This window comes from Pseudomonas nabeulensis (assembly GCF_004682045.1).
In the GTDB taxonomy this organism is placed as follows: Bacteria; Pseudomonadota; Gammaproteobacteria; order Pseudomonadales; family Pseudomonadaceae; genus Aquipseudomonas; species Aquipseudomonas nabeulensis.
Window position 1 is genome coordinate 1 of the sequence record NZ_QUZT01000060.1, and the last position, 43,256, is coordinate 43,256.

Genomic DNA, 43,256 nt, shown 5'->3' on the forward strand with positions numbered 1-43,256 from the left:
CGGTGGCTACTTCGCCGTCTTCTTCTTTGTCGAATTCGTCCCAGCTCAGCATGACGTGTCGTCTCCTGCGTGAGGGCTCAAAGGTGCCCGTGTGAAACCGGATGGTTGGGTGTTCACACGGCCCTGAGGCCGCGGTGGATCTTAAGGAATCGTTTCTTGCAACAGCTCGCGCAGGCATTAAACGGAAATTGCGTAACGGGTGCTCTGCTTGAGGCTGAGGGGCGGAGCGGTAGGTGCTTGCTCCAGCAGGGGCCTCAGGTCTGGCTCTTCGTCCCAGTGTAAAGGGATATTGCAGGCCCGATTTACCCGCGCATTGTAGGGGAAAAAAATGGGTTTGTGTTGGGGCGGATGGTCACGGTGGGCGGCCAGAATGGTATGTTTTTCGGCCAGAGTGCGGGTTTATAAGGCTTTGCTGGGGTTGGATTTTTTTGACGGGTGGTGGGCGGGGTTTTGTGGCTGGGGGAGGAGGGTGGGTGTGGCTGCCGCCGTTTTCGCGAGCAAGCCCGCTCCCACATTTGGATTGGGGGGTGCAAGGAGGTGGGTGCTTTGCCGCAAGAACGATTTCTTGCGGCGAGTAAGGTCAGGTCTGGTTTTAATTAACGAAGTTGTTATCCGTTAGAGCAACCATTACCCATGACATGGTAGTTAAGAATATGACGCTGACCTTGCGAGTCTTCATATTCCATCTTAACCGGTACAACTTCGCACACTTCTGGAATAGTGCTCATGGACAATACTTTGGCTACGTCCAAGTGGGTGCTGTAAGTGTAATCCTCAACAATCGGGGCGTTCTGGCCAGCTACGTCAGTCGGGGCTTCGTCGGCCAGGGCGGCGGTGGCGCACAAGCTGCTGAGGGCCATAACTACTAAAGCTTTCATTTCTCTATTTACCTTATTTAGGTCGAGTGGGGTCACGGGGCCCTTGTGAGGCCGCGTGTGTAACTTAGGATTGGAAAGTTCGGATTAACGTTGCCTTCGTGGGGGCTGTTGCGTTGTTAATCACAGTGTCGTGTTGACGGGGTTGATTTTAGGCCTCTGGGTTATATTCATATACCCGTGCTTTTGATAAACACTTTTGGCGGTTTTTGTAACAATCCCGTGGTAAAGGTTTTTTCACACAGCAAGCAAAGCGCCGCAGCCCGCGGGCTAGAGCCGCAAACGGGCATGCCAGGGCAAAATGTAGGGGCTTGTTACTACCATCGTCGAATGGTTCTATGGGGACGCCCCGGCTACAACAGGGCATACAAAAACAACTATTGTCACCGAGGTAAGAAAGATGAGTGCGGCTTCCCTGTACCCCGTTCGTCCCGAAGTAGCAGCCAATACGCTGACCGACGAGGCGACCTACAAGGCCATGTACCAGCAGTCGGTGGTCAACCCCGACGGTTTCTGGCGTGAACAAGCCAAGCGCCTTGACTGGGTCAAGCCTTTCACCGCAGTCAAGCAAACCTCGTTCGACGATCACCATGTCGACATCAAGTGGTTTGCCGATGGCACCTTGAACGTTTCCTACAACTGCCTGGACCGTCACCTCGCCGAACGTGGCGACCAGGCGGCCATCATCTGGGAAGGCGATGACCCTTCCGAAAGCCGCACCATCACCTACCGCGAGCTGCATGAAGAAGTCTGCAAGTTCGCCAACGCCCTGCGTGGTCAGGATGTGCACCGTGGCGACGTGGTGACTATCTATATGCCGATGATCCCCGAAGCTGTGGTCGCCATGCTGGCGTGTACCCGCATCGGTGCGATTCACTCCGTGGTGTTTGGCGGTTTCTCGCCGGAGGCACTGGCCGGTCGCATCATCGACTGTCGGTCGAAGGTGGTGATCACGGCGGACGAAGGCATCCGCGCGGGTAAGAAAATTCCGCTGAAGGCCAACGTCGACGACGCGCTGACCAACCCGGAAACCAACAGCATCCAGAAAGTCATCGTGTGCAAGCGCACCAATGGCAACATCAAGTGGAACCAGCATCGCGACATCTGGTACGAAGACCTGATGAAAGTGGCGGGCACTGTCTGCGCACCTAAAGAGATGGGCGCCGAAGAAGCGCTGTTCATCCTTTATACCTCCGGCTCCACCGGCAAGCCCAAGGGCGTGCAGCACACCACTGGCGGCTACCTGCTCTACGCGGCGCTGACCCACGAGCGCGTGTTTGACTACCGCCCAGGCGAAATCTACTGGTGCACCGCCGACGTCGGTTGGGTCACCGGCCACACTTACATCGTCTACGGCCCGCTGGCCAATGGTGCGACCACGCTGCTGTTCGAAGGCGTGCCGAACTACCCGGATATCACCCGGGTGGCGAAGATCGTCGACAAGCACAAGGTCAATATCCTCTACACCGCGCCGACCGCCATTCGCGCCATGATGGCTTCCGGCACCGCCGCGTGCGAAGGCGCTGATGGCAGCAGCCTGCGCCTGCTGGGTTCGGTGGGTGAGCCGATCAACCCGGAAGCGTGGGACTGGTACTACAAGAATGTGGGCCAATCCCGTTGCCCGATTGTCGACACCTGGTGGCAGACCGAAACCGGCGGCAACATGATGAGCCCGCTGCCAGGCGCCCATGCGCTCAAACCAGGTTCGGCGGCGCGGCCGTTCTTCGGTGTGGTGCCGGCGCTGGTGGACAACCTGGGTAACCTGATCGAAGGTGCGGCCGAAGGTAACCTGGTGATCCTCGATTCGTGGCCAGGCCAGGCGCGTACCCTGTACGGCGACCATGATCGCTTCGTCGACACTTACTTCAAAACCTTCCGTGGCATGTACTTCACCGGTGACGGCGCGCGTCGTGACGAGGATGGCTACTACTGGATCACCGGCCGTGTGGACGACGTGTTGAACGTGTCCGGCCACCGCATGGGCACTGCCGAGATCGAGAGCGCCATGGTGGCCCACCCTAAAGTCGCGGAAGCGGCGGTGGTCGGTGTGCCCCATGACATCAAGGGGCAGGGCATCTATGTGTATGTCACCCTCAAAAATGGCGAAGAGCCGAACGAAGCGCTGCGCCTGGAGCTGAAAAACTGGGTGCGCAAGGAGATCGGGCCGATTGCTTCGCCGGATGTGATCCAGTGGGCGCCGGGCTTGCCGAAGACCCGTTCGGGGAAAATCATGCGCCGCATTCTGCGCAAGATCGCCACGGCTGAGTATGACGGGCTGGGGGATATCTCCACCCTGGCTGACCCAGGGGTGGTGGCGCATTTGATTGAGACGCACAAGACCATGAACGTCGCGTAAAGCGCATTGATGAGGCCAAAGCCCTGCCCGGTGCAAACCGGGCAGGGCTTTTTTATGGGTTCTGGAAGCCAGTGGAGATCAGTGTGGGAGGGGGCTTGCCCCCGATGGCAGTGTGTCAGCCAGCACAGGTGTGCCTGATGTACCGCTATCGGGGGCAAGCCCCCTCCCACATGGGACCTGCGCCAGTTCAATAAATATCGGTTTCTCTTGTGGGAGGTTTCTGAATGTTACCGCTGTTCATAAATGTGTAACCCTGCGCCCAATCATGAGGCAATGTGCTACACCCGCGCCCCGAAAAAGCCCATTCCAGACCCTTCCAGAAATAAGATTAAACGCCAGACTTGCCGTCCCAGAAGGGTTTGCGAATAATAGGCCCGCAATTTGCAGCATCAACAGGTTTAATATCTTTTGTCTCTGCATAAAATTCAGAGACTGTCAATGTGCTGGACCCGCTATCTCAGTGCTTCTGTAAATTGTTGTCGCATTGAGGAAATATCGGCTTCCGGCCTGTCGTTAGAATGCCGATCACTCGCTCGTCGTCGCAGGTTTAATCTGTGTAGGACGCAGCACCGCTATTCGGTTTCACCTTCGCCGCATCGTGGGCCATGGCTCATACTGCTGTTTTGCCCTATACCGATGGAGTCCCAAGATGAAGAAACTCGTGCTGTTGGGCGCCCTGGCGCTGTCCGTGCTGTCCATGCAGGCTTTCGCTGAAGGCAAGCCTCTGAAAATTGGTATCGAAGCGGCTTACCCTCCGTTTGCCTCCAAGGCGCCGGATGGCAGCATCGTCGGTTTTGACTACGACATCGGTAACGCCCTGTGCGAAGAGATGAAGGTCAAATGTACGTGGGTCGAGCAAGAGTTCGACGGCCTGATCCCAGCGCTGAAAGTGCGCAAGATCGACGCGATCCTGTCGTCTATGTCCATCACCGACGACCGCAAGAAGTCCGTGGACTTCACCAACCGCTACTACCTGACTCCAGCGCGCCTGGTGTTGAAGGAAGGCACCACTGTCAGCGACAGCCTGGATGAATTGAAAGGCAAGAAGATCGGCGTGCAGCGCGGTTCGATCCACGACCGTTTCGCCAAGGAAGTCCTGGCACCTAAAGGCGCCACTGTCGTGCCTTACAGCTCGCAGAACGAAATCTACCTGGACGTGGAAGCCGGTCGCCTCGACGGCACCGTGGCGGACGCCACCCTGTTGCAGGAAGGTTTCCTCGACACTCCAGCGGGCAAAGGCTACGCGTTCACCGGCCCGTCCTTCACCGACATCAAATACTTCGGCGACGGCGTAGGCATCGCGGTACGTAAAGGCGACAAGGAAAACCTGGACCGCATCAACGCTGCCATCGCTGCGATTCGCGCCAATGGCAAGTACAAAGCAATCCAGGACAAGTACTTCAACTTCGACATTTACGGTCCAGAAACCAAGTAAATCGTCGCAGCTGTCTGTCCTGAATGGCGCAAGCAACAGAATTCCTGCGGTTTGCGCCATTTTTTCATCCCCCTTTTCGAGGACCTGAATCATGTTGAAAGGCTACGGGGCCGTTATCCTCGATGGCGCATGGTTGACGCTTCAGCTCGCCTTGTCGTCCATGGCCTTGGCCATTGTTCTGGGTCTGATCGGGGTCGCGCTACGCCTGTCGCCGGTGCGCTGGTTGGCCTGGCTGGGCGACTTGTATTCCACAGTGATCCGCGGGATCCCTGACCTGGTGCTGATCCTGCTGATTTTCTACGGCGGGCAGGACCTGCTTAACCGCGTCGCGCCGATGCTCGGCTACGACGACTATATCGACTTGAACCCCTTGGCCGCCGGTATCGGCACCCTGGGTTTCATCTTTGGCGCCTACCTCTCGGAAACCTTCCGTGGCGCCTTCATGGCCATTCCCAAGGGCCAGGCCGAGGCCGGCCTTGCGTATGGCATGAGCAGTTTTCAGGTGTTTTTCCGGGTGATGGTGCCGCAGATGATTCGTCTGGCGATCCCCGGTTTTACCAATAACTGGCTGGTCCTCACCAAGGCGACGGCGCTGATTTCGGTGGTGGGCCTGCAAGACATGATGTTCAAGGCCAAGCAGGCGGCAGACGCCACCCGCGAACCTTTTACCTTCTTCCTCGCAGTGGCGGCGATGTACCTGGTGATCACCAGCGTGTCGTTGCTGGCCTTGCGTCATCTTGAGAAGCGCTACTCGGTAGGCGTAAGGGCGGCTGATCTATGATCTTCGACTACAACGTCATCTGGGAATCCATGCCGCTGTACCTTGGCGGCCTGCTGACCACCCTGAAATTGCTCGCCATCTCGTTGTTCTTCGGTCTGCTTGCCGCCTTGCCCTTGGGTTTGATGCGTGTGTCCAAGCAGCCAATCGTCAACGGCGCGGCCTGGCTCTACACCTATGTGATTCGCGGCACGCCGATGCTGGTGCAGCTGTTCTTGATCTACTACGGGTTGGCCCAGTTCGAAGCGGTACGTGAAAGCTTCTTGTGGCCGCTGCTGTCCAGCGCCACGTTCTGTGCGTGCCTGGCGTTTGCGATCAACACCAGCGCCTACACCGCCGAGATCATTGCCGGCAGCCTCAAGGCCACGCCCAATGGCGAGATCGAAGCGGCCAAGGCCATGGGCATGTCGCGGGCCACGCTGTATCGCCGCATTCTGCTGCCGTCGGCCCTGCGCCGGGCGCTGCCGCAGTACAGCAACGAAGTGATCATGATGTTGCAGACCACCAGTCTGGCGTCCATCGTCACCCTGATCGACATCACCGGTGCCGCGCGCACCGTGAACGCCCAGTTTTACCTGCCGTTCGAAGCCTATATCACCGCGGGTGTGTTCTACCTGTGCCTGACCTTCATCCTGGTGCGCCTGTTCAAGTTGGCCGAGCGCCGCTGGCTGAGCTACCTGGCTCCACGGAAGCATTGATATGGAACGTATCGATCACCTGTTGCCCTGGGGTCACCTGGGCTGCGAACGCCAGCTGAGCGTGTTCCGTTTCGGCAAGGGCGAACGCAAGGCGTATATCCAGGCCAGCCTGCACGCCGATGAGTTGCCGGGCATGCGCGCCGCCTGGGAGCTGAAAAAGCGCCTCGCCGAGCTTGAAGAACAAGGCGCCCTCAACGGCGTGATCGAGCTGGTGCCGGTGGCCAACCCGATGGGGTTGGGCCAGTTGCTGCAAGGCAGCCACCAGGGGCGTTTCGAGATTGGCAGCGGCAAGAATTTCAACCGCGATTTTGTTGAGTTGAGCGAGCCGGTTGCGGCGCTGCTCGATGGCAAGCTGGGGGATGATCCCCATGCCAATGTGCGCCTGATTCGCCAGGCGATGAGCGATGCACTGCAAGCACTGCCTGAACCTGCGAGCCAACTGCAAGGCATGCAACGTATCCTGCTCAGCCATGCCTGCACCGCCGATGTGGTGCTGGACCTGCATTGCGATGCAGAAGCCGCGCTGCATATGTACGCGTTGCCGCAGCATTGGCCGCAGTGGCGTTCGCTGTCCGCGCACTTGAATGTGAAGGTCGGCCTGCTGGCGGAAGATTCCGGCGGCAGCTCGTTTGATGAAGCTTGCTCGCTGCCATGGTTGCGCTTGTCTCGCACGTTCCCCGAGGCGCAGATTCCATTGGCGTGCCTGGCGACGACGCTGGAGTTGGGCGGCCAGGCCGATACCGGCCGCGATGAGGCGATCTTCCACGCCGAAGGCATTCTCGCGTTCCTGGCCGAGCAAGGCCTGATCAAGGGCGAATGGCCCGCGCCGCAACACGAACCCTGCGAAGGCGTGCCCTTCGAAGGCACCGAATTGCTCTTCGCACCCCACGCCGGGGTGATCAGTTACCTGCGTAAAGCCGGTGACTGGGTAGAAGCCGGCGAACCGATTTTTGAAGTGATTGACCCCCTGGAAGACCGCGTGAGCATCATCCGCGCCGGCACTTCCGGGGTGTTGTTTGCCGTTGAACGGCTACGTTATGCCCAAGCGGGTTTCTGGCTGGCCAAGGTGGCGGGGCGCGAAGCGCTGCGTCACGGGCGCTTGCTCAACGACTGACCACCTGTTTTTGTGAGAACCGACCGCATGTACAAACTTGAAGTCCAAGACCTGCATAAACGCTATGGCAGTCATGAAGTGCTCAAAGGCGTGTCCCTGGCCGCCGCGGCCGGTGATGTGATCAGCATCATCGGTTCCAGTGGTTCGGGCAAAAGTACCTTTTTGCGCTGCATCAACCTGCTGGAGCAACCCCACGCCGGCAAGATTCTGCTCAACAACGAAGAGCTGAAACTGGTAGCGGGCAAGGACGGCGCCATGAAGGCCGCCGACCCTAAACAGCTGCAACGCATGCGTTCACGCCTGTCGATGGTGTTCCAGCATTTCAACCTGTGGTCCCACATGACTGCGCTGGAAAATGTGATGGAAGCCCCGGTGCATGTGCTGGGTGTGTCGAAGAAAGAAGCTCGTGAAAAGGCCGAGCACTACCTGGCCAAGGTCGGCGTGGGCCATCGTAAGGATGCGTTCCCGGGCCACATGTCCGGTGGTGAGCAGCAGCGCGTGGCAATCGCCCGTGCCCTGGCCATGGAGCCTGAGGTGATGCTGTTCGACGAGCCCACCTCGGCACTCGACCCGGAGCTGGTGGGCGAAGTGCTCAAGGTGATGCAGGACCTGGCCCAGGAAGGCCGCACCATGGTGGTGGTCACCCATGAAATGGGCTTTGCCCGTGAAGTGTCGAACCAGTTGGTGTTCTTGCACAAAGGTATCGTTGAAGAGCGCGGCAACCCGCGGGAAGTGTTGGTGAACCCGCAGTCGGAGCGCCTTCAGCAGTTCCTTTCCGGCAGCTTGAAATAATATCTTTGTGAATGAGTAACCCCTGTGGGAGGGGGCTTGCCCCCGATAGCGGTACATCAGATACAGAAATGCTGACTGACACTCCGCCATCGGGGGCAAGTCGAATCGTCGCACCGCCCCTCCCACATTGGATCTGCATCGTTTTTGAGATTTGTGTGGGTTTACGGGCTAGCATTAGCCCACCCTTCATTACCGTTCTTCGCTTCGGATAGCACTCCATGACCGCGCACAAAATTGGTTTCCTGATTTGGCCCAGCACAAAAGCACTCACGCTTGCGCTGGCTGAGGAGGCCTTGCGCGTTGCCCAGCGGGTGCATCCGGAGGTGGTGTATGAACTGTCGTTCTTGCAGGCCGAGCCACCCACCGACAGCGCCTGGCAACTGCCGGGCGAACCATGGACGGGCAAGCTGGAAGGTTTCCAGAAACTGTTCCTGCTGGCGGATGAACCGCCAACGGTCATCGCTTCCCCTCTGAGCACTGCGCTCAAGCAGTTGGTTCGCGCCGGGTGCGTGATTGGCGGTTTGTCCGCCGGTGTGTACCCGCTGGCGCAACTCGGTCTGCTCGATGGCTACCGCGCCGCTGTGCACTGGCGTTGGCAGGATGATTTCGCCGAACGCTTCCCCAAGGTCATCGCCACCAGCCATCTGTTTGACTGGGATCGCGACCGCCTCACCGCGTGTGGTGGCATGTCGGTACTCGACCTGCTGCTGGCGGTACTGGCCCGTGACCACGGTGCCGAACTGGCCGGGGCGGTCTCCGAAGAGCTGGTGGTGGAGCGCATCCGCGAAGGCGGCGAACGCCAGCGCATCCCGCTGCAAAACCGCCTGGGATCCAGCCATCCGAAGCTGACCCAGGCCGTTCTGTTGATGGAAGCCAATATCGAAGAACCGCTCACCACCGACGAAATCGCCCAGCACGTCTGTGTGTCACGACGACAACTCGAACGCATCTTCAAACAATACCTCAACCGCGTCCCCAGCCAGTACTACCTGGAACTGCGCCTGAACAAGGCCCGCCAGATGCTCATGCAAACCAGCAAGTCGATCATCCAGATCGGCCTGTCGTGCGGCTTCTCCTCGGGGCCGCACTTCTCCAGCGCCTACCGTAACTTCTTCGGCGCCACCCCCCGTGAAGACCGCAATCAGCGGCGCAGCAGCAGCCCGTTCGAGCTGTCTTCGGTGCCCGCCGAGCGCGGTTGAGCCGGGTTATTCCTCCTCGGCGTTCGGAGTGGGTGGCTGTATCGGTTCGTTCTGTTCGTTGAGTGCGACTTCAATCACCTGAAAGTCGATGCCGGTGCGCAGGTAGTATTCCCTCAATCGAGCCAGGCTTTGCGCTGAAAGCGGGTTGCCGCGCAGATCGGAGTCTTCATGAAACGTCGGCATCATTTCGAGAATGTCGGCGGGGATCTCCTGGATGTCGTTGTGGCTGAGGTCCAGGTTTTGCAGTTCGGTGAGGTTGAACACACCGTGGGGGACGTGCTGGATGCGCGCCTGACGCAAATGCAGGGACGTCAGTTGGCTCATGCCGCTCACATCCGGAGTATTTCCCAGTGGGTTGTGGCTCATGTCCAGGAACTCTACGGAGCCAAGGTCGGATATCGAGCGTGCCGCATCGGTCGTCAGGCTGATGCCGCAGTGGGACAGCTCCAGGCTGGTCAGTTTGGGCAGGCTGAACAGTGCGGGTGGCAGTTGCCCCAACGAGCTGCGGCTTACGGACAGCGTCTGCAGCCTGGGGAAACCCTCGAGGAAGCCATCAATGGCGGTGAGGGCGCCATCTGCTGTCAGGTCAAGCCGTGAGACGTGTTCGAGGCGCGCAGTCAGTGGCGGCAGTGCCCCCATGATCGGGGCATCGAGAATCAGGGCGTGGGTGAGTTCATCATCGAGACTCTCTTCATCTTCCGGGCTTTCCCGGCGCCAGGCTTGTTCCAGCAAGGTTTTGACGTTGCGCCGGTGCAGCTGTTGTTCGGCCTGGGCTGTTTCGTTCAGTGGGACGTCGAGCACGGGATGCCGCTGCGGCACATTGACCACCCATTGTTCGAGGTCGGTTCCCAACTGGCGGTATTCGGCGTCGAGTTGTATCAGGTGCGGCAGAACCTCACTCATCGTGCCCGGCAGTTTGAAAATGAAGCGGTCCGCCTCCCTGGCAATCAGGCTGGGGTATAGCTGCTGTACCCGTTCGCGCAGCGGCGTGGGCGTTTGGGCATTGAAGTATTCACCGGTGCGTTGGCAATACTGCTTGATGCGTTCCAGGGTCGCATCGGACAGTGGGTTGCCGGCAATATTGAAATCAAACGTGGCGGGCGCCGGTAAGCTGAACGTGGCGTCGGGCAATTCGCGAATTGCATTGTTGCTGAGATTCACGCTCGTGCGTCGCGGGGGGGTGAGCAAGCCTTGCGGGACCTCTCGCAGTCCTGTGCCTTGCAGAGAGACCAATGTAAGGTCGGGAAGTCCACGCAAGTCCAGAGGTCTTTCCAGTGTGTTGTGATCAAGGTTCAGGTACTGCAGGCGCGTGCGACTCTCCAGCGCTTGCTGGCTGGCGAGCGATAGCTTGATACCGCAACGCGACAGGCCCAAATGGGTCAGTCCCGGCAAGTCGAAGACTGTGGGCGAGATATCACCCATCACCGTGTTCTGGATGTTGAGAATATCCAGCGTCGGGAAGCTTTGGAGAAACAGGCCGAGATCAAGTGGGCGACCATCGCCCTCGATGTTGATGTAGCCGATGTGTGCAAACCTGGCGCTGAGCGTCGGTAACTCCCCGACCAGCGCTTGTGGCACTGTCAGTACATGAATGAAGAGGGTTTCGGACGCGGTCTCGCGCCGCCACGTGCGCTCCAGTAAATGTTGCAGGGCCTTTCGCCTGGCCTGTTCCAGCGGTGACAGTCGCTCCTCCAGCGACCAATGGTCAAGCTCATGTTGCAATGTCTCCAGCTCGCCGGCCAGGCGCGCCAGTTCGCGTTTGCCGGCTTCGATATCGCCCGGCAGCGAAAAAATGATCCGGTTCAGTTCATCGTTGCTCAGTGATGGGTACAGTCTTTGCGCGTCTCGTTGATCCACCTCTGGGGCTTCGATTTCCCAATGGCTGCCATGGGTCTGAAAGTAGCGTTTTACGTGTTCCAGGGTCTCGCGTGACAGCGGGTTGCCGGAAAGGTCAAAGCGATGGCTGGCTGCTGATGACATCTCGAACAAGGCCTCGGGCAACTCGCGAATGCGGTTGTCACTCAAGAACACGGTTTCAAGTTCGGTGAGGGTCAGTACGCCACGTGGTAGGCGGTCGATGCCGGTGCTGGACAGGTCCAGGTCCAGCAGGTCGCTCATTGACGCGATATCGGGCACCAACCCCAGAGGGTTGCGATGCAGGTTCAGGCCGCGCAGGCGATGCATTGACGCCAGCTGCGCGTTGCTCGTGGGGTTCAGGGTGATGTGGCAGTTGTCCAGGTTCAGTGTGTTCAGGTTAGGCAGGGTATGAAGGGTGTCAGGTAGTTCGCCAAGGTGAATATCTCTGATCTCCAGGTGGCGCACGTGGCGAAACAACGGCAGCAACGCTTCGGTGCCTTGCGTACCATCATTGCCAACCACGCCCAGCAGACTCACGTGGTCGAAGTTTGCGTTCAGGCGTGGCAACTCTCCCAGGATCGGAAGGTCGAGCCGCAACGTATAACCGTTGCGGTCAGGCTCTTCAAAATAGTCATCAATGTCTGTTTCGCGACGCCAGCACCGTTGAATTTGATCCGCAATCAGTGCGCGATTCTGACGGTCATATTGGCGTTGTCGGGGACGTAGCAGCGTTTGCGTGGTTGGATGATGTGTGGGCGTATCGCGTTGCCAGCCGTACAGGTCCAGTGCCAGTTGTCGATATTCGTCGTCCAATGCCGTGAGTCGGGCATCGGCACCTCCAGGATGATGGGCCAAACTGTCAACAAAAGCCTGGGCTTGCGGGTCGGACAAGCGCGGGTAGAGCGCTCGCGCCCGCTGTAGCAGGGTCTGCGGTGGACCGGCGTTCGCCGCTTCGACGGGGTAGCCGCTGTCACTGCCGAGCAGGCGCAGGGTCTCGATAGGCGGTGGGTCGCTGTCGTCGGGCTTGAGCAGGGTACGCAGTTCATCGCGGGGCAGTGGGCGCTGACGCAGGCGGTGGCGCAATTCGGCAGTTTGATGAATTTCGATGTGCAATGCTTCACGCTGGGCATCGGGGAGGGCGTGCAGCACTGCCGTGTACAGATCGGTTTCGCCGTGTAGCGGGCCCTTGGCGTCATGGGGCACATAGCGGCCTTGTTCGGTGCGTACCAGCAGGCGTCGAATCGGCGCAGTGTCAGGGCCTATGCTGTTCCAAAGGTCGCCCTCTTTATTCAAGTGGCGCGCCTCAAGGTGTATCTGGTCCGACCAGCCAGGTTGCAGCCTCAGCGAATTGAGGGCCAGGCGGTCGGTGTCAAGGTTGTGCATCGCCTCAAGATGCTGGCCTTCATAGGCACGGTTGACGCGCAATTCATCCATGACGCTGTGGGCCAGTTGGCCCAAGTGCTCGGGTGTCTGGCGCAGGTCCAGCGCTTGCAGGTCGGCGCCGCTGGCTTGAAGCAAAAGGCTGTCGGCGATACTCGCCGGAAGGCCTGGCGCGATGTGTTGCACCTGCCGGGTGAGTGGTTCGCGAGCGTATTGCAGTGGGGCGTAGCGCGAATCGAACAGCGCACCTCGTTGGCTTTCAGCGATGTCCGCGAGCTTTTTACGCAGGTTGCGTGTGCGAGCTTCCAGGCTCAGTTGCGGGTCGCTGGCGCGCTCGCCGAACTGCGCGGTGATTTCGTCAGGACTCAAGGCGCTGAGGACAGTTTTGAGCAGGTCGCCATTTTTCAGTTGGTCTTCGTGGATGCGCACGCTGGGCTTTTCGGGGGCACCAAAGGACCAGGTAACCTGGCCGCGCTCGTTGAAAAACGCCAAGGCTTTTGTCTTGGGCCAGTAACCGTAACTGGTCAGCAGTTGCAGTTGGTCCTGTGGGTCGATGGCGTGATACACGGCGGGGTCGTCGCTGCGCAGGTTGTCGATCAACTGCTGAAGGTCACGGTCGATCTTCAGGCGTGCCAAGGTGTCACCGAGCAACGGCGGGGTCGGTTCGCTGTTGACGTGCATTCTGCGCAGCGCGCCTTCCGTTACGCCGCTGATGCCCAGGGCCAGCTCGCGGTCGTCGGCGCCTAACCCCTGCACCGTGTGACCCAGCCGTTCCAGCAGCTTTGAGCGATCCCACTGCTGGGGGGACTCGAGCTCCGTGTGCCAGGCGCCCGTGCCGTTATGGCGTACCTCGGGCTTGTAGGCGTCGGGGCGAGTGGGGTGTTTGATACGGTAGTGCCGACTGTCGAGCGGTTTTTCCACTGCGTAGAGTTTGCCGTCCAGCGGCAACATCGTCTCGCCGTTGACCGCGTGCAAACCCTGTTCATTGAAGCCCAGGCGTGGTGACGCGGCATAGGGTTGCTGGTAGGGCCCCAGATCAGGCTTCCAGTAGCGGCGGTTTCTGTTCGCCAATTTCACCGGTTTGAAGCGATCGATAAAGGCCAGTACGTCCTTGGGCAAGACTTTGCGCAGTTCGGTCACACCAATGGTGGCGCCTACGGCAAAAGCGCCCAACTGCACGCCCGCCTCGACTACCCCGGCAAAGTGGCCGAACGCTTCCAGGCCTTCGCCTTCTGCCCAGTCGATGACGCCTTCGAAGACTTCATCCAGCAGTTGATACGCCATATAACCCAGCATCAATTCGCCAAGCCCAGGCACAAACGGCGCCGCCACCTGCACAACAGCATTGAGGATCGCCAAGGCCACGTTGACAAATGAGTCCCACAGCGCCCAGCGCGCCGCGCTGTCGGCATTGGCGGTGGACACCGCGAGGGTGCGGGCGTCGTTCAGTAGTTTGTTGAGTTTTTGCTGATACAGGTGTTGCCACGGATTGCCGGTCATCGGGCTGGCAACGAACTGCAGTTTGGGGTCACTGGTGGGCTCCTTGCGCCAGGGTGCCAGGCCGCTTCCCGGTTCAGGCGGGTGGAAGGTTATTTTCGCCAGGCGCTGGCTCAAACCGGCAAAGAACGTGCCGCGCCGGTCGTGGTCGACAAAGCGGCTGAAAAACACCTGGTAACCCTCGTCTCGCAACTGGCGTACCAACTCTTGCTTGAACGCCAGGGGCGAGGCGTATTGCTTGATCGGGTGGGCAGGGTCATCCGGTATATAGGCCACCAGACGTTGGGCGTCGCGTGAAGTTTCAAGGTTAGGGGCAAACAGCAGGATGCCGGTGAGCGGGGCGTCCATCAGGCTCAGCCTGTGGCACAGCAAGGGGGCCCCATCGAGCGTCACGTTGTGCTCGTCTTTTATCAAGGCTTCAATCCGTCGGCGCACGCCTTCGTCGATGTCGCCGGTGATCGTCGCCAGCTGCAGCGAGGCCCGCAACTGGGCTTTCTGGCTGGCATCGACCTTATGCTGCAATACGGCAGCGGACACCGGCTCGTCCATGCCCAATTGCGTGCGCAGGTACGCGGCATAGCGGGCGCCGATGTCCAGCTCACGGCAGAGGCGGGTGAAGGCGGTGATGGAGATTACCTGGCGAATGGCTGGCAACGTATCGAACTGGCCAGCGCTATCTGGTTGGCTAATGTAGGTGGATGCCGGCTCGAAGGCGTTGTCTTGGGTTTCGCTGTAGTCGAAGTTATGCAGGGCTGCGTCGAGCAGGGAGACGGTCCAGGTACGTGCGCCACCGGTGCGGATTGAAAACCACGTTGCGGTTTGCGGGATATAGAGACGCAGGTAGACGGATGCGCTGTTCAGGTCGAGGCTGAAGCGGTTGAGTAGCGCGTCCTCAAGGATCGGTTTGGCAAAGGTCTTGGCGTCTTGCAGTTTTTCCAGGGTGCCATCGACGCGGTTCTGCGCTTGCCAGTGGGCGGCGTTCAGTTGATGCAGTTCGGTGCGTTGGGCTGCGGTGCCTGCCAGCACCCGTGGCGCAGTGTGTTTGAGGGCTTCACGCTTGCCGGGGCTGGCCTGGCCCAGCCAGCGTGGCACGGCGGTGGTAAGGGGGTAGTAGTGGTGGTCGGGGTGTCTGCCCATGAGGCTTATCTCGGAAATTCGGAAAGAACCTCAGTAGATCAAGTGGCGCACCGTGGGAGAGGCTAGATAGTTAGGGCGTTTGACCCTGCCGCAAACCCTTTGCGCAGTTTAAACTGCGCCATTGCGACGGTAATTGTCGCATTGGCGTAAACCCGCCAAGATCGTGGGTTTGCGCTATAAGAAGTTGTCGCTTGGCGACAAGGCTGCACTGAAAACTGTCCTTACAATCCCTGCATCGCCCGCCATGTCCAGGCAGGCGTTCCTCTTCAGGAGACTCCGATGTCCGTTGAGCAAGCCCCGGTGCAACGTGCCGATTTCGACCAGGTCATGGTGCCTAACTACGCACCGGCCGCATTCATTCCCGTACGTGGCGAAGGCTCGCGCGTGTGGGACCAGGCGGGTCGTGAGCTGATCGACTTTGCCGGCGGCATCGCGGTCAACGTTTTGGGCCACGCCCACCCGGCGCTGGTCGGTGCACTGACCGAACAGGCCAACAAGCTGTGGCATGTCTCCAACGTCTTCACCAATGAGCCGGCCCTGCGCCTGGCTCATAAGCTGATCGACGCCACCTTTGCCGAGCGCGTGTTCTTCTGCAACTCCGGCGCCGAGGCCAACGAGGCTGCGTTCAAGCTGGCCCGTCGCGTCGCGTTCGACCGTTTCGGTGATGAGAAATACGAAATCATCGCCGCGCTGAACAGCTTCCATGGCCGTACCCTGTTTACCGTCAACGTCGGTGGCCAGTCCAAGTACTCCGATGGCTTCGGTCCTAAAATCACCGGCATCACCCACGTTCCCTATAACGACCTGGCTGCGTTGAAAGCCGCCGTGTCGGACAAGACCTGCGCGGTTGTATTGGAGCCGATCCAGGGCGAAGGCGGCGTGCTGCCGGCCGAGCTGGCCTACCTGCAAGGTGCCCGTGAACTGTGCGACGCGAACAACGCGCTGCTGGTGTTCGACGAAGTGCAAACCGGCATGGGCCGCACCGGCCACCTGTTCGCCTACCAGCACTACGGCGTCACGCCGGACATCCTCACCAGCGCCAAGAGCCTGGGCGGCGGCTTCCCGATTGCAGCGATGCTCACCACCGAAGCGCTGGCCAAGCACCTGGTGGTCGGCACCCACGGCACCACCTACGGCGGCAACCCGCTGGCATGCGCGGTGGCCGAAGCGGTGATCGACGTGATCAACACCCCAGAAGTGCTGGCCGGTGTGAACGCCAGGCACGACCTGTTCAAGGCGCGCCTGGAACAGATCGGCAAGCAGTACGGCATCTTCACCGAGGTGCGCGGCATGGGCCTGTTGATCGGTTGCGTGCTGAGCGATGCGTTCAAGGGCAAGGCCAAGGACGTGTTTAACGCGGCCGAAAAAGAAAACCTGATGATCCTGCAAGCCGGCCCGGATGTGGTGCGCTTTGCGCCGAGCCTGGTGGTGGACGAGGCGGATATCACTGAAGGTCTGGATCGTTTTGAACGTGCTGTGAAAAGCCTGACACAAGCCTGATACACATTTGTCTGCCTGACTGGGTCAAAAATGTGGGAGGGGGGCTTGCCCCCGATAGCGGTGGATCAGTCACCTGATTTATCTACTGACAGACTGCTATCGGGGGCAAGCCCCCTCCCACATTAAGAACAGTGTTGTTCCTGATCCTTCCGGTCATTTTTTCCTATGAAGTTTTCGAGTTAAGGAGTGACACCATGCTGGTGATGCGCCCCGCGCAAATGGCTGATCTGGGCGAGGTACAGCGTCTGGCTGCGGACAGCCCGATTGGTGTTACTTCCTTGCCGGATGATGTGGAACGCCTGAGCGACAAGATCGCCGCCAGCGAAGCGTCCTTCGCGGCCGAGGTGAGTTTCAACGGTGAAGAGAGCTATTTCTTTGTGCTCGAAGATACCGACACCGGCAAGCTCGCCGGCTGCTCGGCCATCGTCGCTTCCGCCGGTTATTCCGAACCCTTCTACAGTTTTCGCAACGAGACCTTCGTGCACGCCTCCCGCGAGCTGAAGATCCACAACAAGATCCACGTGCTTTCCCAGTGCCACGACCTTACCGGCAACAGCCTGCTCACCAGTTTCTACGTGGTGCCCGAGCTGGTCGGTTCGCCGTGGTCTGAACTCAATTCCCGTGGCCGCCTGCTGTTCGTCGCCAGCCACCCCGAGCGCTTCGCCGACTCGGTGGTGACCGAGATCGTCGGCTACAGCGACGAGAACGGTGACTCGCCGTTCTGGGACGCCATCGGTCGCAACTTCTTCGACCTCAATTACGCCGCCGCCGAGCGCCTGTGCGGGCTGAAAAGCCGTACCTTCCTCGCCGAGTTGATGCCTCATTACCCGATCTACGTGCCGTTGTTGCCGGACGAAGCCCAAGAGGCCATGGGCCAGGTGCACCCGCGTGCGCAGATCACCTTCGACATCCTGATGCGCGAAGGCTTCGAGACCGACCACTACATCGACATCTTCGACGGTGGCCCGACGCTGCACGCACGGGTCTCGGGCATTCGCTCCATCGCCCAGAGCCGCGTGGTGCCGGTGAAGATTGGCGAGATGGTCAAGGGAGCGGGCCGCCAGTACCTGGTGAGCAACGCGTCGCTGCAGGATTACCGCGCGGTGATGCTGGAGCTGGACTACGCGCCGGGCAAACCGGTGATCCTGGATCTGGCGGCAGCCGAAGCATTGGGCGTTGGCGAAGGCGCGAGTGTGCGCCTGGTAGCGGTATAAAACAGAGTTTCGCGGGTGGCTGACCACAGCGGCCCGTTCGAGGAGATAGCATGATCGTTCGTCCCGTACGCAACAGCGATTTACCGGCCCTGATTGATCTGGCGCGCAGCACCGGCACCGGCCTCACCACCTTGCCGGCCAACGAAGAGCGCCTGACCCACCGGGTTGGCTGGGCCGAAAAAACCTTTCGCGGCGAAGCCGGCCGTGGCGATGCCGACTACCTGTTCGTGCTGGAAAACGACGAAGGCCGTGTGGTGGGCATCTCCGCTATCGCTGGCGCGGTTGGCCTGCGTGAGCCCTGGTACAACTTCCGGGTGGGCCTGACGGTCAGTGCCTCCCAGGAACTGAACATCTACCGTGAGATTCCGACACTGTTCCTGGCCAACGACCTCACCGGCAATTCCGAGCTGTGCTCGTTGTTCCTGCACGCCGATTACCGCACGGGGCTTAACGGCCGCATGCTGGCCAAGGCGCGCATGCTGTTTATCGCTGAATTCCCGCAGTTGTTCGGCAACAAGATCATTGCCGAGATGCGCGGGGTGTCCAACGACGCCGGGCGTTCGCCGTTCTGGGAAAGCCTGGGGCGTCACTTCTTCAAGATGGAATTCAGCCAGGCCGATTACCTCACTGGCGTGGGCAACAAGGCGTTTATCGCCGAGCTGATGCCGAAGTTTCCGCTGTACAGCTGCTTCCTTTCCGAAGATGCACGCAATGTGATTGGCAAGGTCCATCCGGACACCGAACCTGCCTTGAGCATGCTCAAGAGCGAAGGGTTCAGCTACCAGGGTTATGTCGATATCTTCGACGCGGGCCCGGCGGTGGAGTGTGAAACCACCAAGATCCGTGCCGTGCGTGACAGCCAGTCGCTGGTGCTGGCCATCGGCACGCCGGGGGACGATGCCACGCCGTTCCTGATCCATAACCGCAAGCGCGAGGAGTGCCGTATCACCGCGGCTCCCGCCCGCTTGGCGGCAGGCACGCTGGTGGTCGATCCGCAGACCGCCAAGCGCCTGCAACTGGTGGTGGGTGATCAAGTGCGTGCTGTTCCGTTGTCTGCTGCTCGGGAGTCGAAATAATGAATGCGTTGTACATCGCAGGTAGCTGGCTGGAAGGTCAGGGTGAGCTGTTTGAATCGCGTAACCCGGTGACCCAGCAGGTGTTGTGGGCGGGCAATGGCGCCACTGCCGAGCAGGTCGAGTCTGCCGTGCAGGCTGCGCGTCAGGCGTTTCCGGCCTGGGCCCGCCGTTCGTTGGAAGAGCGTATCAGCGTGTTGGAAACCTTCGCCGCCACCCTGAAAAAACGTGCCGACGAGATCGCCCGCTGCATCGGCGAAGAAACCGGCAAGCCGCTGTGGGAATCGGCCACCGAAGTCACCAGCATGGCCAACAAGATCGCGATCTCGGTGCAAAGCCACCGCGAGCGTACCGGCGAGAAGAGCGGCCCCTTGGGCGACGCCACCGCCGTGTTGCGCCACAAGCCTCACGGCGTGGTGGCAGTGTTCGGCCCCTATAACTTCCCCGGCCACTTGCCCAACGGGCATATCGTCCCGGCCTTGCTGGCGGGAAACACCGTACTGTTCAAACCGAGCGAGCTGACCCCCAAAGTTGCCGAACTGACCGTGCAATGCTGGATCGAAGCCGGGTTGCCGGCAGGGGTGTTGAACCTGCTGCAAGGTGCACGGGAAACCGGTATCGCGCTGGCGGCCAACCCAGGCATCGACGGCCTGTTTTTCACCGGATCCAGCCGCACGGGTAACCATCTGCACCAGCAATTCTCGGGGCGTCCGGACAAAATTTTGGCCCTGGAAATGGGCGGCAATAACCCGCTGGTGGTCGACGAAGTGGCCGATGTGGATGCGGCGGTCTACACCATCATCCAGTCGGCATTTATCTCCGCTGGTCAGCGTTGCACCTGTGCCCGTCGTTTGCTTGTGCCGGAAGGTGCGTGGGGCGATGCGCTGTTGGCGCGCCTGGTGGCGGTGACGTCGACGATTGAAGTCGGTGCGTTTGACCAACAACCGGCGCCGTTCATGGGCTCGGTGATTTCCCTGGCGGCGGCCAAAGCCTTGATGGACGCCCAGGAGTTGATGTTGGCCAACGGTGCCGTTGCGCTGTTGGAAATGACCCAGCCGCAGGATCAGGCGGCGTTGTTGACGCCCGGCATCATCGACGTGACCGGCGTAACCGAGCGCGAAGACGAAGAGCTGTTCGGCCCGTTGTTGCAGGTCATCCGCTACGTTGATTTCGAAGCCGCGATCGCCGAGGCCAACAACACCCAGTACGGCCTGGCTGCGGGTTTGTTGTCGGACTCCGAAGCGCGTTACCAGCAGTTCTGGCTGGAAAGCCGTGCCGGGATCGTCAACTGGAACAAACAACTCACCGGCGCTGCGAGTACCGCGCCGTTTGGCGGGGTAGGGGCGTCGGGTAACCATCGTGCCAGTGCGTATTACGCGGCGGATTATTGTGCGTACCCGGTGGCGTCGCTGGAAACACCGGCATTGGTCGTTCCGCCAACACTGACCCCCGGTATTACGCTGAACTAAATGTGGGAGGGGGCTTGCCCCCGATGGCGGTGTTTCAGTCACCTGATTTATCAACTGACAGACTGCTATCGGGGGCAAGCCCCCTCCCACATTTGAACAGCGGTGTACTGAAGACTTTTTGAAGCCTATAAAAACAGATGTTCGTGGAGCCTCGCCGATGAAATCCTATGAAGTCAATTTTGACGGTCTAGTGGGGCCGACCCATAACTACGGCGGTTTGTCCTTCGGCAACGTCGCGTCCCAGAGCAACAGCCAGCAGCATTCCAACCCCAAGGAAGCGGCGTTGCAGGGCCTGCAAAAAATGAAGGCCCTGATGGACATGGGCTTTGTGCAAGGGGTACTGGCGCCTCAGGAACGCCCGGACGTGGCCGCCTTGCGCAGCCTCGGTTTCAGCGGCACTGATGCCCAGGTGATCCAGCGCGCAGCCAAGGACGCGATGCCACTGCTGGTCGCCAGTTGCTCCGCATCGAGCATGTGGGTGGCCAACGCCGCCACCGTCAGCCCAAGCGCCGACACGGCCGACGGCCGCGTGCATTTCACTGCCGCCAACCTCAATTGCAAATACCACCGCAGCATCGAACACCCGACCACCAGTCGTGTGCTGGGGGCGATGTTTGCCGACGCCAAGCATTTCGCTCATCACGCTGCGTTACCAGCGGTGTCGCAGTTCGGCGACGAAGGCGCGGCCAACCACACGCGTTTCTGCCGTGAGTACGGCGAAGCGGGCGTCGAGTTTTTCGTATTCGGCCGCAGTGCGTTCGACCCCCGCTACCCGGCACCGCAGAAGTACCCGGCGCGCCAGACTCTCGAAGCCTCCCAGGCCGTTGCGCGTTTGCACGGTTTGAAGGACGACGGCGTGGTCTACGCCCAGCAGAACCCGGCGGTGATCGATGCCGGTGTGTTCCATAACGACGTGATCGCAGTGGGTAACGGCGAGGTGTTGTTCTATCACGAGGACGCCTTCCTCAATACCGAACAGATGCTCGGCGAATTGCAGGGCAAGTTGGGCAAGCTGGGCGGCAACTTTCAGTCGGTGTGCGTGCCCCGCGCGCTGGTCAGCGTCGAGGACGCGGTGCGTTCCTACCTGTTCAACAGCCAACTGTTGACCCGCGCCGACGGCTCAATGCTGCTGATCGTGCCGGAAGAGTGCCGCGCCAACGAACGCGTGTGGAATTACCTGCAAGGCCTGACCGCCTCCGGTGGGCTGATCCGCGAAGTCAAAGTCTTCGACCTCAAGCAAAGCATGCAAAACGGCGGCGGCCCGGCCTGCCTGCGTTTGCGCGTGGCGTTGAACGAAACCGAACTGGCGGCGGTGAATCCAGGCGTTATCATGACCGCGCCGTTGTACGACACGCTGACCCAATGGGTTAACCAGCACTACCGCGACAGCCTGCGCGAAAGCGACCTGGCTGACCCGCAATTGCTGCTTGAGTGCCGGACGGCACTGGATGAACTGACGCAAATCCTTAAACTGGGCTCGGTTTATCCTTTCCAAATCAATTGAAGCCACATGGCTGAGAGCTATATATGACCACCGACACCCTGAAACTGATCCTTGAAGACACCGACGGCACCCAGCTGGAAACTTCCTGCACCCGCGTCGCCGTGGTCTGGCAGGGCAAGGAAATCTGGATCCAGCACGACGGCCGTGGCCAACTGCTGATCGGTGTGGACGTGGAAGAAGGCGACGCCGAGTACGCCAACCTGCTGATGCGCCCGCTGGCCACCAACCTGATGAGCCTGCAACTGGAAATGGAACCGGCCGACGTCGGCGATGATGAAGGTCACGTCCACGGTCCGGACTGCAACCACTAAGGAAGCACCCTATGCTCGCCCTCGGCAAACTGCTTGAACTGACCCTCGCCGGTCGCGAACCGGCGCAAAAAATTCAACTGACTGTCGACGGCGTGCAGATGCGCTGGCTCAGCGAGGGCGCACTCGAAGTGCGCCCGCCGCAGGGCAAGGACAACGGCAGCGACCTGCTGTTGTCGTCGGGCATCCATGGCAACGAAACCGCACCGATCGAATTGCTCGACCGCCTGTTGCATGGCATTGCCCGTGGAGAGATCAAGCCCCGCAACCGTATTCTGTTCCTGTTCGGCAACCCCGAGGCCATGCGCCGCGGCGAGCGTTACCTGGAGCTGGACGTCAACCGGCTGTTCAACGGCCGTCACGAACAAAACATCGGCCCGGAGGCCATGCGCGCCGCCGAGCTTGAGCAACTGGCCCGCAGCTTTTTTAGTCTGCCCGACCGTTTGCGCCTGCATTACGACCTGCACACCGCCATTCGCGGTTCGAAGATCGAGCAGTTTGCCCTGTACCCGTGGAAGGCCGGGCGCCAGCACTCCCGTCGTGAGTTGGAGCGTCTGCGTGCCGCCGGCATGGAAGCGGTGTTGTTGCAGAACAAGACCTCCATCACCTTCACCGCGTTTACCTACGAACAACTGGACGCCGAGGCCTTTACCCTGGAGTTGGGCAAGGCGCGTCCGTTCGGGCAGAACCAGGGCGTAGATGTGTCACGCCTGGAGACGCGCCTCAAGCAGATCATCGAAGGCACCGAGCCTGAGGCCGGTACACTCGATGGTCTTAAGCTGTTCGCTGTTGCACGGGAAGTCATCAAGCACAGTGACGCCTTCCTCCTGCATTTGCCGGCGGACGTGGAGAACTTTTCAGAGTTAAAAAAGGGCTACTTGCTGGCCGAAGATGTGGCCAAGACCCTTTGGGTGATCGAGGAGGAGGGGGCGCGCATTATCTTCCCCAACCCGAAGGTCAAGAATGGGTTGCGAGCGGGCATCTTGATTGTGCCGACCACGGATGCGGGATTGGCGTAGATCTCAGCCTTAACCGGATCCAAATGTGGGAGGGGGCTTGCCCCCGATAGCAGTGTGTCAGCCAGCTTATCTGTAGCTGACCCACCGCCATCGGGGGCAAGCCCCCTCCCACATATGTTTCGCGGTGTTATTTAGACCGCTACAGCCCGTGGCTCGCTACGACGAATCGCGCGTACTTTTTGCAGGGTATCCGCGCAAGTCTTGGCCGCTTCCTGGCCCTTGTGCACGAAATGATCGAAGAAGAACGCGTGGTGCTCGCTGCCCGCATGGAAGTGATGCGGGGTCAGGGACACCGAGAACACCGGCACTTCAGTTTCCAGCTGCACCTGCATCAGGCCGCTGACCACCGATTGGGCGACGAATTCGTGACGGTAGATACCACCGTCCACCACCAGCGCGGCAGCGACGATACCGGCGTAACGGCCGGTCTTGGCCAGCAGCTTGGCGTGCAGGGGCATTTCAAAGGCGCCGCCGACTTCGAAGAAATCGATGTCCGATTCCTGGTAGCCCTGGGCGATGATTTCGGCGAGGAAGCCTTTACGGGATTGGTCGACAATATCCTTGTGCCAACAGGCCTGGATAAACGCGATACGTTCGCCGTGGTGATGTTTGGCTTTGCTGTCGATGGCGGTAGGTTGCATGTTCTGACTCCTGTTTAAGAAAAAAACAGGGCGTTATGAATCGAATGGGATTTTAAGGGTGCGCAAGACAAGCGGCCCTTAGGTGCCAATCCCGTTCTCTCTTCATCCGGACTATGACCGTCGGCCCCGGGATCACACCGGGTCTGCTGACCTTGTCGCCGTCCTGCGTGAGCAGTTCAAGGCGCCAAGCGCTCGCGGGCTATGCACGTTGCGTGCAATTACCGCCGGTGGGGAATTACACCCCGCCCTGAGAACGTTGCCGCCAGAACCCTGGCGGCGGAGAGTTTTTAACACGGTTTTTCCAAAACTGCACGACCGTCGTATCGATAAGCTATATCGGTTTGTTTGGTTGGTATTCGATTGAATGCGCACGGGGCTTGATATTGCGCGGCTTTGCCCGCAGTAATCACTCTGAAAAGGAACCTACCCAACCCTCAGAGGCTTGTTTCATGTCTGTGATCGACCTGCGCAGCGACACCGTGACCCAACCCACCCCCGGCATGCGGGATGCCATGGCCACTGCCGCCAGCGGCGATGACGTGTATGGCGAAGACCCCAGCGTCAACCATCTCGAAGCCGAACTGGCCAAGCGCCTGGGGTTTGTCGCCGCGTTGTTCGTGCCCACCGGCACCATGAGCAACTTGCTGGCGCTGATGGCCCACTGTGAGCGCGGCGAGGAATACATCGTCGGCCAGCAGGCCCACACCTACAAATACGAAGGCGGTGGCGCGGCGGTGCTCGGTTCGATCCAGCCCCAGCCGCTGGAAGTGCAGGCGGATGGCTCCCTCGACCTGGACGATGTGCTGGCGGCGATCAAGCCCGATGACTTCCACTTTGCCCGCACGCGCCTGCTGGCGCTGGAAAACACCATGCAGGGCAAGGTGCTGCCGCTGGAATACCTGGCCAAGGCGCGGGCGTTTACCCGTGAGCACGGCCTGGCCCTGCACTTGGACGGCGCGCGGATTTACAACGCGGCGGTCAAGTTGGGGGTGGATGCGCGGGAAATTGCCCAGCACTTCGATTCGGTGTCGGTGTGTCTGTCTAAGGGACTGGGTGCGCCAATAGGTTCGGTGCTGTGCGGTTCCACGGCGTTGATCGCCAAGGCGCGACGCCTGCGCAAGATGGTCGGCGGCGGCATGCGCCAGGCCGGTTCCCTGGCTGCGGCGGGGCTGTATGCGCTGGATCACCAGGTGCAGCGCCTGGCCGATGACCATGCCAACGCCCAATGGCTGGGAGATGAGTTGCGCAAGGCCGGTTATGAGGTGGAGCCGGTGCAGACCAATATGGTCTACGTGCAGATTGGTGATCAGGCCCAGGCCTTGAAGGCTTTTGCCGCCGAGCGCGGGATCAAGCTGAGCGCCGCGCCACGCCTGCGCATGGTCACCCATCTGGATGTCAGCCGTGCGCAGATTGAACAGGTGCTGGCGACATTCATCGAATTTTCTCGCAAATGAGCGTGCAGACCGTCTAATTGAACCGCTCTATCGCATAAACACGCTGTACCCCCGGCAAAGGGCCGATATAATGCGGCCCTTTGCCGTCGCTCCGTCTGATGATGTTGCGCACTGGCCTTTGGCCGCAGCCTCCGTGGAAGAACCTAATGAAAAGCGCAGAAATCCGTGAAGCCTTCCTTCGCTTCTTCGAAGAGCAAGGTCACACCCGTGTCGCCTCCAGCTCCTTGATCCCAGGCAATGACCCCACCCTGCTGTTCACTAACGCGGGGATGAACCAGTTCAAGGACTGCTTCCTGGGTCAGGAAAAACGTGCCTACACCCGAGCTACCAGCAGCCAGAAGTGCGTGCGGGCCGGCGGTAAGAACAGCGACCTGGAAAACGTCGGTTACACCGCCCGTCACCACACCTTCTTTGAAATGCTGGGTAACTTCAGCTTTGGTGACTACTTCAAGAAAGACGCGATCACCTTCGCCTGGACCTTCCTGACTGGCGTGCTGAAGCTGCCGAAGGAAAAACTCTGGGTTACCGTCTACGCCACCGACGATGAAGCGTATGACATCTGGACCAAAGAAATCGGCGTGCCGCAAGAGCGCATGATCCGCATCGGCGACAACAAAGGCGCGCCGTACGCTTCCGACAACTTCTGGACCATGGGCGATACCGGCCCTTGCGGCCCGTGCACCGAGATCTTCTACGACCACGGCGCCGACATCTGGGGCGGCCCGCCGGGCTCGCCGGAAGAAGACGGCGACCGCTACATCGAGATCTGGAACAACGTCTTCATGCAGTTCAACCGCACCGCCGACGGCGTGTTGCATCCATTGCCAGCGCCGTCGGTGGATACCGGCATGGGCCTGGAGCGGATCAGTGCGGTGATGCAGCACGTGCATTCCAACTACGAAATCGACCTGTTCACCAACCTGCTCAGCGCTTCGGCGGCGGCCATTGGTTGCGCCAATGAAAACCAGTCGTCGCTCAAGGTGGTATCGGACCACATTCGTTCCTGCGGCTTCCTGATTGCCGATGGCGTGCTGCCGTCGAACGAAGGCCGTGGTTATGTGCTGCGCCGTATCATCCGCCGCGCTTGCCGTCACGGTAACAAGCTGGGTGCCACCGGCAGCTTCTTCTACAAGATCGTTGCCGCACTGGTTGCCGAGATGGGCGAAGCCTTCCCGGAACTCAAGCAGCAGCAAGCCAACATCGAGCGCGTGCTCAAGGCCGAAGAAGAACAGTTCTCCAAGACTCTGGAGCACGGCCTGAAAATCCTCGAGCAGGATCTGGCTGAGCTGAAAGGCACTGTGGTACCGGGCGACGTGGTGTTCAAACTGTATGACACCTACGGTTTCCCGATGGACCTGACCGCCGACATCGCCCGTGAGCGCGAGCTGACCATCGACGAAGCCGGTTTTGAGCGTGAGATGGAAGCCCAGCGTGTGCGCGCTCGTTCCGCCAGTTCCTTTGGCCTGGACTACAACACCCTGGTCAAGGTTGACGTACCAACCGAGTTCACCGGCTACAGCGCCACCGTGGGTTCGGCCAAGATCGTGGCCCTCTATAAAGATGGCAAATCGGTCGACGTCTTGAATGAAGGGGATGAAGCTGTTGTGGTCCTGGACCAGACGCCGTTCTACGCCGAATCCGGCGGTCAGGTCGGTGACTGTGGTTTCCTGAGCTCGACATCCGGTCGTTTTGAAGTGCGCGATACCACCAAGACCGGCGGCGCGTTCCTGCACCACGGCGTATTGGTGCTGGGCGCATTGACCGTTGGTGCGCCGGTGGATACCCAGGTCGATGCTGACGTACGCCACGCCACTGCGCTGAACCACTCGGCCACGCACTTGCTGCACGCTGCGCTGCGCCAGGTACTGGGCGAGCACGTACAGCAGAAGGGTTCGTTGGTCGACAGTCAGCGCCTGCGTTTTGACTTCAGTCACTTCGAAGCGATCAAGCCGGAGCAGATCAAGGCCCTGGAAGATATCGTCAACGCCGAGATCCGCAAGAACACCCCGGTGCAGACCGAAGAAACCGACATCGAGACCGCCAAGGCCAAGGGCGCCATGGCGCTGTTCGGCGAGAAGTACGGTGACAGCGTGCGCGTACTGAGCATGGGTGGCGACTTCTCGGTGGAACTGTGTGGCGGTATCCACGCCAACCGCACCGGCGATATCGCCCTGCTGAAAATCATCAGCGAAGGCGGCGTCGCCTCCGGCGTGCGTCGTATCGAGGCGGTGACCGGCGCTGCGGCCCTGGCCTACCTGAATGCGGCAGAAGAACAACTCAAGGAAGCGGCGACCCTGGTCAAGGGCAGCCGTGACAACCTGATCGACAAGCTGTCCGCTGTGCTGGAGCGCAACCGTGCGCTGGAGAAACAGCTGGAGCAGTTGCAAGCCAAGGCAGCCAGCGCTGCGGGCGACGACCTGTCGGCCGCTGCGGTGAACGTCAAGGACGTGAAGGTCTTGGCCGCACGCCTGGACGGTCAGGACGGCAAGGCGCTGTTGGCGCTGGTCGATCAGTTGAAGAACAAGCTCGGCCGCGCAGTGATCCTGCTCGGCAGTGTCCATGAGGATAAGGTCGTTCTGGTTGCCGGTGTAACCAAAGACCTGACTGGCCAACTCAAGGCCGGTGATTTGATGAAGCAAGCCGCTGCGGCAGTGGGCGGGAAGGGCGGTGGTCGTCCGGACATGGCGCAAGGCGGTGGTGTAGACGCCAATGCCCTGGACGCGGCCCTGGCCCTGACCGTGCCGTTTGTCGAGGCAGGTATTTAAGGCACTGTTAACCGGCCCGTGGTCTAGTCGCGGGCTTATGCAGTGCTGGTGGATTGGATATTAGGCGCCCCTTTACGGGCTGAGGCGGCTTAGAAATGGCTTTGATCGTACAAAAATTTGGAGGCACCTCGGTCGGCTCTGTCGAAAGAATCGAGCAGGTGGCCGACAAGGTTAAGAAATTCCGCGATGCCGGCGACGACCTGGTGGTGGTGCTGTCGGCCATGAGCGGCGAGACCAATCGCCTGATCGACCTGGCCAAGGCCATCAGCGGTGATCAAGCGCCGCTGCCGCGTGAGCTGGATGTGATTGTTTCCACCGGTGAGCAGGTGACGATCGCCTTGCTGGCCATGGCGCTGAACAAGCGGGGTGTGCCGGCGGTGTCCTACACTGGCAGCCAGGTGCGCATCCTCACCGACAGCGCGCATACCAAGGCGCGCATCCTGCAGATTGACGATCAGAAAATTCGTACTGATCTGAAAGCCGGGCGCGTGGTAGTTGTAGCAGGCTTCCAGGGTGTGGACGAACACGGCAACATCACCACCTTGGGGCGTGGCGGTTCGGACACCACCGGCGTGGCGCTGGCAGCGGCCCTCAAGGCCGATGAATGCCAGATCTACACCGATGTGGACGGTGTCTACACCACCGACCCACGTGTGGTGTCCGTGGCCCAGCGCCTAGACAAGATCACCTTCGAAGAGATGCTGGAAATGGCCAGCCTCGGTTCCAAGGTGTTGCAGATCCGTGCGGTGGAATTCGCCGGCAAGTACAACGTTCCGCTGCGCGTATTGCACAGCTTCAAAGAGGGTCCGGGCACCCTCATTACTATTGATGAAGAGGAATCCATGGAACAGCCGATCATTTCCGGTATCGCTTTCAACCGTGATGAAGCCAAGCTGACCATCCGTGGCGTGCCAGACACCCCGGGCGTGGCCTTCAAGATCCTGGGCCCTATCAGCGGCGCGAACATCGAAGTCGACATGATCGTGCAGAACGTTTCGCACGATAACACCACCGATTTCACCTTCACCGTGCACCGCAACGAGTACGATGCGGCGCTGAAGATCCTGGAGAACACCGCGCGCGAGATCTCTGCTCGTGAAGTGGTTGGCGATACCAAGATCGCCAAGGTGTCGATCGTAGGCGTGGGCATGCGTTCCCACGCTGGTGTTGCCAGCCGTATGTTCGAGGCCCTGGCCAAGGAAAGCATCAACATCCAGATGATCTCCACGTCGGAAATCAAAGTCTCGGTGGTGATCGAAGAGAAGTACCTGGAATTGGCTGTACGCGCGCTGCATACCGCGTTCGAGCTGGACGCTCCGGCCCGACAGGGCGAGTGATCAAGTAGTGCCAGGAAGGCGCGGTTTACCGCGCCTTTCCTTTTTTTGTAGGGCGCATGTTCTTTTGCGTGGGCTCGACAATACTTAGGCGGGTAGGGCTACGGCCTTTGGGTTGTAGGTCGAAGGCCTTTTTTTTGCAGACTGTTGTTCCTGAAATGAAATGCGTGAGGAGAAAGGTATGCTGATTCTGACTCGTCGTTGCGCAGAAAGCCTGATTATCGGTGATGGCGAAATCACCGTGACCGTGCTCGGCGTCAAAGGCAATCAAGTGCGTATCGGGGTTAACGCTCCGAAAGAGGTAGCGGTCCACCGCGAGGAAATCTACCTGCGGATCAAGAAAGAGAAGGACGAAGAACCAAGCCTTTAATTTTTATCGTTTTTTATGTTTGCAAACGGGGATGAACGTGGTTAATATACGCCCCGTGTTGCGGAGAGCTGGCCGAGTGGCCGAAGGCGCTCCCCTGCTAAGGGAGTACACCTCAAAAGGGTGTCGGGGGTTCGAATCCCCCGTTCTCCGCCATTATTTGCTTAGTACGTTGCAATCTGGTTTTTTTCGTAAGTTGTTGAAATTAAACGAAAAAAACGCTTTACATAGAGATTTAACGGCCTATAATGCGCGGCAACAAATGCACTCGTAGCTCAGCTGGATAGAGTACTCGGCTACGAACCGAGCGGTCACAGGTTCGAATCCTGTCGAGTGCACCATTTAAGAGTCAGTTGCAGCAATGCAGGTGACTTGGCTTCAACCAGTTGTGATCTGGTCTAAAAACACAATCTGCACTCGTAGCTCAGCTGGATAGAGTACTCGGCTACGAACCGAGCGGTCACAGGTTCGAATCCTGTCGAGTGCACCATACAAACAAAAAGCCCGCCTAGTGCGGGCTTTTTGCCGTCTGGGGTTTGGTCTTTTCATCTCGTGTCATGTGTTTTCCTTTCGGGCTGCGTCGTCGCAGTTCATAGATGCGGCCTAAGCTCAGCTTTGTGTCGCAAGCGCTTGTTCTTTCCAGTTTTTTGACGTTTAAAGTCGGCGCAGCGTGTATCATTGCGCCCGTCAGCCCCGCCGGGGCTTGTGGAATACCTCCATGGACTTACCCAGTAGTTGCTCAGTACCCCGCTTTACCAATCATGAATTGACTGATTGATCCTTCCGGCGTGCCCCGCTGCTGGGAGTGGAGTTCGCCTATGACCGAAGTAGAAGTAAAGAAAACACAAGAAAGCCTGCAGGATCGCCTGGCTCAAGTCATCGAGCTGCTGCAGCGCCAGCGCGTGGTCGAAGACCTCACGCACCGCCAGGATGGCCCGAATAACAACCTGGTCGAAAACCTGGTTCACCGGCAAAACCTCGTCGAGTTGCAACGCAAGCTCGATGACCTGCACTCCGCCGACGTTGCCTACATCCTTGAAGCCCTGCCGCTGGATGACCGTCTGACCCTCTGGCAGTTGGTCAAGGCGGATCGCGACGGCGACATCCTCCTCGAAGTATCCGACTCGGTTCGTGAAACCCTGATCGCCGACATGGACGATCACGAGCTCCTGGCCGCAGCCAAGGAGATGGATGCCGACGAACTCGCTGACCTGGCCCCTGAGCTGCCGCGAGACGTCGTGCATGAGCTGATGGAGGCTCTGGACGGCCAGCAGCGTGAGCGCGTGCGCTCGGCGCTGTCCTACGACGAGGATCAGGTCGGCGCCCTGATGGACTTCGAGATGGTCACCATCCGCGAAGACGTCAGCCTGGAAGTGGTGCTGCGTTACCTGCGCCGTCTCAAAGAATTGCCAGGCCATACCGACAAACTGTTTGTGGTCGACTACGAAGGCATCCTCAAGGGCGTACTGCCGATCAAGCGTTTGTTGGTCAACGATCCGGAGAAGAAAGTCGCCGAGGTAATGGCCAGTGACCCGGTGAGTTTTCATCCGGACGAAGACGCTTACGAGGCCGCCCAGGCGTTTGAGCGTTATGACTTGATCTCGGCCCCGGTGGTCGACAAGAACGGCAAGCTGATCGGCCGTCTGACCATCGATGAAATGGTCGACCTGATTCGTGAAGAGAGCGAAACCGAAGTCCTCAACATGGCGGGTTTGCGTGAAGAGGAAGATATTTTTGCCTCGGTCTGGCGTTCGCTGCATAACCGCTGGGCCTGGCTGGCCATCAACCTGATCACGGCCTTTATCGCTTCGCGAGTGATTGGGCTGTTTGAAGGCTCTATCGAGAAGCTGGTGGCTCTTGCGGCGTTGATGCCGATTGTGGCCGGGATCGGCGGCAACTCGGGTAACCAAACGATCACCATGATCGTGCGCGCCATGGCGCTGGACCAAGTGAGTACCGCCAATTCATCGCGTTTGCTGCGCAAGGAACTGGCGGTAGGCTTGATCAATGGCCTCGTATGGGGCGGGGTAATTGGTGTAGTGGCCTACTTCCTGTATGGCAGTTGGTCCCTGGGTGTCGTGATGACGGCCGCCATGACCCTGAACTTGCTGCTGGCTGCGCTGATGGGGGTATTGATCCCCATGACCCTGGCACGCCTGGGACGCGACCCGGCAATGGGTGCCAGCGTGATGATCACTGCCATGACTGATAGTGGTGGCTTCTTTATCTTCCTGGGATTGGCAACCATCTTCCTGCTCTGACCCCCTAGATACACTGCTTCTGTAGTGAGCGGGCTTGCCCCGCGCTGGGTGGCGAAGCCGCCCCAAATCCATCCACCTCGGTCTTCCTGAAATGCCGCGGTGCCTGGGTTTAGGGTGGCTTCGCCACCCAGCGCGGGGCAAGCCCGCTCACTACAAAGGTCCTAGCTTTGGGGGGGCAGTCCTCAAATTCCACGCAAAAAAAAGCCAGCACATGGCTGGCTTCGGCTTTCAGTTGCAGATTAATTGGCTTCTGCGGCCGCCTCAACGTCGTGCGCGATAAGCGAGACGAGAGCATTTTGCTGGCGGTGGGAGAGCTGACGAAAACGCTGCAGCAGTTCGCGTTCGTGCAGTGACAGCTCAGGGCTGTCCAGGCGCATGCTCAACTCGTCACCCAGCGCACCTTCCTGAATAAGGCTCTGTTCCAGGCGCGCGATGATTTCGGAGTTCATGCTGCGGTGATGATTGCGAGCCACCTCGGCAATGCGTTCCCGCATTCCGTCTGGCAGACGTACGACGAACTTGTCAGCCGTACGGCTGGAATAAATTGCCTGTTTCAATGGGCGCATATATTTAACCGGTTAGTTCAGGGGAGCGGTTTTTGGAATTGGCCGCAAGATGTGTGTTAGGACAAGGCTCGCGGCCAAATGTTCAACCTGAATTGCAAAGAGGCCGCATCATGCCTCAGATTTGACATTTCCTTGGCGTCAATTCTGTGACAAATATTGAACTGCCTAAAGGCTTTATGCCAGCACTCATTTACATTTTTGCGGACTGGTTGGAAATCTTTTCAACGAGTCACTCCGCAAGGGAACTTCCCGTAACTACAGGCCGCAACAGGGTTTTAGGCCGCACATCCTATAGCAAAGTGGCCATTTGCCCCTAGGTTTAAGACTAGTGGCATTTTGCCGATTTGCGAGTGCGAGGCGACATAAGGTCGGGGAGGGGGGGGTTAGCGCAGGATTGGATCGAATTTGATGCGACGGCCTACGATCAAGGTGATCAGTAACAGGCTTGAGGATAGACCCGCAGCGACAAACGCAGTGGTCTGCCCATCTGCAGAGTCGGTACTCAGGCCTGCAACCGCAGTGATAATGGTCAGGCTCAAGAATAGCCAGGCAGATTTGCTCATGAGTGTTTGCCTCAGAATACCCAATGTTCGGATGTAGGGGCCTGGGTGCCTTGGGTCAGGCGTACCGGCGACTGTGCGTCAGGTGTCATCACTGCCAGCTGAGGGCGTTGCTGCAAGTGGTGAGGCACGGCCTGGCTGATTTGCGCAGGGTCGTTGCTGCCAGTCGTTTGAAGGTGAAACGTCACCAATGCAGCCAGGGCTACGGCGTTAAGGCCTAACAGAAGGGCACTGTTCATGGTCATGTTCTCCGCTTGACGCCGTGGCTGGATGGGTCTTGTCAGAGAAGTATTGCAGGTCTTGTGCCAATCTATTATTTCAATAAAATCAATGGTTTGAGTCTACTTTAAATGCTTGATAGGTTGCAATTTGCAATGCTGGCATTTTGGGTGAGTGCATTTTGCACGATGGGCTCAAGTGTCCGTGTTTACGGGGCGAAACCCCGACCGTACGCGCAGGGATCGGCCTACACTCAAAAAGCCTACGGACGACATGACAAAACCCACCTTGGCCGTTAACATGCACGCCGTCCGTCGCCGTGCCCTTGGCCAGCTGGCCGACATTGGTCCTAGTAGCTCAATTGGATAGAGCATCCCCCTCCTAAGGGGAAGGTTGGCCGTTCGAACCGGCCCTGGGACACCATCTTCAAAGCCCCGCACAGAATTGTCTGGCGGGGCTTTTTTGTGGGCGTCCTAAAGGTGGGTCGAACCTTGGCGGTGATCAGCGTTCACAGCAGGAGTGTGGCGTCTGACCTTAAGCAAAATAATCCCCGGAAACAGCACATACCGCCTGTCCGGATACGCTCACCCCGGACTATCATGCCGGTAGCCCTGTCCCTCACCGCAAGGAGCCGCTCGGAACGCCGATGCGCCAGATCTGGAAATCTTTTCGAGCCCTTTATTTCGCCTCCTTGATGATGCTGATCGGCTCCGGCCTGCTCAGTACTTACCTCGCCTTGCGCCTGGCCGCCGACCATGTCGACAGCCTGTGGGTGGGTGCGCTGATGGCGGCCAACTACTTCGGCCTGGTGCTGGGCGGCAAGATCGGGCACCGCCTGATTGCCCGGGTCGGGCACATTCGTGCGTACGCTACCTGTGCCGGGATCGTTGGCGCGGCGGTGCTGGGGCATGGGTTGGTGAATTGGTTGCCGGCCTGGATCGTACTGCGGATGATCGTGGGCCTGGGGATGATGTGCCAGTACATGGTCATCGAGAGTTGGCTCAACGAGCAGGCCGACGCCAAGCAGCGTGGTGTGGTGTTCAGCGGCTATATGATCGCGTCCTACCTGGGTCTGGTGCTGGGTCAACTCATACTGGTCATGCACCCTGAGTTGGGTCTGGAGTTGCTGATGCTGGTGGCGCTGTGCTTTGCGCTGTGCCTGGTGCCGGTCGCCATGACCCGTCGCATTCACCCGGCACCTTTGCATCCTGCGCCGATGGAGCCGCGCTTCTTTATCAAGCGTGTGCCGCAGTCGCTTAGTACGGTATTGGGCGCTGGGTTGATCGTCGGTTCGTTCTATGGTCTGGCGCCGCTCTATGCTGCGCAGCAGGGCTTGACTACCGAGCAGGTGGGTCTGTTCATGGGTAGCTGCATTTTTGCGGGCCTGTTGGTGCAGTGGCCGTTGGGCTGGCTGTCGGACCGTTATGATCGCGCCTTGCTGATTCGTTGCTTCGCCCTTTGTTTGGCGGTGGCCGCATTGCCGTTGGCAGTGCTGACCAATGTGCCCCTGGAGGTGCTGTTCGTGGCCGGCTTCGTGTGTTCGTTGGTGCAGTTCTGCCTGTATCCGCTGGCGGTGGCGTTTTCCAACGACCATGTGGAAGGCGATCGCCGCGTATCGCTGACCGCCATGTTGCTGGTGACCTATGGCATCGGCGCCAGCGTCGGGCCGTTGTTGGCGGGTGTGGTGATGAAGCTGTTCGGCAGCCACATGCTGTATGCGTTTTTCAGCCTGTGCGCGTTGATTTTGGTATGGCGTATCCGGCCGAAGGCGGTCACCAATCTGCATCAGGTGGACGACGCGCCGCTGCAGCACGTGGCGATGCCTGACAGCATGTCCAGCTCACCACTGGTGGCTGCACTCGACCCACGTGTAGACGAGCAGGTCGTGCAAGATCAGATGCAGACAACTCCTGAGCCGGCGCCTGAGCCAGAACCTGCGGTCGATGAGCCGGTAACCGAAACGCCATCGGAGCATCCCGACCCGGACGACCATCCCCATGACTTGAGCAGGGCGCGCCCCTGAAAGCAAAAACGGGCAGATCCCATCAGGATCTGCCCGTTTTTTTATGCGGCAAGCGCTTAGAAATCGTCGTCTTTATCGAAGCGCCGCGCTTCACGTTGCAGTTGGTACACAAAGCGCTCGACCTGGCGCTGCACCAGGCCGCTCATGTTGTGAAAGCGCACGCCGGCAAATGTCGTGTTGATCTTCTCTTCGAAGTGCAGGTAACGCAGCTCGACGGACGTGGTCATGCTGCCAAAGGGCAAGGCGGCGATAAAACGGTCGTAGACCTGGCCCAGTTGCAGGCGCTCAGAGATATCCCCTTCAAAGCGCAGTTTGCAGCCGGTAGCGGAAATATCCAGCAGCTTGCCGCCGATAGGCGCCTTGAGCTTCTCACCGCCCATTTCGATATTGACCAGTTGCGCCAATTTCAGCGCGGCGCGGAAGGCATTGCGACGCTGATGGTAAACCACCTCGTCCGGCATGCTGCCGGTGTAAATGCGGTGGCCATCTTTTTCGCTGATGGTCATGGTGCCGCTGCTTTCCCAGGCTACGCGCACGCCGTCGTGGAAGCCTTCGATGCGGAAGGGCTCGCCGTTTTCGAGGTGGCGTTCGCCGTCGCGCGGGATCATCTCGTCCAGGGCGACGGTGCCGCTGTCGCGATCGACATCCACTAGGTAACTCTGGAAGCGTTGGCTGCGTTCGTGGAAGGTGATGATCAGCGGGTCGTGGCTGTCTTGCAGCATCCGCAAGGTGCTGGCGATTTCCAGAGGCGTGGTGAGGACCTTGGGTGGCTGCGGTGCATCTTCCGCATTAAGGGCGTTGAACACGGTTCTTCCATCTCCAGACAAAATACGACTACACGCAAGAGCAGGCATTTTGCCAGCATGTGGCGCGCCTTGGATAGGGCGCACTGCAAACCGGCATCAGGCTTGGCTGCGGGTGCTTGGCTTGACCAGGCGCGAGGTGGAGCCTTGGGCGTTATACAGCGCCGGAGGCTCTCCGCCGTGAAGTATACGCAACTGGTTGGCGGTCGTAGCTTGTTGAAGCTGGATCGACTGACCGTTGAGCAGGTTGGCTTCCTGGCACTGGGTGAGCAAATGATTGAGGGCTTTGCTCTGGGCCAGCAGTTGATCGCCGACCGAGGAGTGACTGGCCAACTGCGCCAGACCGTCGTGGTCTGCCGGCAGGCCGAGGCTGATGAGGATTTGGCTACGCTTTTTGCCGTGCTGTTCCAGCAGGACAATCAGCGACTGCTTGCGCGCCAGAATATCTTCCAGCAGCGGCATGTCCCGGCCATAAAGGGCCAGGGATTCTTCCTTGAGCAGCTCGAGCAAATGTTGCGTCGGCGCTAGATCATCAATGATCAGTTGAAGCAGATTTTCGTCGTGGTGCATGGCTGGCCTTGGGGTTTAAGCGTCCAAAAGCCCGGCGCAGGCCTTTGCCTAGCGCTCGGCTTCGAAATTAAGCAGCTTGCTGGCTACACGGTTGCTGTCGACTTTATAGCTGCCATCGGCGATTGCCTGTTTCAATTCGGCCACGCGGGCTTTGTTGACAACCGGTTGATCGCGCAGCGAGTCAGTGACCTTCTGCAACTGTTGAGCCTCATTGCTCAGGTGTACGGATTCCCCGCTCTGGCTGGCACTGGCCTGTTCTGCCTTGGCGGGCACGGCCGACTTGGCTTCGACGCTGTCTTTGGCGCCGGTGGTGCGTGTGCTGCCGGGCAAAGCCTGGGAATTATTTAAACGACTGAAATCGATGACCATAATAAAAAACCTCTGGGTATTTGGACGCTTGCCATGTTTTCGGCCATACCCGGACAAACTTTAGGCTCGATCGACAATAAACTGCACAGGCCGACATCCAGTCGACAGTGTAGGAAAAGCTGGCGTCTGATACCAGTAATCTATAAAGCCACCTCGACCTGGCCGGGGGCGGTGACCCGGGCCTTGATCACGCGATTGGAATTGAGGTTCTTCACCCGGATCTGCTCGCTCATACCGCCGTTGGACAGCGCTTCGCCTGGCATTTTCACGTTCAGCGCGCCGCTGCTGGCCGAGATCACCACCTGGTCGCCCTTGCGGATCACCTCCGCTTGTTCCAGGTGCACAAGGGTGATCACTTGGTCAGTGACCACCGGGCGGGTCAGTTTTTGCCCGACGGCCTGGTCCAGGGACGTCAAGTATCCCTGGTTGATCATGCTGATATCCCGCTCGCGCAGCACCACGTCTTCGTAGCCGATGATGCCGGTGCGTTTCAACGGTCGTGCTACTACCACCACATCCCGGAACAGCTTGACCTGGGCCGGCACAAACACGGTCCAGGGCGATGCGCCTTCGCAGCGAACCTTTACGGTCACGCGGCCGATGGGCTGGGCGGGGCTTTCCAGGGTCGCTGTCAATTCCTTGTCGCACATGGGCATGCGCAGGCGCGGGTCCAGCTGGCTGACCTGGATTTCATAGCGGCCAGGCGTCTGGGTGGTCGCCAGATAATCTTCTACAGTGAACTCAAGAAAGCCTTGGGTGACGCCGATAAGTAGATCAGGCAAGGTGACGTTATCAGCGCGGGCCGTGGCGCCAAAGCCCAGGGCAAGCAGCGCCAACGGTGTGCAGAGCACTCTGCAATACCGTGTCAGGTCAAGGCGTCGGGAAACTGTCGTTTTAATATCCATGGCCAATAAATAGCAAAGCTCGTGCCGTTTAGTGTTCGGTACGCGTCGCACCCCAAAGGTTTTAGCGTAGGAGTCTGGGCATGGCAGGTGTAATGGATTCAGTAAACCAGCGCACACAGCTGGTGGGGCAGAATCGCCTGGAGTTGTTGCTTTTCCGCCTGGACGGCAAGCAGTTATATGGCATCAACGTGTTCAAGGTGCGGGAAGTGTTGCAGTGCCCCAAGCTGACGATCATGCCCAAGTCCAGTCCCGTGGTCTGCGGCGTGGCCAATATCCGTGGCGCGACCATTCCGATTCTCGACCTGGCATTGGCCACCGGCTCGCCGGCCTTGCAGGATCGTGAAAACCCGTTTGTGATCATCACCGAGTACAACACCAAGACCCAGGGTTTCCTGGTGCGTTCGGTGGAACGTATCGTCAATATGAACTGGGAAGAGATCCATCCGCCACCCAAGGGTACGGGGCGCGACCACTACCTCACGGCGGTGACGCGGGTCGATAACCAGTTGGTCGAAATCATCGACGTGGAGAAGATCCTCGCCGAAGTCGCGCCCACCTCGGAGTCGATCTCCGTGGGAGTGGTGGATGCCGAGACGGCCCACAAGGCGATTTCCCTACGTGTGCTGACGGTGGATGATTCCTCGGTGGCACGTAAGCAGGTGACCCGTTGCCTGCAAACCGTCGGCGTTGAGGTGGTAGCGCTCAATGATGGTCGCCAGGCGCTGGATTACCTGCGTGCATTGGTCGATGAAGGCAAGAAGCCGGAAGACGAATTCCTGATGATGATTTCCGACATCGAGATGCCGGAAATGGACGGTTACACCCTCACGGCCGAGATACGCAACGATCCACGCATGCAAAAATTGCATATCATCCTGCATACTTCCTTGTCGGGTGTATTCAACCAGGCGATGGTCAAGAAAGTCGGTGCCGATGACTTTTTGGCCAAGTTCCGTCCTGATGACCTGGCAGCCCGGGTAGTCGACCGGATCAAGGCAGCAGATCACGGCTAGGGGCATTTCCCCTGGCGGTCACACGATTTAAGAGGCGGTATCATTGTCTACGGGTAATTTGGATTTCGAACAGTTCCGGGTCTTCCTGGAAAAAGCCTGTGGCATATTGCTCGGTGAAAACAAGCAGTACCTGGTATCCAGCCGTCTCAACAAACTGATGGAACAGCAGGGCATCAAGTCGTTGGGCGAACTGGTCCAGCGCATCCAGGGCCAACCCCGCAGCGGGCTCAAGGAAATGGTGGTCGATGCCATGACCACCAACGAAACCTTGTGGTTTCGCGACACTTACCCCTTCGAAGTGCTCAAGAGCAAAGTGCTGCCGGAGGCCATCAAGGCCAGCCCGGGCCAGCGCCTGCGCATCTGGTCGGCGGCCTGTTCTTCAGGGCAGGAACCGTACTCGATCTCGATGTCCATCGATGAGTTCGAGCGGACCAACATTGGCCAGTTGAAGGCCGGTGCGCAAATCGTGGCCACCGACCTGTCCGGCACCATGCTCACCAACTGCAAGACCGGTGAGTACGACAGCCTGGCCCTGGGTCGTGGTTTGTCCCAGGAGCGCCTGCAGCGTTACTTCGACCCGAAAGGAGCGGGGCGCTGGGCGGTCAAGGCGCCGATCAAGAGCCGCGTGGAGTTCCGCTCGTTCAACCTGCTCGACAGCTACGCCAGCCTGGGCAAGTTCGACATGGTGTTCTGCCGCAACGTGCTGATCTACTTCTCGGCTGAGGTGAAGAAAGACATCCTGTTGCGCATCCATGGCACGTTGAAGCGTGGTGGCTATCTGTTCCTTGGTGCGTCCGAAGCGCTGAACGGTTTGCCGGATCATTACCAGATGGTGCAGTGCAGCCCTGGCATTATCTACCAGGCCAAGTAACACAATGTGGGAGGGGGCTTGCCCCCGATAGCAGTGGTTCAGTTGATAAACCTATCACTGACACACCGCCATCGGGGGCAAGCCCCCTCCCACATTTGTTTTTGCGGCAATCCCTCCAATAGCGGCAACCCGCATTGCCGCTTTACTGGCACCACGCGGAAGCCCATTGCCGCTTTTCTGGCATTGCCGTCCGGCGATCTCTCCCCAGGCCCTTTAAATACGGGCTTTTCAGAAGCTGGCACACACCTTGCTATAACCCTGTTAACGAACAGCAGGTCAGCCCAAAGGTTTCCGCCATGAGCATCAGCTTCGATAAAGCGCTCGGTATCCACGAACAAGCCCTGGGCTTCCGCGCCCAGCGTGCCGAAGTCCTGGCCAACAACATTGCCAACGCCGACACCCCGAACTACAAGGCTCGGGACCTGGACTTCTCCGCCGTGCTCGCTGCACAGCAGGACAAGACCAAGAACGGCACCTTCGCCTTGAACATGACCAACAGCCGTCATATCGAAGCGCAAGGCCTGAGCAATGGTGACGAGTCGTTGCTGTATCGCACGCCGATGCAGCCGTCGATCGACCAGAACACCGTCGACGCCCAGCTGGAGCAATCGGCCTACGCCGAGAACTCGGTGAACTTCCAGGCCAGCTTTACCCTGCTCAACAGCAAATTCAAAGGGCTGATGTCAGCCCTGCGTGGAGAGTAAGCCATGTCCCTGTCCAGTGTTTTCAATATTGCCGGTAGTGGCATGAGCGCCCAGACCACGCGTCTGAACACCGTCGCCAGTAACATCGCCAACGCCGAGACCGTGTCGTCGAGCATTGACCAGACCTACCGCGCCCGTCACCCGGTGTTCGCCACCATGTTCCAGGCCGGTCAGAACGCTGGCAGCGCTTCGCTGTTCCAGGACCAGGGCAATGCCGGTTCCGGCGTGCAGGTGCTTGGTGTGGTCGAAGACCAGAGCAACCTCGAAGCCCGTTACGAGCCCAACCACCCCGCTGCGAACGAAAAGGGTTATGTCTACTACCCCAACGTCAACGTGGTCGAGGAAATGGCCGACATGATTTCTGCCAGCCGCTCGTTCCAGACCAACGCGGAAATGATGAACACCGCCAAAACCATGATGCAGAAGGTCCTGACCCTGGGTCAGTGATAAGGGGCGCCGAATAATGGCCATCGTTGATACCACATCAACCAACACCGCGGTCCAGGACCTGTTCAACACCAAGGTCACCACCGCCCAGAACAACGTTGCGAGCACTGCCTCCGCTGCCACGGGTAATCAGTCCCTGGGCAAGGATGCGTTCCTGCAACTGCTGGTCACCCAGCTGAAAAACCAGAACCCGCTGTCGCCGCAAGACAACGGCGCGTTCGTGGCCCAGCTGGCGCAATTCAGCAGCCTGGAAGGCATCAACACCCTGAACGACTCGGTGAATGCGATTTCCAGCAACTTCAGCTCGTCGCAAGCGCTGCAAGCGTCGTCGTTGGTAGGGCGTTCGATCATCACCCAGACCGACAAGGCCCTGGTGGATACCAGCAAGAGCATGACCGGTTCGGTCGCCGTGACCTCGGCGGTCGGCAACGTCTCGGTGAAAATCACCGACGCCAACGGCAATGTGGTTCGCACCATCGACATGGGCGCCCAGAGCGCTGGCACTGCCGACTTCATCTGGGACGGCAAGAACGATGCCGGTGAAGTGGCCGCTGCGGGTACGTACACCTTCAACGCCACCACCAAGAATGACGCGGGTGACTCGGTTGCCCTGGTGACCTCGCTGCCGGCCACGGTCACGAGCGTGACCCTGAGCAAGACCGGCGGCGAAATGGTGTTGAACCTGGCGGGCGGCATGGGCAGCGTCAAGCTGTCGCAAATTCAGACTATCGGTACATAGAGCCGGCTAAATACGGCAGAGGGAGAGAAACATGTCTTTTAACATCGGCCTTAGCGGCCTCTATGCGGCCAACAAACAACTGGACGTGACCGGCAACAACATCGCCAACGTCGCGACCACGGGTTTCAAGTCGTCCCGTGCGGAGTTCGCCGACATCTACGCGGCGTCCAAGCTGGGTACTGGGCAGAACAGCATCGGCAACGGTGTGAATCTGGCAGCGGTGTCTCAGCAGTTCACCCAGGGTGACGTCAACAACAGCGGCGGCGTGCTGGACATGGCGATCCAGGGCGGTGGCTTCTTCGTGCAGAAGGCCAGCGACGGCTCGCTGGAATACACCCGCAGCGGTGCCTTCCGTGCCGATAAAGACGGCTACATCACCAACAACACCGGCACCTCGCGCCTGCAAGGGTATGCCGCTGATGCTGACGGCAATATCGTCAAGGGCGGCCTGGTCGACCTGCAACTGAACCTGGCCAACCTGCCGCCGAAGGCCTCCACCAAAGTGGACTCCTCCAGTAACCTGAACTCCTCGGACTTGCCGATTGATACGACGCTGCACCCGTTCGATCCAACCAAGACCGACAGCTTCAACACCCAGTACTCCACCACGCTGTACGACACCCAGGGCAACGCCCACTCGATGGTGCAGTACATGGTGAAAACCGGCTCCAACACTTGGGATTCCTACACCCTGATCGACGGGCGCAACCCGAACGGCACGGCGATCAGCGGCACCGACCCCTATGGTGTCGAGGCGCCTGTACCGTCCACGCTGACCTTTGATACCTCCGGCAAACTGGAAAGCATCGTTACCGCTGGCGTCTCCAGCACCACCTTGAACATCAATGACTGGAAGCCGGGTGGCATGGTCAAAGGCGTGTGGACTGAGAATGGCGCGGCTTCCAACAAGCCGGGCATTGCCGTCAACATGTCCAACATCACCCAGTACAACTCGGCCAGCTACCGTAACCCACCGGTCACCGATGGCTACGCCACCGGCCAGATTACCGGCCTGAAAATCGACGGCAACGGCGTTCTGTTCGCTACATTCAGCAACCAGCAGAGCAAGGCCATCGGCCAACTCTCCCTGGCCAGCTTCAACAACGAACAGGGCCTGCAGCCAGCGGGCGGCACTACTTGGAGAGAGACGTTCGCCTCCGGCCAGCCGGGCTTTGACACCCCGCAAACCGGCACCCTGGGTTCGATCGTGGCCAACTCCCTGGAGAACTCCAACGTCAACCTGACCAACGAGCTGGTGGACCTGATCAAGGCCCAGAGCAACTACCAGGCGAACGCCAAGACCATCTCTACCCAGAGCACCATCATGCAGACCATCATCCAGATGACCTGATGCGGTAGCGCTCAACAAGAAGCCCCTCACATGAGGGGCTTTTTTGTGCACAAATAAAACCTGTGGGAGGGGGCTTGCCCTAATGCCAG

Annotated in this window: 36 protein-coding genes, 4 tRNA genes and 1 riboswitch; of the genes, 30 read left to right on the forward strand and 10 right to left on the reverse strand. The window is 59.4% G+C overall.

Annotation, left to right across the window (positions count from 1 at the left end; translation table 11 throughout):
• Window positions 1–608 precede the first annotated feature (608 nt).
• Window positions 609–878 (reverse strand): DUF2790 domain-containing protein, encoded by a 270-nt coding sequence (locus tag DYL61_RS24495; RefSeq protein WP_105699333.1) that lies wholly within the window; start codon window positions 876–878, stop codon window positions 609–611.
• A gap of 397 nt (window positions 879–1,275) precedes the next feature.
• Here DYL61_RS24495 and acs point away from each other — a divergent pair, with 397 nt between their 5' ends.
• From acs to DYL61_RS24530, 7 genes are all read left to right on the forward strand, one after another.
• Complete coding sequence (acs, locus tag DYL61_RS24500; RefSeq protein WP_105699332.1) at window positions 1,276–3,231, forward strand: acetate--CoA ligase; 1,956 nt, start codon at window positions 1,276–1,278, stop codon at window positions 3,229–3,231.
• Between the two features lie 649 nt (window positions 3,232–3,880).
• A complete protein-coding gene (locus DYL61_RS24505) occupies window positions 3,881–4,666 on the forward strand; it encodes an ABC transporter substrate-binding protein (RefSeq protein ID WP_135310480.1) in 786 nt (261 codons plus the stop codon).
• Between the two features lie 91 nt (window positions 4,667–4,757).
• Window positions 4,758–5,447 carry an ABC transporter permease gene (locus DYL61_RS24510; protein ID WP_010208305.1) on the forward strand — a complete coding sequence of 230 codons (690 nt, stop codon included), beginning with the start codon at window positions 4,758–4,760 and terminating at the stop codon, window positions 5,445–5,447.
• Window positions 5,444–6,142, forward strand: coding sequence for an ABC transporter permease (locus tag DYL61_RS24515; protein WP_105699330.1), 699 nt, complete (start codon window positions 5,444–5,446; stop codon window positions 6,140–6,142). Before DYL61_RS24510 ends, DYL61_RS24515 begins: the two co-directional genes overlap by 4 nt.
• A gap of 1 nt (window position 6,143) precedes the next feature.
• A complete protein-coding gene (locus DYL61_RS24520) occupies window positions 6,144–7,256 on the forward strand; it encodes a succinylglutamate desuccinylase/aspartoacylase family protein (protein ID WP_135310481.1) in 1,113 nt (370 codons plus the stop codon).
• 27 nt (window positions 7,257–7,283) lie between these two features.
• On the forward strand, window positions 7,284–8,048 hold the full coding sequence (locus DYL61_RS24525; protein WP_105699328.1) for an ABC transporter ATP-binding protein: 765 nt from the start codon (window positions 7,284–7,286) through the stop codon (window positions 8,046–8,048).
• 218 nt (window positions 8,049–8,266) lie between these two features.
• A complete protein-coding gene (locus DYL61_RS24530; protein WP_135310482.1) occupies window positions 8,267–9,247 on the forward strand; it encodes a GlxA family transcriptional regulator in 981 nt (326 codons plus the stop codon).
• Between the two features lie 6 nt (window positions 9,248–9,253).
• Here the strand turns inward: DYL61_RS24530 and DYL61_RS24535 are convergent, their stop codons facing one another.
• Window positions 9,254–15,118: a dermonecrotic toxin domain-containing protein gene (locus DYL61_RS24535; protein ID WP_135310483.1), complete on the reverse strand. Its 5,865-nt coding sequence runs from the start codon at window positions 15,116–15,118 to the stop codon at window positions 9,254–9,256.
• Between the two features lie 279 nt (window positions 15,119–15,397).
• Between DYL61_RS24535 and DYL61_RS24540 the strand changes: the two genes are divergently transcribed.
• From DYL61_RS24540 to astE, 7 genes are all read left to right on the forward strand, one after another.
• Window positions 15,398–16,618: an aspartate aminotransferase family protein gene (locus DYL61_RS24540; protein ID WP_135310484.1), complete on the forward strand. Its 1,221-nt coding sequence runs from the start codon at window positions 15,398–15,400 to the stop codon at window positions 16,616–16,618.
• A 194-nt stretch (window positions 16,619–16,812) separates the two neighbouring features.
• Window positions 16,813–17,832, forward strand: coding sequence for an arginine/ornithine succinyltransferase subunit alpha (gene aruF / locus DYL61_RS24545; RefSeq protein WP_135310485.1), 1,020 nt, complete (start codon window positions 16,813–16,815; stop codon window positions 17,830–17,832).
• 50 nt (window positions 17,833–17,882) lie between these two features.
• Entirely contained in the window at window positions 17,883–18,908 is a 1,026-nt protein-coding gene (astA, locus tag DYL61_RS24550) for an arginine N-succinyltransferase (protein WP_135310486.1), read from the forward strand.
• Window positions 18,905–20,374 carry a succinylglutamate-semialdehyde dehydrogenase gene (gene astD / locus DYL61_RS24555; protein WP_167497997.1) on the forward strand — a complete coding sequence of 490 codons (1,470 nt, stop codon included), beginning with the start codon at window positions 18,905–18,907 and terminating at the stop codon, window positions 20,372–20,374. The genes astA and astD overlap by 4 nt, the downstream gene beginning before the upstream one ends.
• A 157-nt stretch (window positions 20,375–20,531) precedes the next feature.
• Window positions 20,532–21,878, forward strand: coding sequence for an N-succinylarginine dihydrolase (gene astB, locus DYL61_RS24560; protein ID WP_135310488.1), 1,347 nt, complete (start codon window positions 20,532–20,534; stop codon window positions 21,876–21,878).
• A 23-nt stretch (window positions 21,879–21,901) separates the two neighbouring features.
• Window positions 21,902–22,189 (forward strand): topoisomerase II, encoded by a 288-nt coding sequence (locus tag DYL61_RS24565; protein ID WP_105699320.1) that lies wholly within the window; start codon window positions 21,902–21,904, stop codon window positions 22,187–22,189.
• Between the two features lie 11 nt (window positions 22,190–22,200).
• Window positions 22,201–23,205: a succinylglutamate desuccinylase gene (gene astE, locus DYL61_RS24570; protein ID WP_135310489.1), complete on the forward strand. Its 1,005-nt coding sequence runs from the start codon at window positions 22,201–22,203 to the stop codon at window positions 23,203–23,205.
• A 131-nt stretch (window positions 23,206–23,336) separates the two neighbouring features.
• On the opposite strand, the gene DYL61_RS24575 is transcribed toward astE, so the two are convergent.
• A complete protein-coding gene (locus tag DYL61_RS24575) occupies window positions 23,337–23,846 on the reverse strand; it encodes a 6,7-dimethyl-8-ribityllumazine synthase (RefSeq protein ID WP_135310490.1) in 510 nt (169 codons plus the stop codon).
• Between the two features lie 89 nt (window positions 23,847–23,935).
• A riboswitch (FMN riboswitch) is annotated at window positions 23,936–24,105 on the reverse strand.
• A 190-nt stretch (window positions 24,106–24,295) separates the two neighbouring features.
• Between DYL61_RS24575 and ltaE the strand changes: the two genes are divergently transcribed.
• The 8 genes from ltaE to mgtE all read left to right on the forward strand — a co-directional run bounded on the left by ltaE (window position 24,296) and on the right by mgtE (window position 32,027).
• Window positions 24,296–25,300, forward strand: a complete 1,005-nt coding sequence (ltaE, locus tag DYL61_RS24580; protein ID WP_135310491.1) for a low-specificity L-threonine aldolase — start codon at window positions 24,296–24,298, stop codon at window positions 25,298–25,300.
• 146 nt (window positions 25,301–25,446) lie between these two features.
• Window positions 25,447–28,065: an alanine--tRNA ligase gene (gene alaS, locus DYL61_RS24585; RefSeq protein WP_135310492.1), complete on the forward strand. Its 2,619-nt coding sequence runs from the start codon at window positions 25,447–25,449 to the stop codon at window positions 28,063–28,065.
• Window positions 28,066–28,160: 95 nt separating this feature from the next.
• On the forward strand, window positions 28,161–29,402 hold the full coding sequence (locus tag DYL61_RS24590) for an aspartate kinase (RefSeq protein WP_105699315.1): 1,242 nt from the start codon (window positions 28,161–28,163) through the stop codon (window positions 29,400–29,402).
• Between the two features lie 178 nt (window positions 29,403–29,580).
• A complete protein-coding gene (gene csrA / locus DYL61_RS24595) occupies window positions 29,581–29,769 on the forward strand; it encodes a carbon storage regulator CsrA (protein WP_003175645.1) in 189 nt (62 codons plus the stop codon).
• Window positions 29,770–29,831: 62 nt separating this feature from the next.
• A tRNA-Ser gene (locus tag DYL61_RS24600) sits at window positions 29,832–29,922 on the forward strand.
• A gap of 108 nt (window positions 29,923–30,030) precedes the next feature.
• A tRNA-Arg gene (locus tag DYL61_RS24605) sits at window positions 30,031–30,107 on the forward strand.
• A 72-nt stretch (window positions 30,108–30,179) separates the two neighbouring features.
• A tRNA-Arg gene (locus tag DYL61_RS24610) sits at window positions 30,180–30,256 on the forward strand.
• Between the two features lie 328 nt (window positions 30,257–30,584).
• The gene (gene mgtE / locus DYL61_RS24615) at window positions 30,585–32,027 is read left to right on the forward strand and encodes a magnesium transporter (RefSeq protein WP_135310493.1); all 1,443 of its coding nucleotides are present in this window, start codon (window positions 30,585–30,587) and stop codon (window positions 32,025–32,027) included.
• Window positions 32,028–32,266: 239 nt separating this feature from the next.
• Here mgtE and DYL61_RS24620 read toward each other — a convergent pair whose 3' ends face one another.
• The 3 genes from DYL61_RS24620 to DYL61_RS24630 form a co-directional block, all read right to left on the reverse strand.
• Window positions 32,267–32,593 (reverse strand): Arc family DNA-binding protein, encoded by a 327-nt coding sequence (locus DYL61_RS24620; protein WP_003175643.1) that lies wholly within the window; start codon window positions 32,591–32,593, stop codon window positions 32,267–32,269.
• A gap of 383 nt (window positions 32,594–32,976) precedes the next feature.
• Window positions 32,977–33,156: a PA3371 family protein gene (locus tag DYL61_RS24625; RefSeq protein ID WP_135310494.1), complete on the reverse strand. Its 180-nt coding sequence runs from the start codon at window positions 33,154–33,156 to the stop codon at window positions 32,977–32,979.
• Between the two features lie 11 nt (window positions 33,157–33,167).
• Complete coding sequence (locus DYL61_RS24630) at window positions 33,168–33,392, reverse strand: hypothetical protein (protein ID WP_135310495.1); 225 nt, start codon at window positions 33,390–33,392, stop codon at window positions 33,168–33,170.
• A 326-nt stretch (window positions 33,393–33,718) separates the two neighbouring features.
• On the opposite strand from DYL61_RS24630, the gene DYL61_RS24635 reads away from it, so the two are divergent.
• Together DYL61_RS24635 and DYL61_RS24640 are read left to right on the forward strand one after the other, a co-directional pair.
• Window positions 33,719–33,795 (forward strand) — tRNA-Arg (locus tag DYL61_RS24635).
• A 223-nt stretch (window positions 33,796–34,018) separates the two neighbouring features.
• Window positions 34,019–35,395, forward strand: coding sequence for an MFS transporter (locus DYL61_RS24640; protein WP_135310496.1), 1,377 nt, complete (start codon window positions 34,019–34,021; stop codon window positions 35,393–35,395).
• A gap of 56 nt (window positions 35,396–35,451) precedes the next feature.
• Here the strand turns inward: DYL61_RS24640 and DYL61_RS24645 are convergent, their stop codons facing one another.
• From DYL61_RS24645 to flgA, 4 genes are all read right to left on the reverse strand, one after another.
• Window positions 35,452–36,201, reverse strand: coding sequence for a flagellar brake protein (locus DYL61_RS24645; protein ID WP_135310497.1), 750 nt, complete (start codon window positions 36,199–36,201; stop codon window positions 35,452–35,454).
• A 96-nt stretch (window positions 36,202–36,297) separates the two neighbouring features.
• Window positions 36,298–36,768: a flagella synthesis protein FlgN gene (locus DYL61_RS24650; protein ID WP_135310498.1), complete on the reverse strand. Its 471-nt coding sequence runs from the start codon at window positions 36,766–36,768 to the stop codon at window positions 36,298–36,300.
• Window positions 36,769–36,816: 48 nt separating this feature from the next.
• A complete protein-coding gene (gene flgM / locus DYL61_RS24655; RefSeq protein WP_105699308.1) occupies window positions 36,817–37,137 on the reverse strand; it encodes a flagellar biosynthesis anti-sigma factor FlgM in 321 nt (106 codons plus the stop codon).
• 140 nt (window positions 37,138–37,277) lie between these two features.
• Window positions 37,278–38,042 (reverse strand): flagellar basal body P-ring formation chaperone FlgA, encoded by a 765-nt coding sequence (gene flgA / locus DYL61_RS24660; RefSeq protein WP_105699307.1) that lies wholly within the window; start codon window positions 38,040–38,042, stop codon window positions 37,278–37,280.
• Between the two features lie 80 nt (window positions 38,043–38,122).
• Here flgA and DYL61_RS24665 point away from each other — a divergent pair, with 80 nt between their 5' ends.
• From DYL61_RS24665 to flgE, 6 genes are all read left to right on the forward strand, one after another.
• Window positions 38,123–39,055 (forward strand): chemotaxis protein CheV, encoded by a 933-nt coding sequence (locus DYL61_RS24665; RefSeq protein WP_105699306.1) that lies wholly within the window; start codon window positions 38,123–38,125, stop codon window positions 39,053–39,055.
• A gap of 43 nt (window positions 39,056–39,098) precedes the next feature.
• Window positions 39,099–39,926 (forward strand): protein-glutamate O-methyltransferase CheR, encoded by an 828-nt coding sequence (cheR, locus tag DYL61_RS24670; RefSeq protein WP_105699305.1) that lies wholly within the window; start codon window positions 39,099–39,101, stop codon window positions 39,924–39,926.
• A 296-nt stretch (window positions 39,927–40,222) separates the two neighbouring features.
• Window positions 40,223–40,630, forward strand: coding sequence for a flagellar basal body rod protein FlgB (gene flgB, locus DYL61_RS24675; protein ID WP_010208346.1), 408 nt, complete (start codon window positions 40,223–40,225; stop codon window positions 40,628–40,630).
• A gap of 3 nt (window positions 40,631–40,633) precedes the next feature.
• On the forward strand, window positions 40,634–41,077 hold the full coding sequence (flgC, locus tag DYL61_RS24680) for a flagellar basal body rod protein FlgC (protein ID WP_105699303.1): 444 nt from the start codon (window positions 40,634–40,636) through the stop codon (window positions 41,075–41,077).
• Between the two features lie 16 nt (window positions 41,078–41,093).
• Window positions 41,094–41,816 (forward strand): flagellar hook assembly protein FlgD, encoded by a 723-nt coding sequence (gene flgD, locus DYL61_RS24685; RefSeq protein ID WP_135310499.1) that lies wholly within the window; start codon window positions 41,094–41,096, stop codon window positions 41,814–41,816.
• A gap of 31 nt (window positions 41,817–41,847) precedes the next feature.
• A complete protein-coding gene (gene flgE / locus DYL61_RS24690) occupies window positions 41,848–43,167 on the forward strand; it encodes a flagellar hook protein FlgE (RefSeq protein WP_135310500.1) in 1,320 nt (439 codons plus the stop codon).
• Window positions 43,168–43,256 lie beyond the last annotated feature (89 nt).

Coding starts and splice junctions, on each gene's coding strand:
- DYL61_RS24495 (WP_105699333.1), bottom strand. CDS start 878: ATGAAAGCTTTAGTAGTTATGGCCCTCAGCAGCTTGTGCGCCACCGCC.
- acs (WP_105699332.1), top strand. CDS start 1,276: ATGAGTGCGGCTTCCCTGTACCCCGTTCGTCCCGAAGTAGCAGCCAAT.
- DYL61_RS24505 (WP_135310480.1), top strand. CDS start 3,881: ATGAAGAAACTCGTGCTGTTGGGCGCCCTGGCGCTGTCCGTGCTGTCC.
- DYL61_RS24510 (WP_010208305.1), top strand. CDS start 4,758: ATGTTGAAAGGCTACGGGGCCGTTATCCTCGATGGCGCATGGTTGACG.
- DYL61_RS24515 (WP_105699330.1), top strand. CDS start 5,444: ATGATCTTCGACTACAACGTCATCTGGGAATCCATGCCGCTGTACCTT.
- DYL61_RS24520 (WP_135310481.1), top strand. CDS start 6,144: ATGGAACGTATCGATCACCTGTTGCCCTGGGGTCACCTGGGCTGCGAA.
- DYL61_RS24525 (WP_105699328.1), top strand. CDS start 7,284: ATGTACAAACTTGAAGTCCAAGACCTGCATAAACGCTATGGCAGTCAT.
- DYL61_RS24530 (WP_135310482.1), top strand. CDS start 8,267: ATGACCGCGCACAAAATTGGTTTCCTGATTTGGCCCAGCACAAAAGCA.
- DYL61_RS24535 (WP_135310483.1), bottom strand. CDS start 15,118: ATGGGCAGACACCCCGACCACCACTACTACCCCCTTACCACCGCCGTG.
- DYL61_RS24540 (WP_135310484.1), top strand. CDS start 15,398: ATGTCCGTTGAGCAAGCCCCGGTGCAACGTGCCGATTTCGACCAGGTC.
- aruF (WP_135310485.1), top strand. CDS start 16,813: ATGCTGGTGATGCGCCCCGCGCAAATGGCTGATCTGGGCGAGGTACAG.
- astA (WP_135310486.1), top strand. CDS start 17,883: ATGATCGTTCGTCCCGTACGCAACAGCGATTTACCGGCCCTGATTGAT.
- astB (WP_135310488.1), top strand. CDS start 20,532: ATGAAATCCTATGAAGTCAATTTTGACGGTCTAGTGGGGCCGACCCAT.
- DYL61_RS24565 (WP_105699320.1), top strand. CDS start 21,902: ATGACCACCGACACCCTGAAACTGATCCTTGAAGACACCGACGGCACC.
- astE (WP_135310489.1), top strand. CDS start 22,201: ATGCTCGCCCTCGGCAAACTGCTTGAACTGACCCTCGCCGGTCGCGAA.
- DYL61_RS24575 (WP_135310490.1), bottom strand. CDS start 23,846: ATGCAACCTACCGCCATCGACAGCAAAGCCAAACATCACCACGGCGAA.
- ltaE (WP_135310491.1), top strand. CDS start 24,296: ATGTCTGTGATCGACCTGCGCAGCGACACCGTGACCCAACCCACCCCC.
- alaS (WP_135310492.1), top strand. CDS start 25,447: ATGAAAAGCGCAGAAATCCGTGAAGCCTTCCTTCGCTTCTTCGAAGAG.
- DYL61_RS24590 (WP_105699315.1), top strand. CDS start 28,161: ATGGCTTTGATCGTACAAAAATTTGGAGGCACCTCGGTCGGCTCTGTC.
- csrA (WP_003175645.1), top strand. CDS start 29,581: ATGCTGATTCTGACTCGTCGTTGCGCAGAAAGCCTGATTATCGGTGAT.
- mgtE (WP_135310493.1), top strand. CDS start 30,585: ATGACCGAAGTAGAAGTAAAGAAAACACAAGAAAGCCTGCAGGATCGC.
- DYL61_RS24620 (WP_003175643.1), bottom strand. CDS start 32,593: ATGCGCCCATTGAAACAGGCAATTTATTCCAGCCGTACGGCTGACAAG.
- DYL61_RS24625 (WP_135310494.1), bottom strand. CDS start 33,156: ATGAGCAAATCTGCCTGGCTATTCTTGAGCCTGACCATTATCACTGCG.
- DYL61_RS24630 (WP_135310495.1), bottom strand. CDS start 33,392: ATGAACAGTGCCCTTCTGTTAGGCCTTAACGCCGTAGCCCTGGCTGCA.
- DYL61_RS24640 (WP_135310496.1), top strand. CDS start 34,019: ATGCGCCAGATCTGGAAATCTTTTCGAGCCCTTTATTTCGCCTCCTTG.
- DYL61_RS24650 (WP_135310498.1), bottom strand. CDS start 36,768: ATGCACCACGACGAAAATCTGCTTCAACTGATCATTGATGATCTAGCG.
- flgM (WP_105699308.1), bottom strand. CDS start 37,137: ATGGTCATCGATTTCAGTCGTTTAAATAATTCCCAGGCTTTGCCCGGC.
- flgA (WP_105699307.1), bottom strand. CDS start 38,042: ATGGATATTAAAACGACAGTTTCCCGACGCCTTGACCTGACACGGTAT.
- DYL61_RS24665 (WP_105699306.1), top strand. CDS start 38,123: ATGGCAGGTGTAATGGATTCAGTAAACCAGCGCACACAGCTGGTGGGG.
- flgB (WP_010208346.1), top strand. CDS start 40,223: ATGAGCATCAGCTTCGATAAAGCGCTCGGTATCCACGAACAAGCCCTG.
- flgC (WP_105699303.1), top strand. CDS start 40,634: ATGTCCCTGTCCAGTGTTTTCAATATTGCCGGTAGTGGCATGAGCGCC.
- flgD (WP_135310499.1), top strand. CDS start 41,094: ATGGCCATCGTTGATACCACATCAACCAACACCGCGGTCCAGGACCTG.
- flgE (WP_135310500.1), top strand. CDS start 41,848: ATGTCTTTTAACATCGGCCTTAGCGGCCTCTATGCGGCCAACAAACAA.